Genomic DNA, 57,671 nt, shown 5'->3' with positions numbered 1-57,671 from the left:
GCACGCCTTTACCGTGCATGAGGCCCAAGTCGAGAACGATTACTTTACAGTCGTGGACGATCTGCTTCGAGAAGAAGGCGAACAGGGTTCCGCCGGCATCTTCGACACGGAACTAACGTCCGGCCTGTACTACGGCTATGTCGTGGTCGACGTACCGCAATTGGTGGCAAACCTCGAAGGGATCGACATCAAGGACTGCTTTTCCGTCGACAAGCAATATCGGGAGTTGGCGGGCCAGGTCATTCACAACCTGCTGCATCTGATGGCCACCGTCAGTCCGGGCGCCAAGAAGGGATCGACGGCGCCTTTCGAATGGGCCAAGTTCATGCTGGTCGAAGCAGGCGACCAACAGCCGCGCAGCCTGGCGGGCGCCTATCACGATGCCTTGTCTCTGGAACAAACGCACATTCGCCAGCAAGCCGTCGCCCGGCTCTCGCAAGAATTGCAGATGACCGACGCAGCCTACGGCGCCGTGGGCCAGCGGCGCTTCCTGAGCTTGGACGATGTGCGGGTTCCCAGCGCGGAACGGCTGGCCTTGCCCGCAATGGCTCAGTGGATCCAGGCACGCGTCGTCGAAGGAGCCTGAGGATGGCGCGCCATCTACTGATGCGCTTGCGCGCGCCCCTGATCGCCTTCGGCGGCGAGGCCATCGACAACCTTGGCGTGATACGCGACTTTCCCGCGTTGTCGATGGTGACTGGCCTATTGGCCAATGCGCTGGGATGGGATGGGTCGCAAGACGAGCATCACAATCGCCTTCAGCAGCGCTTGCTGATCGGTTCCCGGATTCTGCGTCCAGGCCAACGCCTGACCGACTTCCAGACCGCCGAGCTCGGCGCCAATGACGCGGGCTGGACCACGCGCGGCGCTGCCGAAGGTCGGGCGGGCGGCGCGAACACTTATGAAGGGCGGCACCTGCGCTACCGTGACTATCATGCCGATCTGGACATGCTGGTCGCATTGCGGCTGGAACCTGCCGACCAGTGGCCACGCCTGGAGGATCTGGCGGCAGCGCTGGACACCCCTGCCCGCCCGCTTTTCTTTGGCCGGAAAACCTGCCTTCCCACGCACCGGATCATGGCGGGATGGAGCGAGGCGGCCACGATATTGCAAGCTTTGGCTGCTGCCGACGGGACGCCGGATGATCGCGTGCAGTGGCCCGATGGCGAAGGCCGCCTCCCCCATGACCGCCTGATGATGATCACGGACGAGCGCAATTGGACCGCCGGTGTGCATGGCGGGATGCGTCCCGTGCGCGAAGGTACGCTTCGCGCCACCCCTGGCAGCCAAGGAGCACCCTTGTGACGACGTCGCTCTATCTGATGCAATTTCAACCCGATCTGCGCCGGCTGCTTCCCTGGGCGGAACGTCGCGGACTCCTCGCCTCGCGCGGTGGTGGCGATCTGGGCTATGCGTTTCACGGCGCCTTGAGCGAAGCGTTCGGCGACCTTGCACCCAAGCCGTACAGCTATCGCTCGTCTCACGGACTATTGGCCTACACCCAGCACTCGCCCCAGGCGATGCAGGAAAACGCCAGCCTTGCCACCCCCGAAGTATCGGACATGCTTGGACTGACGGCGACGCCAAGGACTCCCGGCCTGCTGATCAGGCCTTTTCCCGGCTCTTGGCGGGCGGGACAGATATTGAGCTTCGAAGTCAGGGTAAGACCTGTCCAACGCGCTGTGCGAGGTGGCGAAAGAGATGTTTTCCTGGCCGAGGTGGATAAGCATCCGGACGCGGGAGTGGACCGTGCGACGACGTATCAGGACTGGCTTCGACGCCAATTCGAAGGCGCCGCGCGAATCACCGACGCGACGATGACGCAATTTAAGCTATCCGCCGTATTGCGTCGCCATGCAGCGAAAGGCGACAGCGCTCGGCCTTCGCACATTGTGAATGGTCCCGAGGCCGTGTTTGCGGGTCATCTGACAGTCGAGAATGGCGAACAGTTTGCCCAGAAAGTGACGCGCGGAATCGGCAGGCATCGCGCTTTTGGCTTTGGCATGCTTCTGCTGAAACCCGCCCAGGCTGGGCGCTCGGCATGCTGAAGGGGCGCCTGGGGCTGGAGAGCGCCCGCATCCCTCATGCCGATCGCCATGGACTGATCTGGCTGGACCGCGGCGAGCTTTGCGTGATCGATGGCTGCCTGCATTTTCTCCAGGGCAAGAACAGTCTGACGCCCAGCTCGGACCAGATTCCTCACCAGACCGTCTCGATGATCTTATTGGGGCCTGGCAGCAGCGTCACGCACGATGCGCTGCGGCTGCTGGCTCGCCATGGCACCTTGCTGGCGGCTGTTGGCGTGGATGGAGTGCGTAGCTACACGGCGCCGCCATTGATGCCGGACAGAAGCGATGTGGCAAGGCGCCAGGCCGAATTGTGGGGCAGTCCCAGGCGGCGCATCAGCGTGGCTCGCCATATGTATGCGCTGCGCCTGGGAGAAATCTTGCCGCATCGCGACTTGGATACGCTGCGTGGCATCGAAGGCAGCCGCGTCAAGACGATCTATCGACTGATGGCCGATAAGTATGGGATCGACTGGCAGGGGCGGCGATTCGACCGAAACAACCCCGGCTCGGAGGATCTACCTAATCAAGCGATCAATCATGCGGCGACGGCTGTGCAGGGCGCCGCGGCCATTGCTGTTCAAGCCGTCGGCGCGATTCCGCAACTGGGATTCATCCACGAGGATTCCGGCCAGTCTTTCGTTCTGGATATTGCAGACCTGTTCCGTGACCAGATCACGCTTTCCATTGCTTTTTCCTGCGTGAAGCAGGCAGAGAAAAGCAGCGAGACCATTGACAGGTTGGTCCGGCGCGAGGCCTCGCGCGTATTCCGCAAAGAGAGCGTCATTCCTTCGATGATAGATCGCGTCAAGCAGGTTCTTCGAATGGACGAGGTAGGCGATGCCGCTGGTAGTGATAGTGACTCGTGATGTACCTGACAGATTCCGGGGATTTCTTTCCTCCACCATGCTTGAGGCAGCCCCGGCGACATATATATCGCCCCATATGAGCAAAGGCGTTCGCGAGCGAATCTGGAAGGTTCTTCAGGAATGGCATGAAGCGCTGGATCAAGGCAGCGTGGTCATGATCTGGCGAGACAATAACGCCACGGGTGGTGTCGGTCTTTCTCATCTTGGAACGCCGCCCAAGAAGCTGCTTGAGATCGACGGGATGTGGATCACACGGAAGTCCGGGTGATTGGGTGATCTTTAAAAATTCGTTTGAATGCAAAACCCGCCTTTCCTCAATGATGGAATGGGGGAATCAATTCTCCGCGGCCGCGGAGATAGACCTCTAAGGATGTCAGTTGAACTGACCTGTAAAAGTTTCCTCCGCATACGCGGAGATGAGGTGAATGTATATCCCATCGTGGTCAATCCACGTCGCCTCGTTCAGACGGCGGGCGAGTGAGCGGCGGTTTTGGAGACATCTGGACATTTTTTGCATACCAGACTATTTGGTGTGCTTGTATGGAAGTCTTTCCAACACCAAGCAATGATAAAACTATCAGAAAAATTTTTTCATAGCTAAACCGTTGCAACTGGACGAGCTGGAAAAAAGAGATGAGAATCGCAGTTTTTCTTTTCCCATCAAGGATTTGGATGGGAGAGGTTCCTCCGCATGCGCGGAGATAGACCCGGTCGATACGTCGCCTTCCGTGTGATTTTGCAGGTTCCTCCGCATGCGCGGAGATAGACCCGTTCGAAATGCTTTCTCGCCCGTGATCGCTTCGGTTCCTCCGCATGCGCGGAGATAGACCCTATCCGGCCCCATGGGCAAGCTGCTGGATACCGGTTCCTCCGCATGCGCGGAGATAGACCCGCGCGATCATGGCCCAGCAGTTCCGGGAGTTCGGTTCCTCCGCATGCGCGGAGATAGACCCTGACCATCGACGATCGCGATCAGCGCCTGGTGGGTTCCTCCGCATGCGCGGAGATAGACCCGTCCTGGGTGCAGCTGCGCGTGCGCGTGATCTGGTTCCTCCGCATGCGCGGAGATAGACCCACGAAAGCAGCGTCGTTCACGCCGGTCTGCGAGGTTCCTCCGCATGCGCGGAGATAGACCCCATGGCCCCGGGCAGGCCGCCAAATGGCTCCAGGTTCCTCCGCATGCGCGGAGATAGACCCGCGCAGCACAAGTGAAATATGAGCCTTTTGCAGGTTCCTCCGCATGCGCGGAGATAGACCCAGCGCCGACGAGGTCGCTCAACACCTTGGCAAGGTTCCTCCGCATGCGCGGAGATAGACCCTGATCGCGCGGCTCTGTCGGCTCAGTGGCTCTGGTTCCTCCGCATGCGCGGAGATAGACCCTCGCGGAAGCGATCGCCGCGCCCGAAGCCCTGGTTCCTCCGCATGCGCGGAGATAGACCGTCAATCCGGCGCGCATTTTTCCAGTTCCTCTGGTTCCTCCGCATGCGCGGAGATAGACCCGTCGTGGCCACGCGAGTTCTGCCTGTTCTGGAGGTTCCTCCGCATGCGCGGAGATAGACCCGTCCGGGCATCCCTCGTTGATCAGCGCGCTGAGGTTCCTCCGCATGCGCGGAGATAGACCCGCTGGAGATCCTCGTGCCTGGCCTCGATCCGAGGTTCCTCCGCATGCGCGGAGATAGACCCAGGTCGCATCGCTCAAGCAGGCGCACGAAGAAGGTTCCTCCGCATGCGCGGAGATAGACCTTGGCGCGCCATGCATCGACAGCCTTCTCTGCGGTTCCTCCGCATGCGCGGAGATAGACCCTGCTTGTAGAGTTCGGGATCGATCATTGGGCGGTTCCTCCTCATGCGCGGAGATAGACCCTCGGTGGCCGTGCGAGGCTGGCCCTCGACCGGGGTTCCTCCGCATGCGCGGAGATAGACCCTGCATCGGCTGCCCGAAGGGCGGCATGGGGTAGGTTCCTCCGCATGCGCGGAGATAGACCCCGGCGCGCCCAGCCTGCCGCCACCCCGGCAGCGGTTCCTCCGCATGCGCGGAGATAGACCCGGCTACATTGCACGCCCACTACACCCGTATCAGGTTCCTCCGCATGCGCGGAGATAGACCCACTAAAAAAGACGGACAAGAAAAAGAATTTCAGGTTCCTCCGCATGCGCGGAGATAGACCCCTTGGCTGTACGTGGCGACGACCGACCAGCACGGTTCCTCCGCATGCGCGGAGATAGACCCCACGCTTCGCCGTTACAAAATAGTTGGGACAAGGTTCCTCCGCATGCGCGGAGATAGACCCTAGGCGCCCGCTTCGAGTCGGCATCGGAAAGGGGTTCCTCCGCATGCGCGGAGATAGACCCAGGAAGGCCGGCGCCACGCCGGGCCATTTGTCGGTTCCTCCGCATGCGCGGAGATAGACCCTCGATCATTTCGGTCATCTCGCGGATGGTCATGGTTCCTCCGCATGCGCGGAGATAGACCCCGCGTCGCGCCGGGCCCAGCGGTCGCCGAGGAGGTTCCTCCGCATGCGCGGAGATAGACCCGCAGGAGCCGGCACCCGCCGAGCCCAGCGATGGGTTCCTCCGCATGCGCGGAGATAGACCCGCGCTCGCGATATGCTGCAGGGTCGTCGCCGAGGTTCCTCCGCATGCGCGGAGATAGACCCCTATCCGCCGGTCCGCCGGCTACGCAGAGTGGGGTTCCTCCGCATGCGCGGAGATAGACCCTCAGCGGTTCGGTGCAGTCGGCTTCATCATTTGGTTCCTCCGCATGCGCGGAGATAGACCCATCGGCTCCGTCTTCCAGGGCGACGACGGACCGGTTCCTCCGCATGCGCGGAGATAGACCCGAGGAAGGCTCCGGTACGCAAGCCGGCGCGCGGGTTCCTCCGCATGCGCGGAGATAGACCCTCATCGTCGACCTGTTCGCTGGCGGCGGCGGGGTTCCTCCGCATGCGCGGAGATAGACCCTACTGTTTATGCGACGTTTCGACGGCCCGGGTGGTTCCTCCGCATGCGCGGAGATAGACCCTACTGTTTATGCGACGTTTCGACGGCCCGGGTGGTTCCTCCGCATGCGCGGAGATAGACCCGTCAGGATCCTGGCTCTTGACCTGGCCAACCAGGTTCCTCCGCATGCGCGGAGATAGACCCGTGGGCGCGGGCACCTGGCAGATCGACCAGGGGGTTCCTCCGCATGCGCGGAGATAGACCCCGGCTCGATCGCCACCGGCGTCGGGGGCGCGAGGTTCCTCCGCATGCGCGGAGATAGACCCCTGGCGCAGCATGAGCGCGACCTGCGCGGCGCGGTTCCTCCGCATGCGCGGAGATAGACCCTGCCCACCCCGGGGAATGTATGTCCGGTCTGAGGTTCCTCCGCATGCGCGGAGATAGACCCGACGACCCCAGGCATGTGCCCATCCATCCTCGGGTTCCTCCGCATGCGCGGAGATAGACCCTCGGTTGTGACGACTCCGCACGATCAGAAGGTGGTTCCTCCGCATGCGCGGAGATAGACCCGAATGACTATAGCGGCTGGCGAGACTCAATCCGGTTCCTCCGCATGCGCGGAGATAGACCCTTCTTCCGTGCTCATGTTGGGTGCTGCCTTTTGGTTCCTCCGCATGCGCGGAGATAGACCCTGAAAAGTTGGGCGCTTTCCTGTAGGCCAGTCGGTTCCTCCGCATGCGCGGAGATAGACCCGGCTTTTGGTCCGCAGGCCGTATCTGGAAGCAGGTTCCTCCGCATGCGCGGAGATAGACCCGTGACGCCCTTGGCGTGACTGGTGCCGTCCACGGTTCCTCCGCATGCGCGGAGATAGACCCCCCGACATGAAGCGCTACCCGCCTGTCATGTGGGTTCCTCCGCATGCGCGGAGATAGACCCCATAGCTGCGAGTCGCCGGCGGAGATAGACCCTGTCCGGAATTTCCGGAGGGTTGGGGGCGCGCGGTTCCTCCGCGTGCGCGGAGATAGACCGTCCTTCTTGCGCTTCTCGTAGATCTGCTGCAGGGTTCCTCCGCGTGCGCGGAGATAGACCCCTACTGGAGAAGACCGTGAACAATGAATCACCGGTTCCTCCGCATGCGCGGAGATAGACCCTGGCAGGTTTCGACCGTCCGTACAGAGCAGGAGGTTCCTCCGCATGCGCGGAGATAGACCCCGGCCGATGTCGTCGCCAGAAAAGAACGGCTCGGTTCCTCCGCATGCGCGGAGATAGACCCCTGAAGATTGCCGGCGCGGCCACCATGGCCCTGGTTCCTCCGCATGCGCGGAGATAGACCCCTGCAACGCGAAGTCGTCACCGATGATCGGCTGGTTCCTCCGCATGCGCGGAGATAGACCCCGCCTGTACGGGATGTGCCTGGCGGCCGAGCAGGTTCCTCCGCATGCGCGGAGATAGACCCGGCACGGCTGTCTCGGGCATTCGAATACCCGGGGTTTCTCCGCATGCGCGGAGATAGACCCGCCCAGCGTGGGCGGCGCGACGCCGTCCGAGAGGTTCCTCCGCATGCGCGGAGATAGACCCAAGGCCTACAAGCCGCGCCCCATCCGCACGCCGGTTCCTCCGCATGCGCGGAGATAGACCCAAGACCACCACGCCCGCGCCGACTTACCAGGAGGTTCCTCCGCATGCGCGGAGATAGACCCACGACATGGCATAGGGGAAGCCGATGGACAACGGTTCCTCCGCATGCGCGGAGATAGACCCTATCGGGACCGGATGAAATCGGCCTGTATGCCGGTTCCTCCGCATGCGCGGAGATAGACCCCGTGCCCAGGCTTCCAACGCCGGCACCGGAGCGGTTCCTCCGCATGCGCGGAGATAAACCATGGAAGCGCGTCGCGCCCAGTTTGTCCGCCTGGATTGCTCCGCATATGCGGAAATAGTCCCAGCTCGCGGAATTGGCCGCTAGCCTGCACAATAGACTGTTCCGCATGCGCTGAGACAACGCCGACACGCCACCGGCATCGATGCTGGACATAATCCCTAGCCCACCCATCGCAAACAATTCCCCCACACCCAGTTAAAATGCCCGGTTTCCCATGCCCAGGCCCGGCCGCCCCCGCGCGTCCGGCCGCCGGGCGGCCGCCTAGAAGCCCCTATGCTCACCTTTCAGCAAATCATCCTTACGCTCCAGGACTACTGGGACAAGCAAGGCTGCGCCCTGCTGCAGCCCTACGACATGGAAGTCGGCGCTGGTACGTCGCACACCGCCACGTTCCTGCGCGCGATCGGACCCGAGCCCTGGCGCGCCGCCTACGTGCAGCCCTCGCGCCGTCCCAAGGACGGCCGCTACGGCGAGAACCCCAACCGCCTGCAGCACTACTACCAGTACCAGGTGGTGCTGAAGCCCGCGCCGCCGGAAATCCTCGAGCTGTACATCGGCTCGCTGAAGGCGCTGGGCATCGACCCGGGCCAGCACGACATCCGCTTCGTCGAGGACGACTGGGAGAACCCCACGCTGGGCGCCTGGGGCCTGGGCTGGGAGGTCTGGCTCAACGGCATGGAAGTCACCCAGTTCACCTATTTCCAGCAGGTGGGCGGCCTGGATTGCACGCCGACCACCGGCGAGATCACCTACGGCCTGGAACGCCTGGCCATGTACCTGCAGGACGTCAAGAGCGTCTACGACCTGGTCTGGACCGAAGGCGCCGGCGGCAACCGCGTGCTGTACCGTGACGTCTTCCACCAGAACGAAGTCGAGCAGTCCACCTACAACTTCGAGCATTCTTCGGCCGACATGCTGTTCGCCCATTTCAACGACTACGAGGCCGAGGCAAAACGCCTGATGGACGTGCCGCTGGCGCTGCCCGCCTACGAGGCCGCGCTGAAGGCCGCCCATACGTTCAACATGCTGGATGCGCGCGGCGCCATCAGCGTCACCGAGCGCGCGGCCTACATCGGCCGCATCCGCAACCTGTCGCGCAGCGTCGCGCAGGCCTATTACGATTCGCGCGAGCGCCTGGGTTTCCCGATGCTGAAGCGTTCGCCGGTGGAGGGTGCGTAAATGACCATCACCGTCCGCCCCCTGCTGGTCGAACTGCTGACCGAAGAACTGCCGCCCAAGGCCCTGCAGAAGCTGGGCCAGGCCTTTGCCGAAGGCATCCGCGCCACCCTGGCCAGACACGGCCTGCTGGCCGACGGCAGCCAGGTCCAGCCCTACGCCACGCCGCGCCGCCTGGCGGTGCGCCTGTCGGCCGTGCTGTCGCAGGCGCCCGACCAGGCCTATGCCGAGAAGCTGATGCCCGTGAAGGTGGGCCTGGCCGCCGACGGCAGCGCCACGCCCGCGCTGCTGAAGAAGCTGGCCGCCAAGGGCCTGGAGAACATCGACCCGGCCACGCTGGAACGCGAGTCCGACGGCAAGCAGGACTACCTGGTCGCGCGCGGCACCGCGCCCGGCCTGGCGCTGGTCCAAGGCCTGCAGGAAGCCCTGGAAACGGCCATCGACGGCCTGCCCATCCCCAAGGTGATGCGCTACCAGCTGGATGACGGCGTCACCAGCGTGAAGTTCGTGCGGCCCGCGCACGGCCTGATCGCGCTGCACGGCGGCGACGTCGTGCCCGTGCGCGCGCTGGGCCTGACGGCCGGCCGCTACACCATGGGCCACCGCTTCATGAGCTCGGGCGCCGTGGACGTCGCCGATGCCGATTCCTACGTGGACACGTTGGCCACGCGCGGCCGCGTGATCGCCTCGTTCGAGGGCCGCCGCGACGAGATCTCGCGCCAGCTGAACCAGCACGCCGCCCGCCTGGGCGCCACGCTGGGCGACGATCCCGAAGTGGCCGCCTTGCTGGACGAAGTCACCGCGCTGGTCGAGCACCCCACTGTGTACGTGGGCGAGTTCGAGGAACAGTTCCTGCAGGTGCCGCAGGAGTGCCTGATCCTGACGATGCGCCTGAACCAGAAGTACTTCCCGCTGTTCGACCCGGCCTCGGGCAAGCTCACGCACCGCTTCCTCATCGTCAGCAACATGGACGTGGCCGACCCGGTCAACATCGTCGAAGGCAACCAGCGCGTGGTGCGTCCGCGCCTGGCCGACGCGCAGTTCTTCTTCCAGACCGACCGCAAGACACCGCTGGCCGCGCGCGTTCAGCAACTGGGCAACATCGTCTATCACAACAAGCTGGGCACCCAGCTCGAGCGCGTGGAGCGCGTGCGCGCCATCGCGCGCGGCGTGGCGCAGGCGCTGGGCGCCGACGCGGCCTCCGCGGACCGCGCCGCCCAGCTGGCCAAGGCCGACCTGGGCACCAACATGGTGGGCGAGTTCCCCGAGCTGCAGGGCATCATGGGCGCCTATTACGCGGCTGGCGACGGCGAGCCCGCCGACGTGGTCGAGGCGCTGCGCGTCCAGTATCGCAACCGCTGCGACGCGCCGGTCACGCGCGAGACCCTGACCGCCGCCGTGCTGTTCATCGCCGAGCGCGCCGAGACGCTGATGGGCATCTGGGCCATCGGCCTGGCGCCCACGGGCGAGCGCGATCCCTTCGGCCTGCGCCGCGCGGCGCTGGGCCTGATCAGCGCCTTCGAGCAGCTGGCCGCGGGCGGCTGGCTGAAGATCGATGCCGACGGTCCGCTGTCCTTGGACGGCCTGCTGGCGATGGCCGCGGGCGCCTTCCCCGCTGGCAAGATCCCGGCCGAGACCTTGGGCGAAGTGCGCACGTTCATCTACGAACGCTATCGCAACCAGTTGATCGCCGACGCCGACCGCAATGCCGTCGAGGCCGTCATCGCCCTGACGCCGCCCCTGCACCAGGTGGCCGAACGCGTGCGCGCCGTGGCCGCCTTCGCGGGCATGCCCGAGGCCGCCAGCCTGGCCGCCGCCAACAAGCGCATCGGCAATCTGCTGAAGAAGGCCGAGGGCGAGATCGGGCAGGTCAATAAAGACCTGCTGACCGAGCCCGCTGAAGTCGCCCTGGGTACCGTGATGAACCTCCATGGCCATGACGCCAAGATCGAGTACGAAAAGGGCGACTTCGCCGCCAATCTGCGCACGCTGGCACTCTTGCGCACGGCCGTGGACAACTTCTTCGCGGACGTCATGGTCATGGCCGAGGATCCCGTCATCCGGGCCAATCGCCTGGCCTTGCTTGCCGAGTTGCACAGCCAGATGAACCGCGTGGCAGACATCTCCAGGCTGGCACAGTGAAACTCGTCATTCTCGATCGCGACGGCGTCATCAACCAGGACAGCGATGCCTTCGTCAAGACGCCGGACGAATGGGTCGCGCTGCCGGGCAGCATGCACGCCATCGCCCGGCTGACGCAGGCCGACTGGACGGTGGTGGTCGCCACCAACCAGTCCGGCCTGGCGCGCGGCCTGTTCGACATGGAAGCGCTGAACGCCATCCACGCCAAGCTGCACCACGAAGTGGCGCAGGCCGGCGGCGTGGTCGACGCCATCTTCCTGTGCCCGCACGGCCCCAGCGAAGGCTGCTCGTGCCGCAAGCCGCTGCCCGGCATGTATTTCGACATCGCGCGCCGCTACGACGTCGACCTGACGGGCGTGCCCGCGCTGGGCGACTCGCTGCGCGACCTGCAGGCAGCCTCGGCCGCCGGCTGCGCGCCCTGGCTGGCGCTGACCGGCAACGGCCGCAAGACGCAGGACAAGGGCGAGCTGCCGCCGGGCACGCAGGTGTGCGAGGACCTGGCCGCGTTCGCCGACATGCTGCTCAAAGACGCCTGACGATGCTTTTCTCCTTCACGTACCCGGTCCGCTGACATGGCCTGGCTCCGCTCCTTCCTCTACGCCCTGTTCCTGGCGGTCACGGTCATTCCCTACGCCTTCGCGTGCATCCTGTGGGCGCCGCTGCCGCTGCACGCGCGCTACCGCCTTACCGTCGGCTGGCCGCGCCTGGCCATCTGGGGCGCGCGCGTCATCTGCGGCCTGCGCTGGCAGGTCAAGGGCGCGCACAACCTGCCCGACGGCCCGGCCATCCTGCTGTCCAAGCACCAGTCCGCCTGGGAGACGCTGTTCTTTCCCGCGCACATGCCGCGCGAAGTGTGCTTCGTCTACAAGAAGGAACTGCACCGGGTGCCGTTCTTCGGCTGGGGCCTGGCGCTGCTGCGCATGATCCCCATCGACCGCTCGCGCGGCCGCGATGCCTTCGACGAGGTGGCGCGGCTTGGCCAGGTGCGCCTGGACGAAGGCCGCTGGCCGCTGCTGTTCCCCGAAGGCACGCGCGTGCCGCCGGGCCAGGCGGGCCGCTTCAAGACGGGCGGCGCGCGGCTGGCCACCGTCACCGGGGCGCCGGTCATCCCCATCGCCCTGAATGCCGGCGAATGCTGGCGCCGCAATGCGTTCATCAAGCGGCCGGGCCTGATCACGGTGTCCATCGGACCCGCGATAGAATCGAAGGGCCTCTCCGTGGAACAGCTCAACACCAGGGTGCAAGCCTGGATCGAAGCGGAGATGCGCGTCCTGAACCCCGAGAGATATGGCAAAGACTGACCAGCTCGAACTGTCGTTCGACTTTGGGCCCACCCCCGAGCCCAAGGCCGACGACGGAGCGCCGCCAGTCGCCATGTCCGTCACGTTTCCGCCGACGCCTGCCCAGCGGCACGCGCCAGGCCTCATGGCCCCGCCTCCCACCGCCCCCGTCACCGCCACGCTGGTGCCCACGCCGCGCCCCGATCCCCTGCCGGACGGCGCACGCTGGCGCGAAGTCGCCACGCCGCAGCAGCTCATCGGCTTCGTGCTGCTGCGCTCGCGGCGCCGCACCATCGGCTTCGTGATCGCCGACGACGGCCTGCGCGTGACCGCGCCCAACTGGGTCACGCTGGCGCAGGTGGACGACGCGGTGCGCGAGAAGGCGCGCTGGATCCTGTCCAAGCTGCGTGACTGGCACGCGCGCAGGCAGCAGTTGGCCATGGCCCACACGCGCTGGCAGCACGGCGGCGAGCTGCCATACCTGGGCAAGCGCATCGTGCTGCGGCTGGCGTCCGACCGGCGCCAGGCCAGCCTGGACGGCGACCCCGCCGCGCCGCAGGACGGCGCAGTGCTGTGGCTGCCGCTGCCGGCCGACGCCGACCAGACCCGCGTGCGCGACGCCGCGCAAGCCTGGCTGCAGCAACGCGCGGGCGACTGGTTCGGCGTGCGGCTGGGCCACTTCCTGCAGGCCACTGGCCTGACCATCAGCCGCTGGCGCCTGTCGTCCGCGGCCACCCGCTGGGGCTCGTGCACCAGCGACGGCAGGATCATGCTGAACTGGCGCCTGATCCACTTCGCGCCGGCCATCATCGACTACGTCATCGCGCACGAGCTGGCGCACCTGCGCGAGATGAACCACAGCGACGACTTCTGGGCCGAGGTCGGCAACATCCTGCCGGGCTTCGAGGACGCCAAGAAGCAGCTGCGCCGCCACGATCCGGCCTCGCTGCCGCAGTTCTAGGACGCGGGGCCGCCGAGCCGCCAGCCCTCTCGCCCGCCGCTCGCGCGGCGGAACGCGCCGGATCCTTCAGGCGACCACCTGTCCCATCCTACGCAGCCCTTCAGGCACTACTCTTGCTAAGAGGCCATGCGGCCATGGGCGGCGCGCCGCATCGCACGGCGGCGGTGCGCCGTGCCACGCCGCGCAACCTCGGAGCGCAATCGACAATGCAGGACATGCTGGATATCGTGCAATGGGTGGCGATGGTGGTGACCATCGCGGCCGCGTACCTCGTGGCCTCGCAGAACGACCGCCGCCGCCACGTGGGCTTCTGGACCTTCATCGCCAGCAACGTGCTGTGGATCGCGTGGGGCCTGCATGCGGCCGCCTATGCGCTGGTGGTGCTGCAACTGTTCCTGGGAGTGACAAACGTACGGGGCGTGTGGAAGACGCGGCGCGGGGCATCCCGGCGCGGGGCAGCCCCGCGCGGGGCAAGCCCGCACGACGAGGCAACCCGGCGCGCGGCGCTATGATGGCCGCGCCGACTTCAGAAAAAGACATCCCCGAGTGGAACTCCGCCAGCTACGCTATTTCGCCAAGGTCGCCGAATGCGGCAGCATGGGCCGCGCCGCCACCGAGCTGGGCGTGGTCACGTCCGCGCTCAGCCAGCAGATCAGCCGCCTGGAAGGCGAACTGTCGACCCGGCTGCTGACCCGCGCGGCCACCGGCGTGTCGCTGACCGACGCCGGCGTGGCCTTCCTGCGCCAGGCGCAGCTGGCGTTGCGCCATGCCGACAACGCCGCCGAGGCGGCGCGCTCGTCGCGCCTGAGCGGCCACGTCAGCGTGGGCATGGCGCCCACCACGGCCTCGGTGCTGGCGGTGCCCTTCATGCAGGCCATGCGCGAACGCTATCCCGACGTGCGGGTGCGGCTGGTGGAAAGCCTGTCGGGCTTTCTCACCACCATGCTGAACGCGCGGCAGCTCGACCTGGCCATCGTGTTCCAGACCGAGACCGCGCGGCGCTGGAGCATCCAGCCCCTGATCGACGAGCGCATCTTCCTGATCGCGCGCGAAGACCTGCCCGGCATGCCGCCGCCCGGGCCGGTGCGGCTGCGCGACGTGGCGCGCCTGCCGCTGCTGCTGCCCGGCGCCAGTCACGGCCTGCGCGCGCTGCTGAACCATGCCTTCACGCGTCTGCGCATCGAGCCCACGCTGGCCGCCGAGATCGACGGGCTGGCCGTGCTGATGGAACTGGTGCGCGCCGGCCACGGCGCCACGCTGCAGCCCGGCGCGGCGGCGGTGCGGCGCGGCGAATCGCTGGGACTGCGGCTGGTGCGCGAGCGCGCCCTGGCCCGCACCAACCTGCTTGCCAGCCTGTCCGACGACGAGCTGTCGCCGGCCGCGCTGGCCGTGCGGGTGCTGCTGGCGCAGACGGCTGCCGACCTGGTCAGGAAGGGCGAGTGGCCGGGCGCCAAGCTGCACGCCGCCTGAGGAGCGATCTTCACGATTCGTGAAGAGCCCTTGCCGAAGGCCGTCTTGCCGGGGCCCGGCGACGTTTCTATAGTCGCCCCTCACCCATCCGGACAAGACACATGATCGACGTACTGGTAATCGGCGGCGGCAACGCGGCGCTGTGCGCCGCACTGATGGCGCGCGAGGCCGGCGCCAGCGTGCTGCTGCTGGAAGCCGCGCCGCGCGAATGGCGCGGCGGCAACTCCCAACACACCCGCAACCTGCGCTGTATGCACGACGCGCCGCAGGACGTGCTGGTCGAGGCCTATCCCGAGGAAGAATTCTGGCAGGACCTGCTGAAGGTGACGGGCGGCCAGACCAATGAACACCTGGCCCGCCTGGTGATCCGCGCCTCCTCCACCTGTAGGGACTGGATGCGCAAGCACGGCGTGAACTTCCAGCCGCCGCTGTCGGGCGCGCTGCACGTGGCGCGCACCAACGCCTTCTTCATGGGCGGCGGCAAGGCCCTGGTCAACGCCTACTTCCGCAGCGCAGAGGCGCTGGGCGTGCAGATCCGCTACGACGCGCTGGTCGACTCGCTGGAACTGGACGGCGACCGCTTCGTGGCAGCCCGCATCGGCGACGAACGCATCGAGGCGCGGACCTGTGTGCTGGCCTGCGGCGGCTTCGAGTCCAACCGCGAGTGGCTGCGCGAGGCCTGGGGCCAGAACGAGCGCGGCGAATGGCCGGCCGACAACTTCCTGATCCGCGGCACGCGCTTCAACACCGGCGTGCTGCTGAAGTTCATGATCGACGCCGGCGCGGACATCATCGGCGATCCCTCGCAATCGCATTGCGTGGCCATCGACGCGCGCGCGCCGCTGTACGACGGCGGCATCTGTACGCGCATCGACTGCGTGTCGCTGGGCGTGGTGGTGAACCGCGAGGCCAGGCGCTTCTACGACGAGGGCGAGGACTTCTGGCCCAAGCGCTACGCCATCTGGGGCCGCCTGACCGCCCTGCAGCCCGGCCAGATCGCCTATTCCATCATCGACGCCAAGGCCGTCGGCCGCTTCATGCCGCCGGTGTTTCCCGGCGTGCGCGCCGACAGCCTGCCGGAACTGGCGCGCAAGCTCGAACTGGACGAGGCGCAGTTCATGCAGACCATCGAGGCCTACAACGCGGCCTGCCGCGTCGGAACCTTCGACCACACCACGCTGGACGATTGCCACACCGAAGGCGTGGAGCCCGCCAAGACGCACTGGGCGCGCCCGCTGGATACGGCGCCCTACTTCGGCTATGCCGTGCGCCCGGGCATCACCTTCACCTATTTGGGCCTGAAGGTCGACGAGACGGCCGCCGTGCGCTTCAACGGAAAGCCTAGCCAGAACCTGTTCGTGGCCGGCGAGATGATGGCCGGCAACGTGCTGGGCAAGGGCTATACGGCTGGGGTGGGCATGTCGATCGGCACGGCCTTCGGCCGCATCGCCGGAACACAGGCCGCGGCAGCCGCGGCGGCACAATCGAACACGACGGCAGGAGCACAGCGTGCAGCAGCTTGAAGAATTGACCCGCGGCGCGCAGGACTTCGGTGGCGGCGCCACCGGCGGCCGGTCCGCCGACGACCGCGCCCCCTACGAACAACCCGTGCAGCTGCACCGCCGCAAGCCGCAAAGCGTGGACCTGACCGCCGACGAGGCCGAGGTGGCGCGCGTCATGCAGATCTGCAACGCCTGCCGCTACTGCGAGGGCTTCTGTGCCGTGTTCCCCGCCATGACGCGGCGGCTGGAGTTCGGCAAGGGCGACATCAACTACCTGGCCAACCTGTGCCACAACTGCGGCGGCTGCCTGCATGCGTGCCAGTACGCGCCGCCGCACGAATTCATGGTGAACGTGCCGCAGGCCATGGCCAAGGTGCGGGTGCAGACCTACGGCGACTACGCCTGGCCCGCGGCGCTGGGCGGCCTGTACAAGCGCAACGGCCTGGCCGTGTCGCTGATCGCGGCCGCGGCGCTGGTGCTGTTCCTGGCCCTGGCCGCGCATATGGCCGGCGGCCTGCTGCACGAACCGCTGGCAGGCAACTTCTACGCCATCTTCCCGCACAACACGCTGGCGCTGATGTTCGGCGTGGTGTTCGTGTTCGCCATGGTGGCGCTGGGCATCGGCGTGACGCGCTTCTGGCGCGACGTCAGCCCGGGCGCCGCCAGCGGTCCGGCCTTGGCCGAGGCCGCCCACGACGCGCTGCGCCTGCGCTACCTGGGCGGCGGGCACGGCAAGGGGTGCAACGACGAGGACGACGCGTTCTCGCTGGCGCGGCGGCGCTTCCACCACCTGACGTTCTACGGCTTCATGCTGTGCTTCGCGGCCACCTGCGTGGCCACGCTCTACCACTACCTGCTGGACTGGCACGCGCCCTATCCGTTCTTCAGCGCCCCGGTGCTGCTGGGCACGGTGGGCGGCATCGGCCTGCTGATCGGGCCGGCCGGCCTGCTGTGGCTGAACGTGAAGCGCCATCCGCTGCAGGGCGACACCGCGCAGCGGCCGATGGACCGCGGCTTCATCGCGCTGCTGTTCCTGATCAGCCTGACCGGCCTGCTGCTGCTGGCGCTGCGCGACACGCAGGTCATGGGACTGATGCTGGCGCTGCACCTGGGCGTGGTGATGGCGCTGTTCCTGACCCTGCCCTACGGCAAGTTCGCGCACGGCATTTTCCGCAGCGCGGCGCTGCTGAAGTTCGCCATCGAGAAACGGCAGCCGAACACCCTGGGCCTGGGCTCGGACTGAAGGGTTTTCCCCAGGGGTTTCTTGCTACGATGACGGCTTTCGTCGTCTCTCTTCGTACCGAGGAACCCCATCATGCGTATGTTGCACACCATGCTGCGCGTCGGCAACCTGGACCAGTCCATCGATTTCTACACCAACGTCCTGGGCATGCGCGTGCTGCGCCGCAAGGACTATCCCGATGGCAAGTTCACGCTGGCCTTCGTGGGCTACCAGGACGAAGCCGAAGGCGCCGTCATCGAGCTCACCCACAACTGGGACACCGACAAGTACGACCTGGGCAACGGCTACGGCCACATCGCCCTGGAAGTCGATGACGCCTACGAGGCCTGTGCCAAGGTCAAGGAGAAAGGCGGCAAGGTCACGCGCGAGGCCGGCCCGATGAAGCACGGCAGCACGGTGATCGCCTTCGTCGAGGATCCGGACGGCTACAAGATCGAGTTCATCCAACGCAGCGGCCGCGCCGACTGACGCCGCCATGATCCATCCCATTCTCAAGATGGGCGACCCGCGGCTGCTGCGTGTGTCCGCGCCGGTCACCGAGTTCGGCAGCGCTGCCCTGGACGAACTGATCCGCGACATGTTCGAGACCATGGTGGCCGCGCACGGCGTGGGCCTGGCCGCGCCGCAGATCGGCGTCGACCTGCAGCTGGTGATCTTCGGCTTCGAGCACAACGAGCGCTATCCAGACGCGCCCGCGGTGCCGCTGACCGTGCTTTGCAATCCGGTCATCACGCCGCTGTCCGACGAGATGGAAGACGGCTGGGAAGGCTGCCTGTCGGTGCCCGGCCTGCGCGGCGTGGTGCCGCGCCATCGCCACATCCGCTACACCGGTTTCGACCCGCAGGGCGTCGCCATCGACCGCGAGGCCGAAGGTTTCCACGCCCGCGTGGTGCAGCACGAGTGCGACCACCTGATCGGCCGGCTGTATCCCTCGCGCATCCAGGACTTCTCGAAGTTCGGCTACACCGAGATCCTGTTCCCCGGCATGGACCCGAACCAGGATGATTGAGGGCGCGGGGCATCCCGGCGCGGGGCAAACCCGCAACACCTGAAACGATTCGGGCCCGTCCCGCCAGCCATGGCGATACGGGCCCGAAGTCCTTTCCCCGCGGGGAAAAGGCGCCGCGATCAGCAGCGGTTGGTGTTCAGCGCGCTGACCAGGTTGTTGAAGTGCTGGCGCAGCGAGTAGGCGTCGCGCACGGCCTGGGTCTGCGGCATGTACGGCTTGTGCTCCTTGGCTTCCTTCACGTACGAACCGTCCTCGGTACGCTCGATGATGGAGCGGCTGGTGGCCGTGAACGCATTGGCCGTCATCATGAACGACGGGCAACCCTTCTGGTTGGACTCGCGCACCTTGGCGTCGTAGCTCGTGGCCATGGTGTTGAACTGGTCCACCGACTGCTTGAAGGCATCCTTCCTGTCGCCCAGGCCGCTGCCGTCGAACACGCCCTCGGCGTGGTCCATGGCGTCCTTGCTGTAATAGACCATGCCGGCACGGAAGTAGGCCTGGGTGTCCTTCTTGGCGTTCTCGAACTCGGCCTTGGTGCGGGCGCGGTCCTTGGCCTCGATGCCGTCGAAGTAGCCTTCCTGCGCCTGCGCCAGCGCGGTCATGCTCTCGATGAACGCGGGCTGGATCTCGCGGCCATGGGCGCCCTTGTCGCTGGTGTAGGTCTTGGCGCTGATGTATTGCGTCATGTCGTTGTACAGCGGCGCGGCCTTGGCCAGCGCCTCGCTGTACTTGCGGGCGGGGCCGTCCAATTCAGCCATCTCGGGCTTCATGGCCACGGCCTTGTCCAGCTGTTCCCTGGTGCGGTCCATGTTGAACGACGAGTAGTAGGACAGGTCCTTCATCGGCTCCTTGCCCTCGAACGTCGGCTGGATGTACTTCTGGTACTTCTCCAGTTCCTCGCCATACGAGCTGTTCACCGAGTTGGCCACGCCCACATAGGCGTTGTACTTCTGCACCTCGGCCTGGTCGTTCGACACCTTCGGCGCGTCGGCCTGCCTGGGCTTGTCGTCCCCGCATGCGGACAGGGCAAATACGCAGGCTGCCACGGCCAGCGACCGGATCGCATTCTTGACGATCATGAGAGCTCCTCGTTCTGAAGTGAAAGGCAAAGGGAATCCCCGCGGCCGGTGAATACCGGTCGCCTGGAAACAATGAGAGTGATGAGGAAGACGGCCGCGCGCGGTGGCGTCAGCCAGGACAGGAGGTCGGCGGATTCGTCCGTCGGACCCGTGCGTCAGTGCGATGGCACATCTATCTGGCCTAAGGGTTACTACCAAGGACCCGGATTATACGGACCCATTTTTCGGTGTCAGTTACGAGAGTGTTCTCAATGTTTTCCTGACATGTCGATTGCTACAAAACAGGGCCGATTCAGTCACACTTCAGTTGCCGACCATGCCACATGCACGAATCCGCGTGCCGCGCCACGCGCGCAAACGCCGTGTTTCGCCCGCCGGCCACTCTGCGACAATGGCCGTTTCGCGCAGCCCTGTCCCCCGCCTTCGTCGATGCTCAATAAACTCTGGTTGGCCTTTTTCATCGCGGCGGCCGCCGCCGGCCTGGTGCGGTGGATCGGCTGGGGCGATGCCGACGTGTTCCGCCACATCGTGGCTGCCCTGTTCGACATGGCCCGCACCTCGGTCGAGGTGATGGTGCTGCTGTTCGGCACGCTGACCATGTGGCTGGGCTTCCTGCGCATCGCCGAGGCTGCCGGCCTGGTCGAGAAGCTGGCCCGCCTGCTGGGCCCGCTGTTCGCGCGGCTGATGCCCGAGGTGCCGCGCGGCCATCCCGCCATCGGCCTGATCACGCTGAATTTCGCGGCCAACGGCCTGGGCCTGGACAACGCCGCCACGCCCATCGGGCTGCGCGCGATGCGCGAGCTTCAGACGCTGAACCCCACGCCCGAGACGGCCACCAACGCGCAGATCCTTTTCCTGGTGCTGAACGCCTCGTCGCTGACGCTGCTGCCGGTGACGCTGTTCATGTTCCGCGCGCAGCAGGGCGCGCCCGATCCCACGCTGGTGTTCCTGCCCATCCTGCTGGCCACCAGCATCGGCACGCTGGTGGGCCTCCTGGCCGTGGCCGCCTGCCAGCGCCTGCGGCTGCACGATCCGGTGGCGCTGGCCTGGCTGGGCGGCGGCGCGCTGCTGCTGGGCGGCTTCATGGCGCTGCTGTCCACCATGACCGCCAGCGCCATCGCGGCGCTGTCGTCGCTGCTGGGCAACCTGGCGCTGTTCGGCATCCTGCTGTCGTTCCTGGTGATCGGCGCATGGAAGAAGATCCCGGTCTACGAGAAGTTCATCGAGGGCGCGAAGGAAGGCTTCGACGTGGCCCGCACCCTGCTGCCCTATCTGGTGGCGATGCTGTGCGCGGTGGGGGTACTGCGCGCCTCGGGCGCGCTGGACTTCGCGCTGGACGGCATCCGCTGGCTGGCCCACGCGGCGGGCTGGGACGCGCGCTTCGTGGACGCGCTGCCCACGGCGCTGGTGAAGCCTTTCTCCGGCAGCGCGGCGCGCGCCATGATGCTGGAGACGATGACGCACTTCGGGGTGGACAGTTTCCCGGCGCTGCTGGCGGCGGTGATGCAGGGGAGCACGGAGACGACGTTCTATGTGCTGGCGGTGTATTTCGGGGCGGTGGGTATCGTCCGTGCCCGGCATGCGATCGGGTGCGCGTTGATCGCGGATCTGGCGGGGGTGTTGTCGTCGATCTTCGTTTGCTATTGGTTCTTTGGGTGACGCTGCGGTTTCTTGCCTGGCGCGTGTGAGGTGGTGCGGTCTCTGTTTGGTTCTTGGGTCCGCCGCTGTGCGGGCCGGCGAGCGCAAGGCCATGGCAAGCGCGATGGAAATCGTGCGTTTGCATACGATGGATGCATCGAACCAGTGGTTCCGCGCGGATCGCAAGCACTGGCAACAATGGCTTGGCGGTCTGGCCAATCGGCATCCATTCGCGCGCATCATGCAGCCGGAGAGGGCACCTGCTCTCCATGCACTGAAGGAGGATCGCCAGACCGTTTATCAATGCAGTGATTCAATGGATCGAGCAGCGCGAAAACAAATGGAGAGAGAAAAACAGGCTTACGCGCGCAGAGCAGGATGAGGCGGACAGCAGGCGAAGATCAGCCGCTCTCTCGAATCGACGATGCATGCCGACCCCTGCTGCTCAGGACCGTCGCATGACACAGGAATGAGTCCTCTGTGCGGCGACGGGGGCCGTGACGGCCAATTGGAGGAAGGGAAGTCCCCGTAGGGGACCGAGGGCGCCTGGTGGCGCGCCCGAGCCTGACGACTTGGCCGGCGCGGCCCCCGGCGCCGCGCAGAGGACGGCTTCGAGCGCAAACCACGCGCCCGATCGAAGCCGACGCCTCGCGCCAATGAGCGCTGCCGATCCCGCGGAAGACATGACCAGCGGCACCGGAAATAACAAACCTACGACCGCCCCGCTCCCACCACCTGGTCCACCATCTGCGGCGCGGACCCCAGATAGTTCTCGGGCGCCGTCAGGCGCTCCAGTGCCGCGCGATCGAAGTGCTTCGACACTTCAGGCACGGCTTCCAGCGCGTCCGCCAGCGTGCCGCCCTGCTCATTCACGTGCCGGCACGCCGCGTACACCACGTCGTGGGCCTGCTGCCTTCCCATGTGCGGCGCCAGTCCCATCATCACCGCCTCGGCCACGATCAGGCCCGACGTGATGCCCAGGTTCTTGCGCATGCGGTCCGTGTCGACGATCAGTCCGCCGAGCATGAAGCGCGCCTGGTTCAGCGCCCCCGCCGTCAGCACGAAGCTTTCGGGGACAGCCATCCATTCGGCATGCCACGGGCCCGTGGCGCGCTCGAAGTCCTGCACCATCGCGTCCAGCATCAGGCCGGCATGCTGGCGCACCGCCTTCGAGGCGGCCAGCATCAGTTCGCTGGAGATCGGGTTGCGCTTCTGCGGCATCGTGCTGCTGGCGCCGCGGCCCGTGACGAAGGGCTCGTACACCTCGGCGAACTCCGTGGACGCCATCAGCATCACGTCCAGCGCGATCTTGCCCAGTGAGCCCGTGACCAGCGCCAGGAAGTTCACCGCTTCGGCCAGGCCGTCGCGCGCCACGTGCCACGTGGTGGCCGGCACGCCCAGGCCCAGTTCGCGCATCAGCGCGCGCTGCACGTCCAGGCCCTGCTCGCCCAGCGAGGCCAGCGTGCCCGCCGCGCCGGCGAACTGGCCCACCAGCACGCGCGGACGCAGCTGTTGCAGGCGCTCGGCGTGGCGATCGAACATCGCCAGCCAGATGCCGGCCTTGTAGCCGAACGTGATCGGCAGCGCCTGCTGCAGGTGCGTGCGGCCCGCCATCGGCGTGTCGCGGTGGCGCACGGCCAGGTCCGCCAGGATGCGGCGCAGCTCGGCGATGTCGGCGTCGACCAGGTCCAGCGCGGCGCGCACCTGCAGCACCACGGCCGTGTCCATGATGTCCTGCGTGGTCGCGCCCCAGTGCACGTAGCGGCCGGCGTCGCCGCACAGCTTCACCAGCTGGTGCACCAGCGGCAGGATCGGATAGCCCACGATGTCGGTCTCGTGGCGCAGGTGGTCCAGGTCCAGCGAATCGAACTTCGAATGGCGGGCGATCTCGTCGGCCGCATCGGCGGGGATCACGCCGCACGAGGCCTGCGCGCGCGCCAGCGCCACCTCGACCTCGATGTAGCGTTCGATCAATGCGCGGTCGGAGAAGATCTCGCGGATCGCGGGCGTGCCGAAGGCGTCGCGAAACAGCACGGAGTCGAGCACCGTGGTGGCGCCCTGGAAAGCGGAGAAAGTCATGGCTGTGTCCTCGTCAAAGCCCGGCCAGCTTGTCCAGCCAGGGCCGCAGGTTGGTCTTCTGTTCCAGGCCGAAGCCGGGCGCGTCGGTGGGCCGCACCAGCCCGCCGCCCAGGCCGCAGCCCTCGGGATAGCCGCCGAACGGCTGGAACACCCCTGGGTACGCCTCGCAGCCGCCCAGCTCCAGGCCCACCGCGATGTGCAGGTTGATCAGGTGCCCGCCGTGCGGATAGGCCTGCGCGCGGCTGTAGCCGCGCGTCTCCAGCAGGTCCAGCATGCGCGCATACTCGGTCAGGCCGTAGCACAGGCCCGCGTCCATCTGGAAGATGTCCTTGCCCGGCCGCATGCCGCCGAACAGCACCAGGTTGTTCACGTCCGGCAGCGAGAACAGGTTCTCGCCGGTGGCCACCGGCAAGGGATAGGCGTCGGTCAGGCGGCGGTTCAGGTCGTAGTCCAGCGGATCGCCCACTTCTTCGTACCAGCGCAGGCGGTACGGTTCGATGGCGCGCGCGCAGGCCAGCGCGGCCTCCAGGTCGTAGCGGCCGTTCACGTCGACCGACAGGCGACTGCCATCGCCCGCCACGGCCAGCGCGGCCTCGATGCGCTTCAGGTCCGTGGCCAGCGGCGCGCCGCCGATCTTCATCTTGAAGGCCTGGAAACCCTGGTCGCGATAGCGCAGCAGCTCCTCGCGCAGGCGCGCGGTGCCGTCGGAGGCGCCATCTTCGGGATAGTAGTAGCCGCCCGCGGCGTACACGTCCACGCCGCCGGTCTTGCCCTGGCGGCCGAAATGCCGCGCGATGCCCACGTGCGCCGGCTCGTCGTCCAGCTTGGCGTTCAGGTCCCACACCGCCAGCTCGAGCGCGCCGGCCGCCGCGGCGCGGTCGCCATGGCCGCCCGGCTTCTCGTTGCGCATCACGGTCTGCAGCACCCGGGCCGGATCGAAACGGCGGCCGCCGGGGTCCAGCAGCGACTCTGACGCCGCCTTCTTCAGGCGCGGGATCATGCGGTCGCGCAGGATGCCGCCCTGCGCATAGCGGCCGATGGAGTCGAACGCGTAGCCGATGACGGGCTTGCCGTCGCGGATCACGTCGCTGACCAGCGCCACCAGCGAGATGTCGTGCTCGGAGAAGTTGACCAATGCGTTGGCGACGTTGCCTTCCATCGGCACGGAGATTTCCCGTACGTCGGTGATCTTCATGAATACTGACCTTGAAGGAGATACGAAAGACGCGGCACGCGGCGGATCGCGGTCCGCCGCGCCGCCGCTACAGCGAAGCGTTGGCGGGCCGTCCCAGCGCGCGGTGGTATTCGGCGCGCGCCGCCTGCTCGTCGAAATCGCCGTTCAGCTTGGCAACCACCACGGTGGCCACGCTGTTGCCCATGGCGTTGCAGATGCACACGGCCTGCGAGGTGAAGCGGTTGATGCCGAACAGCAGCGGCAGGCCCTCGATGGGCAGCATGCCCGAGGCCGTGACGGTGGCGGCGAACACGATGAAGGTGCCGCCAGACACGGTGGCCGCGCCCTTGGACGTCACCAGCATGATCAGCAGCAGGCCCAGCTGGTGCTCCCACGTCAGCGGCACGCCGTAGGCGTTGGCCAGGAACATCACGCACAGCGGCAGGTACACCGAGGTGCCGTCCAGGTTGAAGGCATAACCCGTGGGCAGCACCAGGCTGACCGTCTGCTTCGAGCAGCCCAGCGCCTGCAGCTTCTCCATCAGGCGCGGGAAGGCGCTCTCGGACGAGCCCGTGGCGAACAGGATGCCGATCTCGGACTTGAAATAGCGCAGGAAGTGGAAAATGTTCATGCCCACGCAGCGCAGGATGACGCCGAACACGCCGACGACCACGAAGGCCAGGATGGCGTACATCACCAGCAACAGGTAGCCCAGCGAGATCAACGCCTGGCTCCCGCTGGCGCCGATGGCGTAGGCGATGGCGCCGAATGCGCCGATGGGCGCGAAGCGCATCACCAGGTCGGTCAGCTTGAAGAAGCATTCGGACATCGTGGTGAAGGCGCCTTCGACCGAGGTGCGCGTCTTGGCGGTCAGCATCAGCACGGCCGCGCCGAAGGCGATGGCCAGCACCACCACCTGCAGCAGCGAATGGCCGGTCAGCGTGCCGACGAAACTGTCCGGGATCATGGACGTGAGGAAGGCGTCGAAGCTGGGCGCGGCCGCCTTGCCGTAGGCCGCCTGGGCCGAGGCCTGCGCCGCGGCGTCGGACTGCAGATGCATGCCGATGCCGACGCCGGAATAGTTGGCCAGCACCATGGAGATGGCCAGCACGATGGTGGACACGATCTCGAAATAGATCAGCGCCTTGAAGCCGATCTTGCCGACCTTCTTCAGGTCGCCCGCGGCCAGGATGCCGAGCACGAGGTTCAGGAAGACCAGCGGCGCGACCACGGTCTTGATCAGGCGCAGGAAGATGTCGCCCAGCACCTTCATGGACATGCCCAGCTTGGGCTCGATGAACCCCAGCGCGATACCCAGCACGATGCCGGCGGTGATCTGGAAGCCCAGGCGGGTATAGAAGGGGCTGGTGCCCGCGTCATTGGTGGTGGTTGGGGTGGGAACGCCCATCACTCGGTCTCCGTGCAATTAAAATAAGTACGTACATTTTTATTAAGTCCGAACTTTATTGGATTGGTTCGCGCTTGCGTAATAGGGGTTTACCCTAGTCATTGGACAAGGCCGCCCCAGCGTGTAGAGTCCGGGCAAACGGGTTACGGGATCGAGAATGGCCGCGCGTTACATGGAATTGGCACAGGAACTGATCGGGCAGATCAAGCGCGGCGAGCTGGCCGTGGGCGCGTCGCTGCCGCCGGAAGTCGAGCTGTCGCAGCAGTACGGCGTCAGCCGAGCCACGCTGCGCTCGGCCCTGCAGGTGGTGCAGGAGCTGGGCCTGATCTCGCGCCGCAAGCGCGCCGGCATCCGCATCGAAGCCTCCGAACCGCGCAAGCCCTATCAGCGCTCGATGTCCGACCTGGAAGACCTGATGCAGTTCGCCAGCGTCACCGAGCGGCACGTGCAGCACGTGCGGCAGGTGGTGTGCGACGCCGCGCTGGCCGCCCGGCTGAAATGCGAGGTGCTGCAGAAGTGGCTGTGCGTGTCCATGCTGCGCGTGGACATGCAGAAGCCCGACGCGCCGCTATGCTGGACGGACGTGTACCTGGACCCGGAGATCGGCGCGGAGCTGGGCGACCAGCTGCACCGGAGCACCGGGCTCATCTGCGAGATGATCGAGCAGCGCTACGGCTGCGCGGTGACCGAGGTGGTGCAGGAAATCCGCGCCGTGGGCGTGCCGCCGCAGGCCGCGCAGCCGCTGGGCGTGGCCGAGGACACGCACGCCCTGGAAGTGACCCGCTGGTACCAGAGCGAGCGCGGCAACGGGCCTTTCGAGATCACGGTCAGCGTGTTTCCCGCCGACCGCTTCACCTACGCGCTGCGCCTGCGGCGGCACGGCGCGGACTGAGCGCTACATCACCTTCAGGATCTTCATCCCGTTGGTGCCGCCGCTGTCGCGGTGGAAATCGCCCTTGGTCAGGATGACCCAGTCGCCCTCCTGCACGCGGCCGCGCTTCTTCAGTTCGTCGATGGCGGCGTCGCTCAGTTGCGCGGCATCGTATTTCTCGGCCTCGAAGGGCACCGTGTACACGCCGCGGAACAGCGCCGCGCGATGCTGCGTGACGGGACTGGGGCTGTAGCAGTAGATGGGCACGCCCGAACGGATGCGCGACATGATCAGCGGGGTGTTGCCGCTTTCGGTCAGCGCGATGATGGCCTTCACGCCCGGGAAGTGATTGGCGGCATACATCGCCGACAGCGCGATGGTCTCGTCGCAGCGCTCGAACGTCTCTTCCAGGCGGTGATGCGACTTGGTGCTGGTGGGATGCTTCTCGGCGCCCAGGCACACGCGCGCCATGGCCTGCACGGCCTCGACGGGATACTGGCCCGAGGCGCTCTCGGCCGACAGCATCACGGCGTCGGTGTAGTCCAGCACTGCGTTCGACACGTCCGACACTTCGGCGCGCGTGGGCATCGGGCTGTTGATCATCGACTCCATCATCTGCGTGGCGGTAATGACGACCTTGTTGAGCTTGCGCGCGTGCAGGATGATGCGCTTCTGAATGCCGACGAGCTCGGCGTCGCCCACTTCCACGCCCAGGTCGCCGCGCGCCACCATCACGCCGTCGCTGGCGCGGATCAGGGCGTCCAGGGCCTCGTCGTCGACCACGGCTTCGGCGCGCTCGATCTTGGCGATGATCCAGGCCTGGCTGCCCGCGGCCTGTACCAGCGTGCGGGCCTCGTCGATGTCGTGGCCATAGCGCGGGAACGACACGGCCACGTAGTCGAGCTCGAGCTCGGCGGCCAGCAGGATGTCGGCGCGGTCCTTCTCGGTCAGGCTGGGCGCGGACAGGCCGCCGCCGCGGCGGTTGATGCCCTTGTTGTTGGACAGCGGGCCGCCCACCGTGACCGTGGTGTGCACGGCGTCGCCGTCGATGCGGTCGACCTGCAGCACCACGCGGCCGTCGTCCAGCAGCAGTTCGTCGCCCGGCTTGCAGTCCTGCGCCAGCTCGGGGTAGTCGATGCCGACGATGGAGGCGTCGCCTTCTTCCTTGGGATGCGAGTTCGACAGCGTGAACGGCTGGCCGGCCTTCAGCGTGACCTGCTTGTCGGCGAAGCGCGCGATGCGGATCTTGGGTCCCTGCAGATCGCCCATCAACGCGACGAAGCGGCCCTGCTTTGCCGCCAGCTCGCGCACCTGGCGGGCGCGTTCGCGGTGGTCGTCGGCGCTGCCGTGCGAGAAGTTCAGCCGGGCCACGTCCATGCCCGCGCGGATCAGCGCGTCCAGGCGCTCGGGGGTCGAGGTGGCGGGACCCAGGGTGGCGACGATCTTGGTGCGGCGCATTACGGTCATGCTGTCTCCTGTTCGGCGAGGCGGGGCGCAAAGTCCTATGGTACGCCGCAACTTTGCGGCAGGTATCATGCCAGCACATGACAACATCGAGCGCCCGCGCGCGCCAGCACCCCGGAGACGCCCCGTGAAGATCGTCATCGCCCCCGACTCGTTCAAGGAAAGCCTGTCCGCGCCCGCGGCCGCCGACGCCATCGCGCAGGGCGTACGCCAGGCCGTGCCGGGCGCGCAGACGCTGTGCGTGCCCATGGCGGACGGCGGCGAAGGCACGGTGCAGGCCGTGCTGGCCGCCACGGGCGGGCAGTGGCGCGAAAGCACCGTGCAGGGCGCGCTGGGCGAGACGCGCCAGGCTGGATGGGGCTGGCTGGCCGACGGCGCGGCCGTCATCGAAATGGCCACCGCCGCGGGCCTGGAACTGACGCCGCCGGCGCGGCGCGATCCCCTGCGCGCCAGCAGCCAGGGCGTGGGCCAGCTGGTGCGCGCCGCGCTGGACGCGGGCGCGCGCCGCATCATCCTGGGCCTGGGCGGCTCGGCCACCAACGACGGCGGCGCGGGCATGCTGGCCGCGCTGGGCGTGCGCTTTCTCGACGAACGCGGCACCGAGCTGCCGCCGGGCGGCGCGGCGCTGGCCCGCCTGGCCCGCCTGGACACCAGCGGCCTGGACGCGCGCCTGCGCGACGTCAGCGTCGAGGTGGCCTGCGACGTGGACAACCCGCTGTGCGGCCCGCAAGGCGCCTCGCACGTGTTCGGCCCGCAGAAAGGCGCCACGCCGCAACAGGTGAAGGAACTGGACGCCAGCCTGGCGCGCCTGGCCGACGTCTGCGCGGCCCACCTGTCGCGCGACCTGCGCGACACCCCGGGCGCGGGCGCGGCCGGCGGCCTGGGCTTCGCGGCGCTGGCCTTCCTGGACGCGGCCTTCCGGCCCGGCGTCGAGATCGTGGCGGAACTGGGCGGCCTGGAGCAGGCCCTGGACGGCGCGACGCTGGCCTTCACCGGCGAAGGCCGCATGGACGCGCAGACGCTGCGCGGCAAGACGCCCGCGGGCGTGGCGCGCATCGCCCACCGTGCCGGCGTGCCGGTGATCGCGTTGGCGGGATCGCTGGGAGAAGGCTACGAGGCCTTGTACGCGGGCGGCATCACCGCCGCCTTCAGCCTGGCCAGCGGCCCGATGACGCTGCAGCAGGCCTGCGAGCAGGCCGAGACGCTGCTGGCCGACCGCGCGCGCGACGCGATGCGGCTGTGGATGGCGGCGGGCAAGCGGCGGCTGTAGGCCGGGCGGCTCCAGCCCGACGGCACGACGGGCACGCGAGGGCTCGCTCGCACGGACTTGCCAGCATGCCGCGCAGCGCGGTCCCGAGCCCGATGCCTAGCCGGCCAGACCCGCGTCGACCATCGCGTCGGACAGCCGGATGAACTTGTCCACGGACACCTCTTCGGCGCGCGCGGTGGGCGGGATGTCCAGCGCTTCCCAGGGCACGTGCGCCGCCCAGTCGGCCAGCACGCGCCGCAGCATCTTGCGCCGCTGCGAGAACGCGCGCGCCACCACGTGCTCGAAGGCCGCTTCGCTGCGCGGCTTCAGGCGGTCGGCCGGCAGCGGCAGCATGCGCACGACGGCCGATACCACGCGCGGCGGCGGATCGAAGGCCTCCGGCGGCACGTCGAACAGCTTGACCATCCGATAGCGCGACTGCAGCATCACCGACAGGCGGCTGTAGTCGGCGCCGCCGGGCTCGGCCACCATGCGGTCGATGACCTCGCGCTGCAGCATGAAGTGCTGGTCGCGCACGTTGTCCACCGCCGTCATCAGGTGGAACAGCAGCGGGCTGGAGATGTTGTACGGCAGGTTGCCGACCACGCGCAGGTCTGTGCCGAACTCGGCGAAATCGATGGTCAGCGCGTCGGCCTCGACCACGGTCAGGCGCTCGGCGGGATGCTGCTTGCGCAGCCGCGCGGCCAGGTCGCGGTCGATCTCGACGGCGGTCAGGTGCGACAGCCGCTCGAGCAGCGGACGCGTCAGCGCCGACAGGCCCGGGCCGATCTCGATGACGCGGTCGTCCGCCGCCGGGCCGATGGCCCGCACGATGGACTCGACCACGCTTTCGTCGGTAAGGAAGTTCTGGCCGAAGCGCTTGCGCGCCTGATGCTGGGACATTGGTATTACCTTGCCTGCCGATGCGGGCCGCCCTGCCGGTGCAAGGCGGCGCGCGGTGGCGCGGGCGGTCTAGCGATAACGCTGCTCGATGGCTTCGCGCTTCTCGAGGCGGTTGTCGATATAGGCCTGGCCGCGCAGGGTCTCGAGCCAATCCTCGAAGGCCGGCGCGGCGCGGCGCTCGAACAGGACCTGGCGGGCCTGCATGCGCTGCATTTCGTCGGTGACGTCCTGCTCGCGGCGCTCGAGCACCTGGATCAGGTGCCAGCCGAATGGCGACTGCACGGGCTGGCTCAGTTCGTTGGGCTGCAGCGCATTCATCGCGGCCTCGAACGACGGCACCATCTCGCCGGGATTGGTCCAGCCCAGGTCGCCGCCCTGCGGCGCCGTGGCGTCCTGCGAGTACTGGCGCGCCATGGCCTCGAAGGTGGTGCTGCCCGAGGCGATGCGCTGGCGGACCTGCTCCAGGCGCTCGCGCGCCTGCTGGTCGCTCATCACCGTGGAGGTCTTGATCAGGATGTGGCGCGCGTGGGTCTGCGTGACGCGCACCGGCCCCTGGCTGGCTTGCGCGGTGGGCGCGGAGAACTGCCCGCCCGGCTGCGTGACGGGCTGCTGGCCGCCCGGCTGCGGGCCGCCCGCGCTGGTGCGGGCCACCACCTTCAGGATGTGGAAGCCGTTGCCGCTCTGCACCAGGTCGGAGACCTGCCCGGCCGGCAACGAGCCCACGGCGCGGATGAACAGGTCCGGCCAGCCGTCCAGCGGGCGCGAGCCCATCTGGCCGCCCTGCAGCGCCTCGGGACCGTCGGACCCGGCCGCCGCCAGGCTGGCGAAGTCCTCGCCCTTGCGGGCGCGCGCCAGCAGGTCTTCCGCCTTCTTGCGCAGCGCGGCGATGGCCTCGGGCGACGAGCCTTCGGGCACGCGCACCAGGATCTGCGCCAGCGTCAGCGAGACGGGGCCCGCGGCCTGCGGCGCCGCCTGGGGCGCCGCGGCGGGGGCCGGCGCGCCGCCGCCCGCGAAGCGGCCGCCCTGGCCGCGCGCCTGGTCCTTCAGATAGGCATCGATGTCGGCATCGGTGATGATGATGCTGGAGTCCACCGTGCGCTGGCGCAGGCGGTCCAGGCGGATCTCGTCGCGCAGCGTCTTGCGGTATTCCTCCCAGCCCACGCCGGACTTCTGGATCTCGCCGCGCAGCTGGTCGACCGTCAGCTTGTTGCGGTTGGCGACCATGGTGATCGCCTGGTCGACCTGGGCGTTGTCCACGCGGATGTTCAGCCGGTCGGCCTCCTGGCGTTCCAGGCGCTCCATGATCAGGCGTTGCAGCACCTGGCGCTGCAGCGTCTCGTTGTCGGGCACGGCGATCTGGCGGCGCTGCAGGTCGGTCACGGCCTCTTGCGCGGCCTGGCGCACTTCGCGCAACGTGATCACGTCCTTGTTGACGATGGCGGCGATGCCGTCGGCGAACTGCTCGCCCTGCGCAGCGGCGGCCGGGGTCGAGGCCGCCGGGGCGGCGGCGGGCGCCGGGCGGCGCTGGCCCTGCTGGGAACCCGGCTGGCCGAAAGCCGGCGCGGCGCCCAGGCTTGCGCACAGGGCCAGCGTCAGCACAGAGCCGGACAAGCGGCGCGGGTTCTGCAATCTACGCATTACTCATACCTTTCAAATGACGTGCCGGGCACGGGGCGCGGCGTAACCGGCTGATAGCCCGGGATACTGCGGTTGAGCAGTCCGATGGGATCGGTGCCCAGGGCGCCGAGGCCGGTCAGCTCGAGTTGGAAGAACAGCGCGGTATTGGTGTCCGCCGCCGAGACAGCATAGCGCTGGAACACCACGCGCCCGGTCCAGCAGCAATCGCCCTTGTATTCCACGCCGGCGATGGCCTGCGTGACGCGCGGGCGTTCGGCGATGGCGGTGTCGGTGGACGCTTCGGAGCGCAGCGAGTAGTCGACACGGCCGACGCCGTACCAGCGCTTGCTGAAGGGCCACTGCACCCCCAGGCTGATCTGGTTCTGGCCGCGCGGCTGGTACGACACGCCGGGCAGCGGATCGCGCTGGTAGCGATAGGCCAGCGCGATGGTCGCCAAGCGCTGCGGGGACCAGCGGGCGCTCATGTAGGTGCGCGACCAGCGGTTGTCGTACGGGTTGTACTGGACCGCCAGGTCGGTGCTCAGCGTATCGGTCAGCGCGGCGCTGGCGCCCACCAGGAAGTCGGAGCGGACGTTCTCGCGCGGCGTCTCGTAGGGAAGCGTGACGCGCTGGTCCTCGAAGTAGATGCGCTGCGCCGCAGACAGCGACAGGCGTTCGAAACCGGTGTCGGCGTCGAGGAAGCGGGTGGTCAGGCCCGCCGTGATCTGGTTGGCATTGGCGATGCGGTCCCAGCCACCGACGTAGAGGTTCTCCTGGAACGCCTGGGCGAAGCTGAAATCGGCCAGCGTGGTGTCGTACACGGGCAGCGTCGACTGGTCGCGATACGGCACGCGCAGGTAGTAGATGCGCGGTTCGAGGGTCTGGGTGGCGGCGCGGCCGAACAGCGAGGCATCGCGCTCGAACACCATGCCGGCGTCCAGCGAACCGATGGGCACGGTGCGCGACTCGGTGCGGCGATAGGGATCGGTGCTGCCCAGGCCGTTCCAGTCGCCGTTGTGCCAGTTGGTGTCGTACTGGGTGTAGTTGACGCCGACCTTGGGAATGACGAACCAGCCCGGCCGCACGATGGGATAGGACACCGTGGGATAGGTCTGGAACCGGTCGCCCTCCGCGCCGACCTGCTCGCCCATGAACAGCGGACGGCGGAAACGCACCGCGGTGGACTCCCACTCGGCGTCGAAGCCGTTCCAGTCGTAGCGGGCGCCCTTCAGGAAGAACTCGGGCTGCTTGTCGAACGGCGGCACGATGGGGGCGTCCGGATCCTGCAGGGTGCGGTACTTGTAGACCTGCACGTAGCTCTGCCAGTACTGGCTGCTCCAGCCGAACAGCGCACGGCGCGGCAGGTAGGTGGTCGACGCCTCGTTCAGTCCCAGCGTGGACATGTCGCGGAAGTAGTCGTCGTCCGATACGTTGGCGATGTCCCAGGTGCCGTAGAAGCCATTGCCGAACTGCTGCGTGTGCACCGACCGGTACATCCAGCGGTCCATGCCCGCCTCGTTGTCGTTGGGCAGGTAGGTGCCTTGCAGGATGCCGGAATAGGATTCGCCGAGATAGCGCCCCTCGGCGCCCAGTTGCAGGCCGCGCTTGCTGAAATAGCGCGGCGTCAGCGTCATGTCGTAGTTGGGCGCCAGGTTGAAGTAGTACGGGATCGCGATGTCGATGCCGCTCTTGCTGGACCCGCCATACGTGGGGATCAGGAACCCGGACTTGCGCTCGGCCTTGACCGGGAAGCTGAGGTAGGGAGACGCCAGGATGGGCACCTCCTTGAAGTACAGTACGCCGTTGCGGGCCACGCCTTCGTTCTCGTCGAAGTCCAGGTCGACCGTGTCGGCCTTGATGTACCAGGAGGGCTTTTCGCAGGGGCAGCCGCTGTAGGTGACCTGCTTGAGCCGCATCTGCGACTGGCTGAAGATGTCGGCGTGCGAAGCCGTGGCGGAAGCGCCGGTGGCGCCGATCCAGAAGTTGGGCTGCTCGATCTCGCCGCTGTAGGTGTCGACGTTCAGGCGCGCGGACGGACCGGTGATCAGCGTGCCGTCGCGCACCATGCGGGCGCTGCCCTTGATGTCGACCTCGCCGGTGGCACGGTCGTAGGTGATGCGGTCGCCCTTGATGACGCCGTCGATGCGGCGCACCTGCGCGTTGCCGGTCAGCACCACCTGCGAATCGGCGCTGCCCTGCATGTCGTCGGCCTCCATGTAGGCCGGGATCTTGTCGTCGGGAAGGCGATGCTGGCGCAGACCCGTCGAGGTACGCAGCTCGGTGGAGGTGCGCAGGCCGCGGACTTCGACATCCTGTGTCGGGACCGGCGGTGTCGAACCCGGGCGGCTCTGGGCCTGCACGGCCCCGGCGACGCAGACTGCGGAAAGAATCAAGCACCGGACCATGCGCACGGACGAGTCGACCTTATCGATGAGGAAACGACCAGCCGCATGGGCTGGAACGACCCGGTATTATAGAGAAGCCGCGCGACAGCCCAACACCCGGGCAATCACGGCCCCGGCCACGGCCGGTTTCCCAGCTTTCCGACCCCGAGACGGCCGCCTTGAGCACATCCCCCGATCCCCGCCTGGAACAGCTCCAGGCCTGGCTGAGCAGCCTGCCCGCCGACCTGGCGCTGCATCCCGAGACCTTGCGCCCGGCGTCCAGCGACGCCAGTTTCCGCCGCTATTTCCGGCTGGACGCCGGCGACGGCACGGCCATCGTCATGGACGCGCCGCCGCCCCACGAGGACGTACGCCCCTTTCTGCACGCGGGCGGCCTGCTGCGCGACGCCGGCCTGAACGTGCCGGCCGTACTGGCGCAGGCGCCGGAACACGGCCTGCTGCTGCTGTCCGACCTGGGCAACGACACGTACTACCAACGCATCCAGGCCGGCCTGGACGACGGCCGCCTGCAGGCGCTGTACCGCCAGGCGCTGGCGGCGCTGGTGCGCATGCAGCAGGCCGCCGTCACCGGGCTGCCCGCCTACGACGGCGCGCGCCTGGCGGCGGAACTCGAACTGTTCCCCGAGTGGTACGTGGGCCGCCACCACGGCGCCACCCTGGACGACAAGGAGAACGCCGCCTTGCGCCAGGTGTTCCAGCTGCTGGCGGGCAGCGCCGACGGCCAGCCGACGGTCTACGTGCACCGCGACTTCCATTCGCCCAACCTGATGGTCTGCGAAGACCCGCGCCACGGCCCCAATCCGGGCATCCTCGATTTCCAGGACGCGCTGGCCGGCCCGCTGACCTATGACCTGGCCTCGCTGGTCACCGACGCCCGCACCACCTGGGAAGAGCCGCAACAGCTGGACTGGGCGATACGCTACTGGGAAATGGCGCGCGCCGCGGGCCTGCCGGTCGACGCCGACTTCGCCGAGTTCCACCGCGCCTACGAATGGATGAGCCTGCAACGCAACCTGCGCATCCTGGGCGTGTTCGCCCGCCTGAACCATCGCGACGGCAAGCCCGGCTATCTGGCGCACATGCCGCGCGTCAACGTCTATGTGCGCCAGGTCGCCCAGCGCTACGGCGTGTTCGCGCCGCTGCTGCGCCTGCTGGACCGCCTCGACCAGCGCGCGCCCACGGTGGGATACACCTTCTGATGCGGGCCATGATCCTGGCGGCCGGACGCGGCGAGCGCATGCGCCCCCTTACCGACCATACGCCCAAGCCGCTGCTTGCCGCCGGCGGCAAGCCCCTGGTCGTCTGGCACCTGGAACGCCTGGCCGCCGCCGGCCTGCGCGACGTGGTCATCAACCACGCCTGGCTGGGCGAGCAGATCGTCCGGCAGCTGGGCGACGGCACGCAATGGGGCGTGCGCATCCAGTACTCGGCCGAAGCGGCCGCGCTGGAGACCGCGGGCGGCATCGCGCAGGCGCTGCCGCGATTGGGCGACGCGCCCTTCCTGGTCATCAACGGCGACATCTGGTGCGACTGGAATCCCGCCCAGGCGCCCGCGCTGGCCCGCCGGCTGGACGACGAAGGCGCGGACGCGTGGCTGTTGCTGACCGACAACCCGGCGCACCATCCCGCCGGCGACTTCACGCTGCGCGCCGATGGCCGCGCGGGTGACGATGAAGGCACGACGGGCGCGGCACATCCCGGCGCCGGGCAGGCCGTTTCTGCGCGAGCCGACTCGGCCGACGGCGGCTCGGTCCACGCCGACGCTCGTCGGCTGACCTTTGCCGGCATCGGCATTTACCGGCCCAGCCTGTTCGGCGGGCTGCCCATCGGCCAGCCCGCGAAGCTGGCCCCCCTGCTGCGTCACGCGATGGCGCGCGACGCGGTGCTGGCGTCACGCCACGCCGGCCGCTGGGTCGACGTCGGCACGCCGCAACGCCTGGCGGAGCTGGACGCCGCCCTGGCGGCCAGCCGCTAAACTTTTCACGGTATCAACGTAAGCAACCAGAATTGTCCGGCCGGCCCCTACACGGCCCACAGCGGGTATCCTCTGGTATTTTCGCCCGCAGCAGGCCCAGCCTCGCGGCGGCACGACACAGGCATAGGAAGTTTTTTGCATGGCATTCGGACGATCGCAGCGGGCAGTCTTCAAGCCCTCCGTTTACCAACCGGGCAAGCGCAGCCGCCGCATGCCGCGCTGGCTGGTCCTGCTGCTGGTGGGCATCGTGCTCGGGGCGGGCGGCGTGCTGTTCCTGCAGACCAACTATGGTCCGCAGCGGCTGACCGCCGAGCAGTCCGAGCAACTGCACTCCGAGCTCAGCGCCGCCAACATGGAGCGCCAGCGCCTGCAGACCCAACTGGACGAGACGCGCGCGCAGCGTGACGCCAACCAGTCGGCCCAGCAGCAGCAGACCACCGACCTGGCCCAGGCCCGCGAACGCGTGCAGGCGCTGACCCAGGAAATGGCGATGTTCCTGGACGCCGTGCCGCCGGACCCGCGCGGCGGCGACATCGGCGTGCGCTGGGGCGAGTTCCGCCAGCAGCAGCCGGGCCAACTGGCCTACCAGGCGCTGATCATGCGCGAGAAGGAAGGCGGCCAGACGTTCCAGGGCAACATCACGCTGGAAGTCTCGGGCGGCTACCGGAACGGCCGCCGCGACACGGTCACCTCCGAACCCATCGCCATCAAGCTCGACCGCTACACGCACGCGCAAGGCTCCATGGCCCTGCCCGACGGCTTCACCGCGCGCCAGGTCACGATCCGCGTGGTCGATCCGCAATCGCGGCAGCAGGCCATGCGCATCTACTACGTGCGCAACTGACGGAACGGACCGATCATGCCCCGGGTATCGCGGGAACAGGCCGACAGGAACCGCCTCGCCATCGAGGCCGCTTCGTCCCGCCTGTTCCGTGAACGGGGCATCGACGGCGTCACCGTGGCCGACCTGATGGCGGCCGCCGGCCTGACGCATGGCGGCTTCTACGGCCATTTCGAATCCAAGGACGCGCTGGCGGCGGTGGCCTGCGAACAGGCCTTCAACGAGGCCGTGGGACGCTGGCAGGCGGCGGCCACCGGCCGCACGTCGCGGCGCGCACTGGTCGAGGCCTACCTCAGCGGTCCGCACCGCGACCATCCCGGCAAGGGCTGCCCCGCCGCGGCCTTGGCCGCCGACGTCGCCCGCCACGACGGCGAGCCGCCGGTGCAGGATGCCTACATAGAAGGCCTGAAGCGGCTGCTGGCCGCGATCGCCAGCCTGCAGGACGGCGCCGACGCATCCGAACGCACCCGCGCCGCCATGGCGCAGCTGGCCACCATGGTCGGCGCACTGACGCTGGCGCGCGCCACCCGCGGCGACGCCCTCTCGAACCAGATCCTGGCGGCGGCGCGCGACGCGCTGGCCGAACCGGACGCGCCGCGCCGGCCGCCACGCAAGGCTTAGAACCTGCGCATCCGGGCCGCGGCGCGGCCGCGGTGCGTATCCGCGCGTATTCAGGCCGTCCTGGACGCGCCCGACTCCAGATCGAACACCAGCAGCGTCGAGGTCGCCGTGGCGTACAGGCGTCCCTGCGCATCGGTCAGCGTGGCCTCGGCGAAGGCCACCCGGCGGCCCAGCGTCTGCACGCGGCCCTCGGCGCGGACCAGCCCGGTGTCACGCGTGACCGGACGGTGATAGGCCACTTTCAACTCCAGCGTGGTGTAGCCCTGCCCCGCCGGCAGGCGCGAATGCACCGCGCATCCGCACGCGGAATCGAGCAGGGTCGCGGCATAACCGCCATGTACGGTGCCGATGGGGTTGTAGGCATGGTCGCCGGGCACGCCCGCGAACACCGCGAGGCCCGATTCGACCTCGATGAAATCGAGATCCAGCGACACCATGATGCCGGGCTTGCGGCCCGACTGCATCAACGCGCGCAACTGGCCCAGCCCATCCAGCCCGCTGCCGGTTTCTTCCACCAGACTCATGTGTACGTCTCCATTCCCTCTAGCGGCCGGGCCGCGGAGTTCATATGTTTAACATCATCTATTTCGATGGCCATGCGCCGGTCCGGGCTGATACGGGTAAGCCCTATCGGCATCGACCCGAATTGTGGACTCTGGATGACAAGACATATTCTAGGCAAGGCCCTTGCTTCCCTGTCTCTCCGGGATGCACAGCGCGGGATGCACAGCGGGGTTGGCGATGCGTATCCGTGCACTCCCTGCACGAATGCGGACCGTGCCGGGCCTGGCCTCTGCGGCTTCCACGCCACATCCGGGATTCCCGTTGCGGCGACCACGCAACAGCCTGGCACCGCCACATCTGCGCCATAAACGCGTGCTACGCGCGTGAGTGCGCGAGCGTGCGCACCCGCGCATGCGCTCGCAGGCGCATGCATGCGTCATCCCATGATGCGCGTGCGCGCGTGAGTCCGGCGTCGCTGACAAAAAGTTCCAAAAATAACCCCACGTCGCGATTGGGTAGCAATATGGAAAAGTCTTTCCATATAACCAAGCTTTTCCCTACCCCCGTGTAAACCCTAGACTCCGTCCCAGCTCGATTGGCATGCCTCGCCGGTGCGTGGCGCAAGCGAACAGAGCCAAAACAACTCAGGAGTCCTTCATGAAAAAAACGCTGCTTGTCGCCGCTCTGGCGATTGGTTTCACGGGTGTCGCTCAAGCTGAGACCTCGGTTACGCTGTACGGCCTGATTGACGCTGGTCTCGGTTACGAGCAAGTCAAGGGCGCCAACGGCTTCAAGCAAAGCCACATCGGCGCCACCAACGGCGTGAGCAACGGCTCGCGTTGGGGCCTGCGTGGTTCCGAAGATCTGGGCAGCGGCCTGAAGGCGATCTTCACCCTGGAATCCGGCTTCAACAACGAAACCGGCACGTCGAGCCAAGGCGGCCGCCTGTTCGGTCGCCAAGCCACCGTGGGCCTGGCGAACGACGCCTGGGGCACGCTGGAATTCGGCCGTCAGAAGAACGTCGCTTCCAAGTACCTGGAATCGATCTCCCCGTTCGGCACCGACTACGCGCTGGCCAGCTCCGGCGCCGCCTTCAGCTCGGCTCAGTCGACCCGCTACGACAACATGGTCATGTACCAGACCCCGAGCTTCGCGGGCTTCCGCGCCGCCGTGGGCTACTCGTTCGCGGTTGACGGTGCCGGCAACTTCGCCACCAACAACAACACCCGCGCCATCACCAGCGGCCTGCGCTACACCAACGGCCCCCTGGACCTGTTCGGCACGTACGACCAGTTCAAGGGTTCGACCGCCAACGACGACGTGCCGAAGGTTCGCTCGTACATCCTGGGCGCCGCCTACGACTTCGAAGTGGTCAAGCTGTCGGCCGCCTGGGGCCAGACGCGCAACGGCTGGTTCACCGCCGTCAACCCGGGCACGACCGGCGACAGCAACGTGGGCCTGCCCTCGCTGCGCACTGCTGACGGCTTCCGCGCCGACTCGCTGATGGTTGGCGCCACCGTTCCGTTCGGTGCCACCAAGCTGCTGGCTTCGTACCAGCGCGTCGACCCGAAGAACGACAAGCTGATCGCCGGCGCCGAAGAAACCACCAACATCTTCTCGCTGGGCGCGACGTATGACCTGAGCAAGCGTACGAACCTGTACGCCTACGCTTCGTACGCCGACAACTACGCGTTCCAGGACGATCTGCGCAGCACCGCCTTCGCCGTCGGCCTGCGTCACCGGTTCTAAGCACAGGGGGGTGAGCAGACCCCCCGAGGCGCACCGGACCGGCCTGTCCGGACACCGAGCGGCTTATCTCCGTAAGCCGCGAGTGACAAGCAGCGATCCCCCCGTTTAGTCCGTGCCGGTGCGCCGCGTGCAATGAAGGGTCGGGCCTCCCGCAAGGGAGGCCCACTCGTTTCTGGGCGACGCAAAGGTGCGGCGACACCATGCGGGCGCGAGCATCGCCTCTCTTCCTGACAGCTTCCCGACAGTTGTCGAGCAGATGGAAAAGTCTTTCCAAAGAAGACCTCTTTTTCCGGATGCATGCATTCCCTAGACTCCCTCCCTGCCCGATCGGCGTACCGTGCTCACGCGCGCGAAGCGGCCCGGGTCAAAACAATCAACTCGGGAGTCCCCACATGAAAAAGACGCTACTCGTTGCCGCGCTGGCAATGGGCTTCACTGGTGCGGCGCACGCCGCTGACTCGGTCACGCTGTACGGCCTGATCGACGCCGGCATCAACTACGAGCAGGTCAAGGGCGACGGCTTCAAGCAGAGCCACATCGGCGCGGCCCAGGGCGTCAGCAGCGGCTCGCGTTTCGGCATGCGCGGCAGCGAAGACCTGGGCAACGGCCTGAAGGCGATCTTCACGCTGGAAGCCGGCTTCAACAACGAAACCGGCACGTCCAGCCAGGGTGGCCGCCTGTTCGGCCGCCAGGCCACGGTGGGCCTGTCCAGCGACAGCTGGGGCACGCTGGAATTCGGCCGCCAGAAGAACTTCGCCTCGAAGTTCTTCGACTCGATGGATCCGTTCGGCACCAGCTACACCATCGCCGGCGTGGGCGCCACCTTCGGTTCGGCGAACTCCACGCGCCTGGACAACATGGTGATGTACCAGACCCCGAGCATCGGCGGCCTGCGCCTGGGCGCCGGCTACTCGTTCAACGCCGACGGCGCCGGCAACTTCGCCACCAACAGCAACAACCGCGTCATCACCGTTGGCGCGCGCTACACCAATGGCCCGGTGGACCTCATCGCCACCTACGACCGCCTGAACCCGTCGTCGGCCGGCGCCGACCGCGACAACGAAGTCCAACAGTACATCCTGGGCGGCACGTACGACTTCGAAGTGGTCAAGGTCATCGCGGCCTGGAGCCAGACGTTCGACGGCTGGTTCACCGGCCTGAACCTGGGCACCACGCCCAGCGGCAACCAGCAGCTGGGCACCTACCGCGTCGCCGACGGCTTCCGCGCCGACTCGATGATGGTGGGCGCCACCGTGCCGTTCGGCGCCAGCAAAGTCTTCGGTTCGTGGCAGCGGGCCGACGCCAAGAACGACCTGCTGACGGGCGACGACAAGACCACCAACATCTTCAGCCTGGGCTACACGTACGACCTGAGCAAGCGCACCAACCTCTACGCGTATGCCGCCTATGCCGACAACTACGCCTTCCAGGACAACCTGAAGGACACCGCCGTCGCCATCGGCATGCGTCACCGGTTCTAAGCGCAAAGGGGGTGAGCAGACCCCCGAGGCACGCCGGACGGGCGCCCCGGACACATGCGGCTTCTCCGTAAGCCGCGAGTGACGAGCAGCGATCCCCCCGTCCAGCCTGGCCGGCGCGCCGCGCGCAAGGAAGGGTTGGGCCTCTCGCAAGAGAGGCCCGCTCGCTTTCCGGGGCCATCAACCTGTCGCGGAACCCGCACGTGAGCCAGTCACGGCCGGATTTTTTGCGGCGCGATGCGTCACTTCAGGCCCAAGTCAGTGCCAGCTCATACCATTGCTGCCGGTCGCGTACACCCATCCGCGCGGAGGTTGAATGAGCAGGACACGAAGAATCACCTGGACGGCCCTGGCCGTCGTATTGGCCGGCGCCGTGGCGGCCTGTACTTACGCATGGCAGCCCGCCATCGCGCCGCTGGATCACCCGCCCGCGGCCAGCGCCGACCGCGCGCTGCTGGCGCAGGGCGCGCGCGTGGCCGACCTGGCCGACTGCATGCAATGCCACACCGCCAAGGGAGGCAAGCCCTATGCCGGCGGCCTGGCGCTCGAGACGCCATTCGGCACGATCTACAGCACCAACATCACGCCCGACGCCGAGACCGGCATCGGGCGCTGGCCGCTGGAAGCGTTCGCGCGCGCCATGCGCAAGGGCGTCTCGCGCGACGGCCACCTGCTGTATCCGGCCTTCCCGTATGCGCATTTCACCCGCATGAGCGACGACGACATCGCCGCGCTGTACGCGTACCTCCTGGCGCGCACGCCGGTGCATGCACCGGCGCAGGACAACGCCCTCGCCTTCCCGCTGAACTTCCGGCCGCTGGTCGCGGGCTGGAACCTGCTGTTCCTGGACGAAGGCGCGTTGCCGCCGCCGGGCACGCCGCAATCCGATGCCTGGCTGCGCGGCCGCTACCTGGTCGAAGGACCGGGCCACTGCGCGGCCTGTCATACGCCCATGAACGCCTTCGGCGCCGAGAAGGGCAGCCAGGCCTATGCCGGCGGCCTGATCGACGGCTGGGACGTTCCGCCGCTGAACGCGCTGACGCTTGCGCGCACGCCCTGGACGCATGCGCAGCTCACCAGCTACCTGCGCACCGGGCTGGCCACCGAACACGGCGCGGCGGCCGGTCCGATGCTGCCAGTCACGCAGCACCTGGCCAACGTGCCGGTCTCCGATGTCGAGGCCATGGCCACCTACCTGATGTCGCTGCAGCCGCCGGCCGCCGCGCATCCGCCCGCGCAGGCCGACCTGCCGGCGGCCAGCGCCCAGCGCATCAACGATGGCGCCGCGCTGTTCGCCTCGTCCTGTGCCGGTTGCCATGGCGCCGCCGCACCCATGCGCACCGTGGGCGCGCGCCCCTCGCTCGAACTGAGCACCGCGCTGAACGCCGACAGCCCGCGCAACGCCATCCAGCTCGTGCTGGGCGGCAATCCCTGGAACGGCTCATCGTCAGCCCATTACATGCCGCCGTTCGCCAACGTGCTGAACGACGCGCAGATCGCCGACGTGCTCGCCTACGCGCGGGCGCAGTACGCCCAACGGCCGGCCTGGAACGGCCTGCAGGACAGCGTCGCGGCGATACGCAAGGAGAATCCGCAGCAATGATCACGCTCAACGTCAACGGGGTCGACCACGCGGTCGACGTCGATCCATCCATGCCGCTGCTGTACGCGCTGCGCAACCACCTCGAGCTCAACGGCGCCAAGTACGGCTGCGGGCTCGGGCAATGCGGCGCCTGTACCGTCATCGTCGACAAGCGGCCCGTGTTCTCATGCCTGATGCCGGTGTCGGCGGTCGGCTCGCGGCCCGTGCGCACCATCGAAGGCCTGGGCAGCGAGGCGCAGCCCTCGCCGCTGCAGCAGGCCTTCATCGACAAGCAGGCGGCCCAGTGCGGCTACTGCATCGCGGGCATGATCATGCGTGCCCAGGCGCTGCTGGACCAGCGCCCCGGCGCCACCGAGGACGAGATCCGCGCGCACATGCAGCCCAACCTGTGCCGCTGCGGCACGCACATGCGGATCGTCGCCGCCATCGTGCAGGCCTCGAAGGACATGGCGGGCCCACATGCGGCCACCCAGGGCGAACCCACCGGAGCGCAAGCATGACGCCGCGCGACAACGTCGATTCCGCCCCGCGCGATCCCGCCCGGCGCCGCCTGCTGGCCGCCGGCACGCTGACCGTCAGCTTCGCGATGGTGCCGGGCGCCGCCGCGCTGGCCCAGCGCCAGACCGAGGATGCCGCGCCCACGGCGGCGCACGGCGCGGGCAAGCTGCCCGGCAACCTCAGCAGCACGCCGCTGCTGGACGCCTGGATCAAGATAGACGAACAAGGCCGCATCACGGTCTGCACCGGCAAGGCCGAACTGGGCACGGGCATCCGCACCGCCTTCATCCAGATCGCCGCCGAGGAACTGCAGGTCGCACCCGAGGCCATCCACCTGATCACGGCCGACACCGGCCTGACGCCCAACGAGGGCTACACCGCCGGCAGCCACTCCACCGCCGACAGCGGCACCGCCATCATGCACGCGGCGGCGCAGGTGCGCGCGCTGCTGCTGCAATCCGCCGCCGACAAGCTGGGCGTCGAGGTTGCCCAACTGCAGGTGCGCGATGGCGGCGTCATCGCCGCGCCCGACGGCCGCACGCTCGGCTATGGCCAGGCCGTCAGCGGCCTGGACCTGCACCGAAACGCCGAGCCCACCTCGGCGCTGGTCGAGCCGAAACACCACAAGGTCATCGGCACGCCGCTGCGCCGCGTCGACATCCCGGCCAAGGTGACCGGCGGCGCGGCCTACGTGCAGGACATCCGCCTGCCCGGCATGCTGCATGCCCGCGCCGTGCGCGCGCCCTCCTATGGCGCCAGGCTGGTCAAGGTCGACAGCGACGCGGTCCGGAAGATGCCCGGCGTGGTCCAGGTGGTGCGCGACGGCAGCTACCTGGCCGTGGTGGCCGAGGACGAATGGCAGGCCATCCAGGCGATGCGCGCGCTGATGCAGGCCGCCACCTGGGAAGAGACCGCGGTGCTGCCCGATCCGGCCACCCTCCACGACACGCTGCGCAAGATGCCCGCCCGCGAGATCCACGTGGGCCAGCGCCAGGGCCCGGCGGCGCCGGCCGCCCGCACCCTGCAGGCGCAGTTCACCAAGCCTTTCCTGATGCACGGCTCCATCGGGCCGTCGTGCGCCGTGGCGCACCTGGACCAGGGCAAGCTCACTGTCTGGACCCACGCACAGGGCGTGTTCCCGCTGCGCGCGGGGCTTGCGCAGATGCTGGGCATGGCGCCGCAGGACATCCGCTGCATCCACGTGCCCGGCGCAGGCTGCTATGGCCACAACGCGGCCGACGACGTGGCAGCCGATGCCGCGCTGATCGCGCGCGCGGTGCCCGGCCGTCCGGTGCGGGTGCAATGGATGCGCGAACAGGAACATACCTGCGAGCCCTACGGTCCGGCCATGGTCACCAGCGTGCGTGCCTCGCTGGACGACGCGGGCCGCGTGACGGACTGGCAGTACGAGATCTGGAGCAACTCGCACAACCAGCGCATCGACAACGCCGGCCGCCTGATGCCCGCCACGTATCTCGAGCATCCGTTCACGCCCGCGCCGCCGCAGCCGATTCCCATGCCTGAAGGCGGCGGCGACCGCAACAGCCTGCCGCTGTACACGTTCAACTACGACGTGCAGCACCACTTCCTGCCCGACATGCCGGTGCGCGTCTCGGCCATGCGCGGGCTGGGCGCCTTCATGAACGTCTTCGCCATCGAGAGCTTCATGGACGAGCTGGCCGCGGCGGCCGGGACCGACCCCGTGGCGTTCCGCCTGCGCCACCTGGACGACCCGCGCGGCCGCGACGTCGTGCAGCTGGCCGCGTCGAAGTTCGGCTGGGATCCGCGGCGCAAGCGCCAGCCCGGCCGCGGCGTGGGCTTCTCGTTCGCGCAGTACAAGAACCTGATGAGCTACCTGGCCATCGCGGTGGAGATCGAGGTGCAGCCCGAGACCGGCGCGGTGCGCATCGTGCGCGCGGTGGCGGCGGTGGATTGCGGCCAGATCGTCAACCCCGACGGCGTGCGCAACCAGATCGAGGGCGGCATCCTGCAGTCGGCCAGCTGGACGCTGTACGAGGAACTGCGCCACGACGATCGGCGCATCCGCAGCTTCGACTGGAGCAGCTATCCCATCATGCGTTTCTCCGAGGTGCCGATGCAGGTCGAGGTGCACCTGATCGACCGTCCCGGCGCGCCCTTCCTGGGCGCCGGCGAGGCCTCGCAAGGGCCCGTCTCGGCGGCGCTGGGCAACGCCATCGCCGATGCCACCGGCCGACGCCTGCGCGACCTGCCGCTGGCGGCCAACGGACGCCTTCGGGAATACGCCGAAGGATGAGCGATGGCAGGCCTGGCGAGACCGCCAGACCTGCCTTGATCAGGCTGCTTCACGCGCAGCGGCCCGGCTTAGCGAGTTCGCTTAGCGAGTTCCGCTCAGGGAGTTCCGCTCGGGGTGTACCAGTCAGGGCAGTTCCGCTGGGGTTGTGCGGACTGCCCTGCCTGGACTGCCCTGCGCAGACTGCCCTGCCCGGCGGCATTATCACCGCCGAAGCCAAGGCTGCTTATGCCGGCCCCGCGCGCCAGCGCCGGGCCGCCGCGTCCAGGTCGGCCAGCAGCGCATCGCGCCGCGCGGCTTCCACCCAGCTGGCCTCGATGCTGTTGCGGGCCAGTTGCAGCACCTCGGGCTCGGTCAGTCCGAGCGCCTGCACGCAGGCCGTGAAGTTGGCGTTGACGTAGCCGCCGAAATAGGCGGGATCGTCGGAATTGATCGTGACCTTCAGGCCGCGCGCCAGCATGTCGCGCAAGGGATGGTCGCGCAGGTCGGGATACACCTTCAGCTTGACGTTCGACAGCGGACAGACCGTCAGCGGTACCTGGTCGCGCGCCAGGCGCTCCATCAGCGCCTCGCTCTCGATGGCGCGCACGCCGTGGTCGATGCGCTGCGCATGCAGCAGGTCCAGCGCTTCCTCGATGTAGGCTGGCGGGCCCTCCTCGCCCGCATGGGCCACCACGGGCAGGCCCAGCGCGCGGCAGCGGGCGAACACCTGACGGAACTTGGCGGGCGGATGGCCGCGCTCGCTGGAATCCAGGCCCACGCCGTCGATGCGGTCCAGGAAGGGCCGGGCCTGCGCCAGCGTTTCCAGGGCTTCGCTTTCCGGCAGGTGGCGCAGGAAGGACAGGATCATCCGGAAGCTGATGTCCAGTTCATCGCGGCCGCGCGCCAGCGCGCCGTGGATGCCCTCGATGACCTCGGCCATGGGCACGCCGCGGGCGGTATGGGTCTGCGGATCGAAGAAGATCTCGACGTGGCGCAGGTTGTCGGCGTGCGCGCGTTGCAGGTAGGCCCAGGTCAGGTCGTGGAAATCCTGCCGGGCGCGCAGCACGTCCGCGCCGGCGTAGTACAGGTCGAGGAACGACTGCAGGTCGGAGAAATCGTAGGCAGCGCGCAAGGCCTGCACGTCCGGCCAGGGCAGCGTCACGCCGTGCCGCTGCGCCAGCGAGAAGGCCAGCTCGGGTTCCAGCGTGCCCTCGATGTGCAGGTGCAGTTCGGCCTTGGGCAGTGCACAGGCCAGCGCCGCGATGTCGGGCATGGGAAATCTCCAGGGAAGGCATCCGTGCGCGGGCACGGGCGAAGCCGGCATGCGGGTTCCGCCGGCGCATCCGGGCTAGCATAGCGCACGCGCGCGGGCTGGGCGCGGGGCACGCTGCACGCGGCGTACGGCGTACAGCGTGCGCGACGTCGGACCGGTGGAATACGGCGGGATCCCGGGCCCGGCGCCGTGCAGGCGCTCCCGGGCCGAGCGTGAAGCCACGCCCCGGATTAAAGACTCGCCCCGATCCTGCCGTAGATGCAAGAAATCCCGGCCTACGCCACGAACGCCCCACCAGGGCCTCCTCCACCGCCGCCATGACCACCGTCTCCGCAGTCAGCCGCTCCGACCTGTTGCCCGTCCAGCCCGTGCAGACGGCCGTCGCCGCCCCCGTGCAGCAGGCCGTCACGTCCACGGCCGTTCCCCCCGCGTCGTCCACCAGCGTCGCGCTGGGCCAGAGCGACGACGGCGCGCCGGTCTACACGGCCGAGGGCAGGCTGCCGTCGGCCTCGCGCATCTGGGACCACAGCGCCAACGACACCGTCACGCTGCGCATGGCCGCCAATTTCGGCACGACCAGCGCCTCGGGCCGCCTGGGCGGACTGGGCTCGGCGCTGCTCGAACGCGCGATGGCCGGCGGCCAGTTCGCGCAATCGGTGTGGACGGCCGGATCGTCCGCCCTGTCGCTGGACGCGGTGCGGACCAACCTGTCCCTGCCCCAGACGGGCAACTACGTCGCCATGGACGTCAAGACCGCCGGCGGCGCCACCGTGCGCCTGGCCATCGGCAGCCAGGACGATGCGATGTCTGTGCAGATGCAGGTCACCGGCGGCACGCTCAGCGACACGGAGCAGGCCGCGCTGGCCAAGCTGGCCAAGGGCTTCCAGGCCGCGCTGGACGGCCTGACCGGCCAGCCGCCCAAGCTCGACCTGTCCGGCCTGACGCAATACGACGGCTCGGCCATCAAGTCGATCGACCTGAGCGCCAACATCAAGACGGCCGCCAACCAGAACCTGTCGCTGACCTTCCACGCCAATGCCCAGTCGCGCGGCGTGCAGCTGGACGGTCCCGAAGGCACGGTGCAGGTCGACGTGGACATGTCCAAGTCCGCCATGCTGGGCAATGCGGCGCAGCGCGAGCGTGCCGTCGACAACTACCTGCAGCAGTTCAACGACGCGTCCAGCCGCGGCCGCGGCGGCGCGGCGCTGATGGACATGTTCAAGAGCGCGTTCTCCGACCTGCACGGCGACTACGGCTCGGCCGCCGGCCAGCCGCAGCCCACCTCGCGCCTGGGCGGCATCCTGAACGACACCAGCCGCGCCATGCTGACCGGACTGGCCGACTTCACCGCCTCGGTCGCCGACCACGCGCGCGCGATCAACCCGCTGCGCCCCGGGGAAACCGACGGCTTCTCGTACCAGGCGTCGCAAAGCACCGATACCGGCGGCAGCGGCCGATCGTTCAACCTGAAGCAGACGCAGCAGTCGCAACTGACCGCCAGCTTCCACGACGCGCTGTCGCCCGAGCTGTCGCTGATGCTGACCACCGATCCGCTCAGCCAGAACTATTACTACTACCAGGTCAAGGACAGCGCCAGCAGCACCGCCAACCTCGCCTTCGAAGACGGCAAGATGGTGAAGGCATCGCTGCAGCAGACGGCCGACCAGTCGCGCCGCGTGATGAAGTACGTGCGCGGCCAGCTGGAAGAAGACACGACCACCCCGCTGCAACAGGCCCGCGAATGGAACCTGCTGGCCATGGTCGAGGCCGCGCAGCAGGTCGACAAGACGACGGCGCGCCCCGACGGCTCGCGCCTGAAGGCCACCCTGTCCACCATCAGCGACCTCGTGCTGCTGCAGTCCAATCCGGCACGCCTGGGCGGCAAGCCCAGCGGCGACGCCGCCTCGACATAGGCCAGTTCCTCAGTCGTCGTGGGCGTGCGGATCGGACGCATGCGTCACGATCAGCGCGCGCAGGATGCGCTCGCGCTCGTTGGGCGGTAGGTCCGCATCGCACTGGGGCTTGCGCGCCACCCACGTGGCCACCGGCACGCCGTCGCGATACAGGATGCGGTTTCCCGCCACCGCGGGGACCTTCTCGCCCGGCAGCAGTGTGCCGCACAGGTTCAGCGGGTCCACCGCCGACACCCTGACCAGCGTGCCGTCGGCGGGCCGGCGGCGCATCGCGCGCAGCAGCGGCACCGCCTCGGGCAGCGCGAATTGCTCGCCCGACACCCCGCTCACATACCGTCCGCCGCGGACCTCGCCGCGCGCTTCCATGCGATGCAGGATGGGCAACAGGTCGCGCCACGGCGGCAACCAGTCGGGCTCGCGCGCCAGCAGGCGCCACGTGATGACGCCATAGCGGCGCAGCAGCACGCGCGCCAAGTGCTCCAGCGTGTCGGCGGGGTAGGTCTGGCGTGCGGTGCGACCGGCTGCGGTGCGGCCATCAGCGGCGTGGCCGGCGGGACGCACCTCCGCCTGCGCGGCGGCACGCTTGACGGGCGCCCAGCGGCCGGCCATCTCCAGGGGATCGGGCATGGCGCCGCGCCGCCGCCGCGCCGCCTTCGCGGTGCGGCTGGCGGCCGGCGCCAGCAGCGCGCGCAGCCCCGCGAAACTGTCCGAGGCCGCCAGGCCGTTCACCACCAGCTCGCCCAGCGCCTCTTCCAGCTGGCCGGGCAACAGGCGCGTGCGCGCCAGCAGTTCGTCGTAGAACAGCGCGCCGCCGTCCTGCAGGGTCTCGTACACCGACAGCGCGCGGTTGGACGGTTCGGCCCCGCCGTCCACCGCCGGCAGCGATTGCCACACCCCCAGGTGGCGGCGCGGCAGGATGACCATCGGCGTGGCGCGCACGGGGCCGCCGCCCGTTCGGCTGCCCGCGGGCCGCGCGGGCGCGGCCAGGCGCGTCCACACCACCTTGCCCGCGCGCGACAGGTCATCCAGCCAGTCGGGCTGGTAATTCGCGATGCGCGCCGCCAGCAATTCGGTCTCCCAGGCGCCAGCGGGCCCTTCGAAGCCTTCCAGCTGATCCAGCGCTTCGGACAGGGACTGCGGCCCGCGCAACTGCGTGGCCGGCGACAGATGCTGCCAGTCGAAAAGAAAGCGCATGAAGTCCTGGCGCGACACGGGCTCGATCTCGCTGCGCAACTGCTTGATGGTGTAGCGATGGATGCGCGCCAGCAGGTGCCGCTCGCACCATTCGTCCTCGGATGCGGCGGGCGAGTAGCGGCCGCGCATGACCGAGCCCTCGGCTTCCAGCCTCGCCAGGCCGGCCTGGACGGCCGGCAGCGGCAACCGCAAGGCGGCCGCCAGCGCCGCCGGCACGACGGGGCCCACCGCGCCCAGCCTCGCACGCAGCAGTTCCACGCGCGCGCCGTCCGCGTCCCACGTCACGCCGTCCGGCAAGGGCCGCAGGACCGGCTCGGTGCGGGCGCCGGGATACGCCGCAAGCACGCACGCCAGGCGCTCCAGCACCACCCACAGCGGCGAGCCCGATTCGGCCGACAGGCGGCAGGCGCGGCCCTGGCGCACCAGCCGTTCCAGCCACGGCTGCCACTCGGGCCGCGCGGCGGCCTCCTCCACGCCGATGCAGGCCAGGTCGATCAGCGCCTCGTGCATCTCGTCGGCGTCGCGCGGCTCGGGCCAGGCTTGCGCCCGCACCCGCGCGATGGCGTCCGCGTCCAGGGCGCCCAGTTCGCCGGCATCGGAAGGGTCGATCCAGCGGCGCGACATGACGGCCTGGGCACGCCGTTCTTCCAGCGGGGCGTCGTCCAGGAAGGCATACGGCTTGGCCCCGAGGATCTCCATCGCCAGCGGCGACGGCGCGGGCAGGTCGCGCGCCACCAGGCGGCACTGCCCCTGCTCGATGCGCCGCAGCACCGCCAGCCATGCCGCGCTGTCCATGGCCTCGTGCAGGCAGTCGTCCAGCGTCTGGTCCACCAGCGGATGGTTGGGCAGCTCGCGCTCGCCCTGCAGGTTCTCCAGGCAGGCGGCCTGGTCGGGAAACACCGCGGCCAGCAGGTCGTCGCTCTTCATGCGCTGCAGCGGCGCGGCTACCTTGCGGCCGCCCGCGAAACGCGGCAGCGACAGCGCCACGGCGGCGGCCCAGCGCCACCGCACGTTGAACAGGGGCGAATCCAGCAGGGCCTGGACCAGCACGTGTTCCGCGCTGGCCGAATTCAGGTAGGACCATACCTCGTCCAGCGCGAAGCTGTGCGCGGTGGACAGCGAGAGGATGATCGCATCCTCGGTGGCCGCGGCCTGCAATTCGAAATTGAACGTGCGGCAGAAGCGCTTGCGCAGCGCCAGTCCCCAGGCCCGGTTGACGCGGCTGCCGAACGGCGCGTGCAGCACCATCTGCATGCCGCCCGTCTCGTCAAAGAACCGTTCCAGCACCAGCGTGTCCTGCGTGGGCAGCACGCCCAGCGCGGCGCGGGCCCGCGCCAGGTAGTCGACCAGCTGCGTCGCCGCGGCCGGGCCGATGCCGGTCTCGTCGTCCAGGACGGACGCGGCGGCCTCGGCAGGCCCCTCCTGCAGCAGCGCATCGACGCGCGCGCGCAGGCGCGCCACGCCGGCCGACAGCTCGTCGCTGCGGCCGGGCGCCTCGCCCATCCAGAACGGGATGTTGGGCGGCACGCCGTGCGCGTCCTCGACGCGCATGCGGCCGCCCTCGACCTTCAGGATGCGGTACGAGGTATTGCCCAGCTGGAACACGTCGCCCGGCAGGCTCTCGACCGCGAAGTCCTCGTTGACGGTGCCGATGTTCAGGCTCTGCGGCTCCAGCAGGACGGTGTAGTCGGCGTTGTCGGGGATCGTGCCGCCCGAGGTCATCGCCGCCATGCGGCCGCCGCGCCGGCCGCGCACCGTTCCCGCGACGACGTCGCGGTGCAGATAGGCCGCGCGCTGCCCCTGCCGTCCGGTGTGGCCCGTGGCCAGCATGCGCACGATCTCGTCGTAGCGCTCGCGCGGCAGGTCGGCGTAAGGCTCCGCGCGCCGCACCAGTTCGTACAACGCGTCCTCGTGCCACTCGCGGCTGCCCGCCTCCGCCACGATCTGCTGGGCCAGCACGTCCAGCGGCGCGCGCGGAATGCGCAGCAGGTCCAGCTCGCCGCGCCGCACGCAATCCAACATGGCCGCGCATTCGACGAGGTCGTCGCGCGAGGTGGGAAACAGGCGGCCCTTGGGCACGCCGCCGACGTGATGGCCGGCCCGGCCGACGCGCTGCAGCAGCGCGGAAATGCTGCGCGGCGACCCGACCTGGCAGACCAGGTCCACGTCGCCGATGTCGATGCCCAGTTCCAGCGAGGCCGTCGCGACCAGCACGCGCAGTTCGCCGCCCTTGAGCCGCTGCTCTGCCAGCAGGCGATGCTCCTTGGACAGGCTGCCGTGGTGCGCCGCCACGGCCTGCGCGCCCAGCCGGTCGGCCAGGTGGCGCGCCGCGCGCTCGGCCATCCGGCGCGTATTGACGAACACCAGCGTGGTGCGATGCTCGGTGGCCAGGCCCGCCATGCGGTCGTAGACCCGCTCCCACACGTCGTTGGCCATGACGGCCTCCAGCGGCACGGGGGGCATCTCGATGGCCAGATCGCGCGCGCGGACGTGACCGATGTCCACCACGGCGCAGTCGCGGCCGCTGCCGGCCAGGAAGCGGGCCACGGCATCCAGCGGTTTCTGCGTGGCCGACAGGCCGATGCGCACGGGCGGGCGCTCGCACAGCGCATCCAGCCGCGCCAGGCTCAAGGCCAGGTGGCTGCCGCGCTTGGAGCCCGCCACGGCATGGATCTCGTCGACGATGACCGTGCGCACGCTGCTCAGCATGGCGCGGCCGGAGTCGGACGTCAGCAGCACGTACAGGGATTCCGGCGTGGTGACCAGGATGTGCGGCGGCCGCTTGCGCATGGCCGCCCTGTCCTTCTGCGTGGTGTCGCCGGTGCGCACCGCGGTGCGTATTCCGGGATCGGGCAGGCCCTGCGTCAGCAGTTCCCGCGCGATGCCCGCCAGCGGGGCCTCGAGATTGGCGCGGATGTCGTTGGACAGCGCCTTCAGCGGCGAGACGTAGACCACCGTGGTCCGGTCGGGCAGGGGGCCCGCGGCATCCTCGCCGTGCACGCCCGCTCGCTGTTCTACAACGCCGTCGCGCGGTCCGGCGGCAGCCAGCCCTTCGCGCACCAGGTCGTCGATGGCGGCCAGGAAGGCGGTCAGGGTCTTGCCCGAGCCCGTGGGCGCGGCGATCAGGGTGGCGGGCCGGCTGCGGATGAGCGGCCAGGCAGCCTGCTGCGCCGGCGTGGCGGACGGAAACGCGCCGCGGAACCAGGCCGCGACGGCGGGGTGGAAAGCGGCCAGCGCGTCGGCGTGGGCGCAAGAGGCGGTCATGCCCTCTTATATCGGGGCGCCTTCGCCGAAGTCAACGGACGGCCGATGTAACGGCACGCCGTCGGGCACGCGCTCGCCGCGCCCCGGGCAATCCCGCGGAAAGCGCTCAGCGGCGCGGCCGCGGCGTGCGCCGCACCGGCTCGCCCAGGGGCTTGAGCACGGCGGCGCGGAAGTGGCCGTCGTCGTCATGCAGCGCCACCACGCTGCGGGCGCGCTGCCATAGCGACAGCTGCCGCACCGGCACCTTGGCCGCCTCCGCCATCTCCTGCACCTGCACCGGCTGGGCCCTGGCCGCCGTGTCGCTTTCCTCGTTCTCGTTGTCCTCGCGGTTGCGCACCAGGCGCGCGGTCAGCAGCATGGCCGCCAGCAGCGTGAAGATGCCCACGCCGCACAGCACCAGGAAGCGCATGTCCGACGTGGACGAGGACAGCGCCATGAAGAAATCCCAGTACACATAGAACAGGAACAGCGCCCACACGGCGACCAGCATCAGCGGGCGCAGCGCCTTCAGCCACAGATAGCGCACCGCCCCCGTGACGGGCCCGGCGATGCGCAGCCAGGTCGACAGCGGCAGGTCGGTCTGGTCGATGATGGGATCTTCAGACATCTCTCACTCCTCGGTCCGGGCTCACCCAGACGGCTCTTTTGTTGCGGCGGCGCAAGGCCACCGCGGGGACGGCGATCACCGACGCGATCATGGTGATGAACCAGAAACCCACCGGATACCAGAAGGTCCAGAAGTAGTAGCGCAACAGGCCCCGGTCGTATTTGCTGTCCACGACCATGCTGGTCAGCAGCTGCATCATGCAGGCCAGCGCCAGCAGCAGGCCGCGCCATTCGGGCAGCAGGCCGACCTGCCAGACCAGCGGCAGGTCCAGCACGGCGCCCGCCACGCCCGCGATCAGCACGCCGATCATCAGGTAGGCCCACAGCACGCTCAGGAAATACTCGGCGTAGATCGGCCACATGCGGCGCATGCGCCAGCGCGCGATCTGGCTCGTGTACTTGATCAGCGTCTGCACGCCGCCCATGGCCCAGCGCAGGCGCTGCCGCCACAGGCCGCGCAGCGTCTCGGGCGTCAGGATCCAGGTCAGCGCGTGCGGCTCGTAGCCGATGCGCCAGCCCGCCAGCTGCAGCTTCCAGCTGATGTCGATGTCTTCCGTCAGCATCTCGCTGCTCCAGAAGTCCACGTCGACCACCGCCTGGCGGCGGAACATCACGATGACGCCGGATACGGTGAACAGGCGGCCATACAGCTGCTGCGTGCGCTTGATCAGGCCGATGGTCGACGAGAACTCGCCCACCTGCATGCGGCCCAGCAGCGTGGTGCGGCTGCGGATGCGCGGGTTGCCGGTCATGGCCGCGATCTTGCCGTCGCGCAGGAAGTGCCGCAGCATCCAGGCGATGGCGTTCTCGTCCAGCAGCGAATCGCCGTCGATGCCCAGCAGGTACTCGCCCTGCGCCAGCATCGACGCGGTGGTCAGCGCCACGGCCTTGCCCTGGTTGTGGTCCTGGTGCACCACGCGCAGCTTCGGAAAGCGCAGCGCCAGCGCGCTGAGCCTGTCGCCGGTGGCGTCCGTGCTGCCGTCGTTGACGGCGATCACTTCGTAGTCGGGATAGTTCAGCGCCATCAAGGCTTCCATCACCTCGTCGACGTTGTCCTCCTCGTTGTAGCAAGGCACCAGGATGCTGACCTTGGGCAGCGAGGGCAGCAGGGCCAGGGGATCGACCCCGTCGTGCTCGCCGCGCTCGAACTGGATGTAGTGCGCCAGCCCGCCGGTGATCCACAGCCATGCCATGCAGAACGGGTAGTAGAAGACATAAGCCAGCACGAAACTCGAGGCGAGGTTCCAGTCTTGAGTCGTCATGATCACTTGTCCCCTTCTTCGGAAGGGATGGCCACGCCGCGCTCGCGCGGCGAGCCAGGCCGCTCCACGGGCTCGCGGAAGAACTCGCGGCCCAGCAGGCGCTGGATCGACAGGTGCGGCTTGATGGTCCGCAGGGATGGCTGGTCGTTCAGGAAGTCATCGGGGTAGTAGCCCAGGTTGCGGACGCCTTCCTCGTGCAGCAGGGCGAACTGCCCGTCGATCACGTCGTCCGGGATCGGCGTGCCGGTGCGCCAGTCGCGCGCCTGCAGCTCGAACAGCGTGCGCGCATTGGCGCCCGGGATGGCGGTGACCTTGCGCGCCAGCTCGCGCAGCCACGCCTCGGGATCGGCCGCCTGCTCCATGAAGGGCATGGCCTCCAGCGCGGTGTAGTCGTAGGCCTGCAGGAAGCTGGCATAGTTCTGCGCGAAGTAGGCTTCGGACGGCGGATTGAGCAGCGGCTGCGCGTACATGTTGCGCGCCGTGGCCAGCACCGGCTGCCAGCGCTTCAGGATGCCCGTCAGGTCATGGGTGAAATCGATCAGCGCGCGCGTCTTGCGCTGCGTCCAGCGGGCCATCAGCTCGGGCGAGGCGCGGATGGCGGCCACGTCGGCGGGCAGGCCCCAGCCGCGATAGACCTCCAGCGCCGCGGGGCTGGCGTCCTCGAAGTCGTTGAACATCGCGTCGTCGTGGTACAGCACGCCGGCGAACGCGGCATGCCGGCCCAGGTCTTCGTAGATCTCGTGGATCGCCTGGCGCGCCACCGGATCGAAGATGGACAGGCGGCGATAGGTGTGCGAGGCCCCGGCCGGCGCGCCGGGCATCTGCCGCACCAGGCGGTCGGCCGCCGGATCGGACTCGGGCAGGTGGAACGACGACACCGGCATCCAGGCATAGACCTTCACGCCCGTGCGGGTGCGCAGTTGCCAGGCGACGCGGTTGAACAGGTCCGCGCGCATCGGCATGCGCCGGCTGGGGAAGTACATCGCATCGGCCACGCCGTCGCCGTCGGGATCTGCGAAGGCCTGCAGGAACACGCTGCTGGGCTGCACCTTCTGCACGCGGTCCAGCAGCCGCGACAGGTTGCGCTCCTGCTGCGCCGGGTCGGGGTCGTACACATAGTCCAGGTCGACGTGCATGATGCGATTCACGTCGCGCGTGGCGGCCACCGACGGAATCTGCGAGCGCAGGTCGCGCAGCAGTTCGGGCCCCTGGTCTTCGTAGTTGATCAGGCCGCGCCGGATGCGGTCCAGCGGCACGTCGGGCGTGTTGGGCCCGTCGTCCAGCGACAGGGCGATGGGCATGCCGGCCCGGCGCGCGGCGTCGATGGCGGCATCGTTGTACGCGCCGTAGGGCCAGACGATGGCGCGCACCGTCGCGCCGGTGTGGCGCTCGATCTCCGCCTTGTTGCGGCGCAGGTCTTCCAGGATGCGCGTGCGATAGGCCTGGTCGCTCTCGTAGCGGCCCGTGGCGCGGTCATAGGCATGCGAGGTGGCCGCCGGCAGCAGGTTGCCCTGCGGATTCGCCACGACGCCGCGGTGCATGGCGTCGGTGTGGCCGGCCAGTTCCACCAGGCCGGACTGCGCCATTTCCCTGGCCTGCTCCCAGGTCATGAAGCTGGCCTTGGGCAAGGCGATCGCCTGGCGGCCGCCGTAGTCGCCGACACCTTCCGGCGCGTCCATCCAGCCGCTCACCAGCGCCATCACCGCGGGATAGTTGAAGCGCTTGAGCAGCGGAAAGACGATCGTGTAGGCGCTCTCGTAGCCGTCGTCGAACGTCAGCAGCACGGGCTTGGGCGGCAGGGGCGCCCCGCCCTCGCGCGCCGCGACGATCTGCGACAGGCTCACGGGGTGATAGCCGGCGCTGCCCAGCCACGTGAACGCGTCCAGCAGCGTGGTCTCGTCGATGGCGGTGGCATCGGGCGAGGCCTCGAAGCTTGCGCGCACGTTCTTGCGCACGTCGTGGAAGGTCAGCACGCGGAAGGTCTGGCCGTCGTCGCGATCGGCCGGAAACAGGGATTGCGCGGACGCGGAAGGGGAAAGGGGCAGCATGCAGACGCACAGCAGCAGTCCCAGCAGGCGCGGGAATTTCATCGCCGTGAGCTCCTGTCAGAGGAAGGGAATGACGAGGTTCAGGTAGCCGACGGTGCGGCGCTCGCGCTCGCCGTCATACGGATGCCAGGCGGCGCCGATGCCGTAGATCACCGACCATC

General features: G+C 68.3%; 45 protein-coding genes and 1 CRISPR repeat array (2 of these 46 cut by a window edge). Of the genes, 30 read left to right on the top strand and 15 right to left on the bottom strand.

The genetic code is table 11. The annotated features are described in order from the left end of the window. From cas7e to def, 16 genes are all read left to right on the top strand, one after another. Window positions 1-586, top strand: the 3' portion of a protein-coding gene (gene cas7e / locus FS845_RS14350; RefSeq protein ID WP_144636431.1) for a type I-E CRISPR-associated protein Cas7/Cse4/CasC. 596 nt of this gene lie to the left of the window's left edge; the window shows 586 of its 1,182 coding nt (coding positions 597-1,182); its start codon lies off the left edge, out of view; it ends in the stop codon at window positions 584-586. A 2-nt stretch (window positions 587-588) separates the two neighbouring features. Next, window positions 589-1,305: a type I-E CRISPR-associated protein Cas5/CasD gene (gene cas5e / locus FS845_RS14345; protein WP_144636428.1), complete on the top strand. Its 717-nt coding sequence runs from the start codon at window positions 589-591 to the stop codon at window positions 1,303-1,305. Then, complete coding sequence (gene cas6e, locus FS845_RS14340) at window positions 1,302-2,048, top strand: type I-E CRISPR-associated protein Cas6/Cse3/CasE (RefSeq protein WP_222129994.1); 747 nt, start codon at window positions 1,302-1,304, stop codon at window positions 2,046-2,048. Before cas5e ends, cas6e begins: the two co-directional genes overlap by 4 nt. Next, a complete protein-coding gene (cas1e, locus tag FS845_RS14335) occupies window positions 2,042-2,935 on the top strand; it encodes a type I-E CRISPR-associated endonuclease Cas1e (protein WP_144636425.1) in 894 nt (297 codons plus the stop codon). The genes cas6e and cas1e overlap by 7 nt, the downstream gene beginning before the upstream one ends. Continuing rightward, a complete protein-coding gene (gene cas2e / locus FS845_RS14330; RefSeq protein ID WP_144636422.1) occupies window positions 2,907-3,203 on the top strand; it encodes a type I-E CRISPR-associated endoribonuclease Cas2e in 297 nt (98 codons plus the stop codon). Before cas1e ends, cas2e begins: the two co-directional genes overlap by 29 nt. Before the next feature lie 412 nt (window positions 3,204-3,615). Continuing rightward, a CRISPR array of direct repeats spans window positions 3,616-7,758; the repeat unit is 29 nt; unit sequence GGTTCCTCCGCATGCGCGGAGATAGACCC. A 272-nt stretch (window positions 7,759-8,030) separates the two neighbouring features. Further along, window positions 8,031-8,936: a glycine--tRNA ligase subunit alpha gene (glyQ, locus tag FS845_RS14325; protein WP_144636419.1), complete on the top strand. Its 906-nt coding sequence runs from the start codon at window positions 8,031-8,033 to the stop codon at window positions 8,934-8,936. Then, window positions 8,937-11,075: a glycine--tRNA ligase subunit beta gene (gene glyS, locus FS845_RS14320; protein ID WP_144636416.1), complete on the top strand. Its 2,139-nt coding sequence runs from the start codon at window positions 8,937-8,939 to the stop codon at window positions 11,073-11,075. Further along, window positions 11,072-11,611 carry a D-glycero-beta-D-manno-heptose 1,7-bisphosphate 7-phosphatase gene (gene gmhB, locus FS845_RS14315; RefSeq protein ID WP_144636411.1) on the top strand — a complete coding sequence of 180 codons (540 nt, stop codon included), beginning with the start codon at window positions 11,072-11,074 and terminating at the stop codon, window positions 11,609-11,611. Before glyS ends, gmhB begins: the two co-directional genes overlap by 4 nt. Window positions 11,612-11,647: 36 nt before the next feature. Then, window positions 11,648-12,376, top strand: coding sequence for a lysophospholipid acyltransferase family protein (locus FS845_RS14310; RefSeq protein ID WP_144636408.1), 729 nt, complete (start codon window positions 11,648-11,650; stop codon window positions 12,374-12,376). After that, window positions 12,363-13,316, top strand: a complete 954-nt coding sequence (locus FS845_RS14305; RefSeq protein WP_144636404.1) for a M48 family metallopeptidase — start codon at window positions 12,363-12,365, stop codon at window positions 13,314-13,316. Before FS845_RS14310 ends, FS845_RS14305 begins: the two co-directional genes overlap by 14 nt. Window positions 13,317-13,429: 113 nt before the next feature. Continuing rightward, window positions 13,430-13,828, top strand: a complete 399-nt coding sequence (locus FS845_RS14300) for a hypothetical protein (protein WP_144636401.1) — start codon at window positions 13,430-13,432, stop codon at window positions 13,826-13,828. Window positions 13,829-13,862: 34 nt separating this feature from the next. Continuing rightward, the gene (locus FS845_RS14295) at window positions 13,863-14,786 is read left to right on the top strand and encodes a LysR substrate-binding domain-containing protein (RefSeq protein WP_144636398.1); all 924 of its coding nucleotides are present in this window, start codon (window positions 13,863-13,865) and stop codon (window positions 14,784-14,786) included. 101 nt (window positions 14,787-14,887) lie between these two features. Continuing rightward, on the top strand, window positions 14,888-16,309 hold the full coding sequence (gene tcuA, locus FS845_RS14290; RefSeq protein ID WP_144636395.1) for an FAD-dependent tricarballylate dehydrogenase TcuA: 1,422 nt from the start codon (window positions 14,888-14,890) through the stop codon (window positions 16,307-16,309). Further along, window positions 16,296-17,531, top strand: a complete 1,236-nt coding sequence (tcuB, locus tag FS845_RS14285; protein ID WP_144636391.1) for a tricarballylate utilization 4Fe-4S protein TcuB — start codon at window positions 16,296-16,298, stop codon at window positions 17,529-17,531. The genes tcuA and tcuB overlap by 14 nt, the downstream gene beginning before the upstream one ends. A gap of 72 nt (window positions 17,532-17,603) precedes the next feature. After that, on the top strand, window positions 17,604-17,999 hold the full coding sequence (gloA, locus tag FS845_RS14280) for a lactoylglutathione lyase (protein WP_144636388.1): 396 nt from the start codon (window positions 17,604-17,606) through the stop codon (window positions 17,997-17,999). A gap of 7 nt (window positions 18,000-18,006) precedes the next feature. Beyond that, window positions 18,007-18,540: a peptide deformylase gene (gene def, locus FS845_RS14275; RefSeq protein WP_144636385.1), complete on the top strand. Its 534-nt coding sequence runs from the start codon at window positions 18,007-18,009 to the stop codon at window positions 18,538-18,540. Window positions 18,541-18,659: 119 nt separating this feature from the next. Here def and FS845_RS14270 read toward each other — a convergent pair whose 3' ends face one another. Beyond that, the gene (locus FS845_RS14270) at window positions 18,660-19,619 is read right to left on the bottom strand and encodes a YiiG family protein (RefSeq protein WP_144636381.1); all 960 of its coding nucleotides are present in this window, start codon (window positions 19,617-19,619) and stop codon (window positions 18,660-18,662) included. Window positions 19,620-20,048: 429 nt separating this feature from the next. Between FS845_RS14270 and FS845_RS14265 the strand changes: the two genes are divergently transcribed. Together FS845_RS14265 and FS845_RS14260 are read left to right on the top strand one after the other, a co-directional pair. Continuing rightward, complete coding sequence (locus tag FS845_RS14265; RefSeq protein WP_144636378.1) at window positions 20,049-21,278, top strand: nucleoside recognition domain-containing protein; 1,230 nt, start codon at window positions 20,049-20,051, stop codon at window positions 21,276-21,278. Window positions 21,279-21,381: 103 nt separating this feature from the next. Beyond that, entirely contained in the window at window positions 21,382-21,639 is a 258-nt protein-coding gene (locus FS845_RS14260; RefSeq protein ID WP_144636374.1) for a hypothetical protein, read from the top strand. Window positions 21,640-21,968: 329 nt separating this feature from the next. Here FS845_RS14260 and pcaB read toward each other — a convergent pair whose 3' ends face one another. From pcaB to FS845_RS14245, 3 genes are all read right to left on the bottom strand, one after another. Further along, window positions 21,969-23,336, bottom strand: a complete 1,368-nt coding sequence (gene pcaB, locus FS845_RS14255) for a 3-carboxy-cis,cis-muconate cycloisomerase (RefSeq protein ID WP_144636370.1) — start codon at window positions 23,334-23,336, stop codon at window positions 21,969-21,971. A 13-nt stretch (window positions 23,337-23,349) separates the two neighbouring features. Next, window positions 23,350-24,531: an enolase C-terminal domain-like protein gene (locus FS845_RS14250; RefSeq protein ID WP_144636366.1), complete on the bottom strand. Its 1,182-nt coding sequence runs from the start codon at window positions 24,529-24,531 to the stop codon at window positions 23,350-23,352. 67 nt (window positions 24,532-24,598) lie between these two features. After that, window positions 24,599-25,918 (bottom strand): cation:dicarboxylate symporter family transporter, encoded by a 1,320-nt coding sequence (locus FS845_RS14245; protein WP_144636362.1) that lies wholly within the window; start codon window positions 25,916-25,918, stop codon window positions 24,599-24,601. 172 nt (window positions 25,919-26,090) lie between these two features. Here FS845_RS14245 and FS845_RS14240 point away from each other — a divergent pair, with 172 nt between their 5' ends. After that, entirely contained in the window at window positions 26,091-26,810 is a 720-nt protein-coding gene (locus FS845_RS14240; RefSeq protein WP_186332286.1) for a GntR family transcriptional regulator, read from the top strand. A gap of 3 nt (window positions 26,811-26,813) precedes the next feature. Here the strand turns inward: FS845_RS14240 and pyk are convergent, their stop codons facing one another. Next, window positions 26,814-28,256: a pyruvate kinase gene (gene pyk, locus FS845_RS14235; RefSeq protein WP_144636331.1), complete on the bottom strand. Its 1,443-nt coding sequence runs from the start codon at window positions 28,254-28,256 to the stop codon at window positions 26,814-26,816. 124 nt (window positions 28,257-28,380) lie between these two features. Between pyk and FS845_RS14230 the strand changes: the two genes are divergently transcribed. Continuing rightward, window positions 28,381-29,523 (top strand): glycerate kinase, encoded by a 1,143-nt coding sequence (locus FS845_RS14230; protein WP_144636328.1) that lies wholly within the window; start codon window positions 28,381-28,383, stop codon window positions 29,521-29,523. Between the two features lie 96 nt (window positions 29,524-29,619). Here FS845_RS14230 and rsmA read toward each other — a convergent pair whose 3' ends face one another. The 3 genes from rsmA to FS845_RS14215 all read right to left on the bottom strand — a co-directional run bounded on the left by rsmA (window position 29,620) and on the right by FS845_RS14215 (window position 34,433). Further along, window positions 29,620-30,405 (bottom strand): 16S rRNA (adenine(1518)-N(6)/adenine(1519)-N(6))-dimethyltransferase RsmA, encoded by a 786-nt coding sequence (gene rsmA / locus FS845_RS14225; protein ID WP_144636325.1) that lies wholly within the window; start codon window positions 30,403-30,405, stop codon window positions 29,620-29,622. Between the two features lie 69 nt (window positions 30,406-30,474). After that, a complete protein-coding gene (locus FS845_RS14220; protein WP_144636323.1) occupies window positions 30,475-32,043 on the bottom strand; it encodes a peptidylprolyl isomerase in 1,569 nt (522 codons plus the stop codon). Then, window positions 32,043-34,433 carry an LPS-assembly protein LptD gene (locus FS845_RS14215; protein WP_144636319.1) on the bottom strand — a complete coding sequence of 797 codons (2,391 nt, stop codon included), beginning with the start codon at window positions 34,431-34,433 and terminating at the stop codon, window positions 32,043-32,045. Before FS845_RS14215 ends, FS845_RS14220 begins: the two co-directional genes overlap by 1 nt. Before the next feature lie 152 nt (window positions 34,434-34,585). Between FS845_RS14215 and FS845_RS14210 the strand changes: the two genes are divergently transcribed. The 4 genes from FS845_RS14210 to FS845_RS14195 all read left to right on the top strand — a co-directional run bounded on the left by FS845_RS14210 (window position 34,586) and on the right by FS845_RS14195 (window position 37,864). Continuing rightward, window positions 34,586-35,626 (top strand): aminoglycoside phosphotransferase family protein, encoded by a 1,041-nt coding sequence (locus FS845_RS14210; protein WP_144636316.1) that lies wholly within the window; start codon window positions 34,586-34,588, stop codon window positions 35,624-35,626. Beyond that, window positions 35,626-36,402 (top strand): N-acetylmuramate alpha-1-phosphate uridylyltransferase MurU, encoded by a 777-nt coding sequence (gene murU / locus FS845_RS14205; RefSeq protein ID WP_144636312.1) that lies wholly within the window; start codon window positions 35,626-35,628, stop codon window positions 36,400-36,402. The genes FS845_RS14210 and murU overlap by 1 nt, the downstream gene beginning before the upstream one ends. Before the next feature lie 139 nt (window positions 36,403-36,541). Then, a complete protein-coding gene (locus tag FS845_RS14200) occupies window positions 36,542-37,246 on the top strand; it encodes a DUF6776 family protein (protein ID WP_144636309.1) in 705 nt (234 codons plus the stop codon). A gap of 15 nt (window positions 37,247-37,261) precedes the next feature. Then, window positions 37,262-37,864, top strand: coding sequence for a TetR/AcrR family transcriptional regulator (locus FS845_RS14195; protein ID WP_144636306.1), 603 nt, complete (start codon window positions 37,262-37,264; stop codon window positions 37,862-37,864). A 50-nt stretch (window positions 37,865-37,914) separates the two neighbouring features. Here FS845_RS14195 and FS845_RS14190 read toward each other — a convergent pair whose 3' ends face one another. Then, window positions 37,915-38,388, bottom strand: a complete 474-nt coding sequence (locus FS845_RS14190) for a PaaI family thioesterase (RefSeq protein ID WP_144636303.1) — start codon at window positions 38,386-38,388, stop codon at window positions 37,915-37,917. 637 nt (window positions 38,389-39,025) lie between these two features. Between FS845_RS14190 and FS845_RS14185 the strand changes: the two genes are divergently transcribed. From FS845_RS14185 to FS845_RS14165, 5 genes are all read left to right on the top strand, one after another. Further along, entirely contained in the window at window positions 39,026-40,117 is a 1,092-nt protein-coding gene (locus tag FS845_RS14185) for a porin (RefSeq protein ID WP_144636299.1), read from the top strand. Window positions 40,118-40,509: 392 nt separating this feature from the next. After that, window positions 40,510-41,598: a porin gene (locus FS845_RS14180; protein ID WP_144636296.1), complete on the top strand. Its 1,089-nt coding sequence runs from the start codon at window positions 40,510-40,512 to the stop codon at window positions 41,596-41,598. A gap of 313 nt (window positions 41,599-41,911) precedes the next feature. Beyond that, entirely contained in the window at window positions 41,912-43,198 is a 1,287-nt protein-coding gene (locus tag FS845_RS14175) for a cytochrome c (RefSeq protein ID WP_144636293.1), read from the top strand. Next, window positions 43,195-43,698, top strand: coding sequence for a (2Fe-2S)-binding protein (locus FS845_RS14170; protein WP_144636290.1), 504 nt, complete (start codon window positions 43,195-43,197; stop codon window positions 43,696-43,698). Before FS845_RS14175 ends, FS845_RS14170 begins: the two co-directional genes overlap by 4 nt. Beyond that, entirely contained in the window at window positions 43,695-45,971 is a 2,277-nt protein-coding gene (locus FS845_RS14165; protein ID WP_144636285.1) for a xanthine dehydrogenase family protein molybdopterin-binding subunit, read from the top strand. The genes FS845_RS14170 and FS845_RS14165 overlap by 4 nt, the downstream gene beginning before the upstream one ends. A 223-nt stretch (window positions 45,972-46,194) precedes the next feature. Here FS845_RS14165 and FS845_RS14160 read toward each other — a convergent pair whose 3' ends face one another. Further along, window positions 46,195-47,223, bottom strand: coding sequence for an adenosine deaminase (locus tag FS845_RS14160; RefSeq protein WP_144636281.1), 1,029 nt, complete (start codon window positions 47,221-47,223; stop codon window positions 46,195-46,197). Window positions 47,224-47,540: 317 nt separating this feature from the next. Here FS845_RS14160 and FS845_RS14155 point away from each other — a divergent pair, with 317 nt between their 5' ends. Then, a complete protein-coding gene (locus FS845_RS14155; protein WP_144636278.1) occupies window positions 47,541-49,136 on the top strand; it encodes a hypothetical protein in 1,596 nt (531 codons plus the stop codon). A 9-nt stretch (window positions 49,137-49,145) separates the two neighbouring features. Here FS845_RS14155 and FS845_RS14150 read toward each other — a convergent pair whose 3' ends face one another. From FS845_RS14150 to pgaA, 5 genes are all read right to left on the bottom strand, one after another. Next, entirely contained in the window at window positions 49,146-53,594 is a 4,449-nt protein-coding gene (locus FS845_RS14150) for a DEAD/DEAH box helicase (protein WP_144636274.1), read from the bottom strand. Window positions 53,595-53,700: 106 nt separating this feature from the next. After that, window positions 53,701-54,201, bottom strand: a complete 501-nt coding sequence (locus FS845_RS14145; protein WP_144636271.1) for a hypothetical protein — start codon at window positions 54,199-54,201, stop codon at window positions 53,701-53,703. Continuing rightward, window positions 54,194-55,462: a poly-beta-1,6-N-acetyl-D-glucosamine synthase gene (gene pgaC / locus FS845_RS14140; RefSeq protein ID WP_144636268.1), complete on the bottom strand. Its 1,269-nt coding sequence runs from the start codon at window positions 55,460-55,462 to the stop codon at window positions 54,194-54,196. Before pgaC ends, FS845_RS14145 begins: the two co-directional genes overlap by 8 nt. Before the next feature lie 2 nt (window positions 55,463-55,464). After that, complete coding sequence (pgaB, locus tag FS845_RS14135; protein WP_144636266.1) at window positions 55,465-57,552, bottom strand: poly-beta-1,6-N-acetyl-D-glucosamine N-deacetylase PgaB; 2,088 nt, start codon at window positions 57,550-57,552, stop codon at window positions 55,465-55,467. Window positions 57,553-57,567: 15 nt separating this feature from the next. Next, window positions 57,568-57,671, bottom strand: partial view of a poly-beta-1,6 N-acetyl-D-glucosamine export porin PgaA gene (gene pgaA / locus FS845_RS14130; protein ID WP_186332285.1) — the final stretch only. It continues 2,404 nt past the right edge of the window; only the last 104 of its 2,508 coding nucleotides appear in the window; its start codon lies off the right edge, out of view — the gene reads right to left on this strand; its stop codon occupies window positions 57,568-57,570.

The organism is Bordetella genomosp. 13, from assembly GCF_007679965.1.
In the GTDB taxonomy this organism is placed as follows: Bacteria; Pseudomonadota; Gammaproteobacteria; order Burkholderiales; family Burkholderiaceae_B; genus Bordetella.
The sequence above is the reverse complement of the archived record's forward strand: the minus strand, read 5'-3'. Positions and strand labels throughout refer to the sequence as shown.

What these genes read in the sequence shown, in the direction of transcription:
- cas5e (WP_144636428.1), top strand. Translation starts at nt 589, where the DNA reads ATGGCGCGCCATCTACTGATGCGCTTGCGCGCGCCCCTGATCGCCTTC.
- pgaC (WP_144636268.1), bottom strand. Translation starts at nt 55,462, where the DNA reads ATGACGACTCAAGACTGGAACCTCGCCTCGAGTTTCGTGCTGGCTTAT.
- tcuA (WP_144636395.1), top strand. Translation starts at nt 14,888, where the DNA reads ATGATCGACGTACTGGTAATCGGCGGCGGCAACGCGGCGCTGTGCGCC.
- FS845_RS14220 (WP_144636323.1), bottom strand. Translation starts at nt 32,043, where the DNA reads ATGCGTAGATTGCAGAACCCGCGCCGCTTGTCCGGCTCTGTGCTGACG.
- FS845_RS14270 (WP_144636381.1), bottom strand. Translation starts at nt 19,619, where the DNA reads ATGATCGTCAAGAATGCGATCCGGTCGCTGGCCGTGGCAGCCTGCGTA.
- FS845_RS14160 (WP_144636281.1), bottom strand. Translation starts at nt 47,223, where the DNA reads ATGCCCGACATCGCGGCGCTGGCCTGTGCACTGCCCAAGGCCGAACTG.
- rsmA (WP_144636325.1), bottom strand. Translation starts at nt 30,405, where the DNA reads ATGTCCCAGCATCAGGCGCGCAAGCGCTTCGGCCAGAACTTCCTTACC.
- FS845_RS14250 (WP_144636366.1), bottom strand. Translation starts at nt 24,531, where the DNA reads ATGAAGATCACCGACGTACGGGAAATCTCCGTGCCGATGGAAGGCAAC.
- FS845_RS14195 (WP_144636306.1), top strand. Translation starts at nt 37,262, where the DNA reads ATGCCCCGGGTATCGCGGGAACAGGCCGACAGGAACCGCCTCGCCATC.
- glyQ (WP_144636419.1), top strand. Translation starts at nt 8,031, where the DNA reads ATGCTCACCTTTCAGCAAATCATCCTTACGCTCCAGGACTACTGGGAC.
- pyk (WP_144636331.1), bottom strand. Translation starts at nt 28,256, where the DNA reads ATGACCGTAATGCGCCGCACCAAGATCGTCGCCACCCTGGGTCCCGCC.
- FS845_RS14305 (WP_144636404.1), top strand. Translation starts at nt 12,363, where the DNA reads ATGGCAAAGACTGACCAGCTCGAACTGTCGTTCGACTTTGGGCCCACC.
- FS845_RS14245 (WP_144636362.1), bottom strand. Translation starts at nt 25,918, where the DNA reads ATGGGCGTTCCCACCCCAACCACCACCAATGACGCGGGCACCAGCCCC.
- FS845_RS14165 (WP_144636285.1), top strand. Translation starts at nt 43,695, where the DNA reads ATGACGCCGCGCGACAACGTCGATTCCGCCCCGCGCGATCCCGCCCGG.
- pgaB (WP_144636266.1), bottom strand. Translation starts at nt 57,552, where the DNA reads ATGAAATTCCCGCGCCTGCTGGGACTGCTGCTGTGCGTCTGCATGCTG.
- murU (WP_144636312.1), top strand. Translation starts at nt 35,626, where the DNA reads ATGCGGGCCATGATCCTGGCGGCCGGACGCGGCGAGCGCATGCGCCCC.
- FS845_RS14200 (WP_144636309.1), top strand. Translation starts at nt 36,542, where the DNA reads ATGGCATTCGGACGATCGCAGCGGGCAGTCTTCAAGCCCTCCGTTTAC.
- FS845_RS14180 (WP_144636296.1), top strand. Translation starts at nt 40,510, where the DNA reads ATGAAAAAGACGCTACTCGTTGCCGCGCTGGCAATGGGCTTCACTGGT.
- glyS (WP_144636416.1), top strand. Translation starts at nt 8,937, where the DNA reads ATGACCATCACCGTCCGCCCCCTGCTGGTCGAACTGCTGACCGAAGAA.
- FS845_RS14190 (WP_144636303.1), bottom strand. Translation starts at nt 38,388, where the DNA reads ATGAGTCTGGTGGAAGAAACCGGCAGCGGGCTGGATGGGCTGGGCCAG.
- FS845_RS14150 (WP_144636274.1), bottom strand. Translation starts at nt 53,594, where the DNA reads ATGACCGCCTCTTGCGCCCACGCCGACGCGCTGGCCGCTTTCCACCCC.
- FS845_RS14170 (WP_144636290.1), top strand. Translation starts at nt 43,195, where the DNA reads ATGATCACGCTCAACGTCAACGGGGTCGACCACGCGGTCGACGTCGAT.
- def (WP_144636385.1), top strand. Translation starts at nt 18,007, where the DNA reads ATGATCCATCCCATTCTCAAGATGGGCGACCCGCGGCTGCTGCGTGTG.
- FS845_RS14155 (WP_144636278.1), top strand. Translation starts at nt 47,541, where the DNA reads ATGACCACCGTCTCCGCAGTCAGCCGCTCCGACCTGTTGCCCGTCCAG.
- pcaB (WP_144636370.1), bottom strand. Translation starts at nt 23,336, where the DNA reads ATGACTTTCTCCGCTTTCCAGGGCGCCACCACGGTGCTCGACTCCGTG.
- gloA (WP_144636388.1), top strand. Translation starts at nt 17,604, where the DNA reads ATGCGTATGTTGCACACCATGCTGCGCGTCGGCAACCTGGACCAGTCC.
- FS845_RS14175 (WP_144636293.1), top strand. Translation starts at nt 41,912, where the DNA reads ATGAGCAGGACACGAAGAATCACCTGGACGGCCCTGGCCGTCGTATTG.
- FS845_RS14145 (WP_144636271.1), bottom strand. Translation starts at nt 54,201, where the DNA reads ATGTCTGAAGATCCCATCATCGACCAGACCGACCTGCCGCTGTCGACC.
- FS845_RS14260 (WP_144636374.1), top strand. Translation starts at nt 21,382, where the DNA reads ATGGAAATCGTGCGTTTGCATACGATGGATGCATCGAACCAGTGGTTC.
- cas2e (WP_144636422.1), top strand. Translation starts at nt 2,907, where the DNA reads ATGCCGCTGGTAGTGATAGTGACTCGTGATGTACCTGACAGATTCCGG.
- FS845_RS14265 (WP_144636378.1), top strand. Translation starts at nt 20,049, where the DNA reads ATGCTCAATAAACTCTGGTTGGCCTTTTTCATCGCGGCGGCCGCCGCC.
- FS845_RS14310 (WP_144636408.1), top strand. Translation starts at nt 11,648, where the DNA reads ATGGCCTGGCTCCGCTCCTTCCTCTACGCCCTGTTCCTGGCGGTCACG.
- FS845_RS14240 (WP_186332286.1), top strand. Translation starts at nt 26,091, where the DNA reads ATGGAATTGGCACAGGAACTGATCGGGCAGATCAAGCGCGGCGAGCTG.
- FS845_RS14185 (WP_144636299.1), top strand. Translation starts at nt 39,026, where the DNA reads ATGAAAAAAACGCTGCTTGTCGCCGCTCTGGCGATTGGTTTCACGGGT.
- cas1e (WP_144636425.1), top strand. Translation starts at nt 2,042, where the DNA reads ATGCTGAAGGGGCGCCTGGGGCTGGAGAGCGCCCGCATCCCTCATGCC.